This is a genomic window from Burkholderia sp. USMB20, from assembly GCF_000949135.2.
GTDB lineage: Bacteria > Pseudomonadota > Gammaproteobacteria > Burkholderiales > Burkholderiaceae > Burkholderia.
Window position 1 is genome coordinate 1 of record NZ_JTAN02000003.1, and the last position, 56,133, is coordinate 56,133.

50 protein-coding genes and 4 pseudogenes (1 of these 54 only partly in view) are annotated in these 56,133 nt (G+C 69.5%); 26 read left to right on the top strand and 28 right to left on the bottom strand.

All coding sequences use genetic code 11. The annotated features are described in order from the left end of the window. The first annotated feature begins 161 nt into the window (after window positions 1-161). The 6 genes and pseudogenes from PL79_RS04020 (at window position 162) to PL79_RS04045 (ending at window position 7,392) form a co-directional block, all read left to right on the top strand. Window positions 162-638 (top strand): chemotaxis protein CheW, encoded by a 477-nt coding sequence (locus PL79_RS04020; protein WP_044847533.1) that lies wholly within the window; start codon window positions 162-164, stop codon window positions 636-638. A gap of 8 nt (window positions 639-646) precedes the next feature. Further along, a complete protein-coding gene (locus tag PL79_RS04025) occupies window positions 647-2,119 on the top strand; it encodes a CheR family methyltransferase (protein ID WP_052664801.1) in 1,473 nt (490 codons plus the stop codon). Continuing rightward, window positions 2,116-2,853: a chemotaxis protein CheW gene (locus PL79_RS04030; RefSeq protein ID WP_044847531.1), complete on the top strand. Its 738-nt coding sequence runs from the start codon at window positions 2,116-2,118 to the stop codon at window positions 2,851-2,853. The genes PL79_RS04025 and PL79_RS04030 overlap by 4 nt, the downstream gene beginning before the upstream one ends. Next, complete coding sequence (locus PL79_RS04035; protein ID WP_044847530.1) at window positions 2,850-5,228, top strand: hybrid sensor histidine kinase/response regulator; 2,379 nt, start codon at window positions 2,850-2,852, stop codon at window positions 5,226-5,228. The genes PL79_RS04030 and PL79_RS04035 overlap by 4 nt, the downstream gene beginning before the upstream one ends. Then, window positions 5,225-6,225: pseudogene (locus PL79_RS04040) on the top strand (chemotaxis response regulator protein-glutamate methylesterase). The gene PL79_RS04035 and the pseudogene PL79_RS04040 overlap by 4 nt, the downstream one beginning before the upstream one ends. A 45-nt stretch (window positions 6,226-6,270) precedes the next feature. After that, window positions 6,271-7,392, top strand: coding sequence for a GGDEF domain-containing response regulator (locus PL79_RS04045; protein WP_044847528.1), 1,122 nt, complete (start codon window positions 6,271-6,273; stop codon window positions 7,390-7,392). Window positions 7,393-7,475: 83 nt separating this feature from the next. Here PL79_RS04045 and PL79_RS36475 read toward each other — a convergent pair. Next, a pseudogene (locus PL79_RS36475) lies at window positions 7,476-7,664 on the bottom strand (IS6 family transposase); the annotation flags it as partial. Window positions 7,665-8,148: 484 nt separating this feature from the next. On the opposite strand from PL79_RS36475, the gene ansP reads away from it, so the two are divergent. The 3 genes and pseudogenes from ansP (at window position 8,149) to PL79_RS04070 (ending at window position 10,675) form a co-directional block, all read left to right on the top strand. After that, window positions 8,149-9,639: an L-asparagine permease gene (gene ansP, locus PL79_RS04055; RefSeq protein ID WP_044847527.1), complete on the top strand. Its 1,491-nt coding sequence runs from the start codon at window positions 8,149-8,151 to the stop codon at window positions 9,637-9,639. Between the two features lie 68 nt (window positions 9,640-9,707). Continuing rightward, window positions 9,708-9,902: pseudogene (locus tag PL79_RS04060) on the top strand (circularly permuted type 2 ATP-grasp protein); the annotation flags it as partial. Window positions 9,903-10,057: 155 nt separating this feature from the next. Continuing rightward, entirely contained in the window at window positions 10,058-10,675 is a 618-nt protein-coding gene (locus tag PL79_RS04070; RefSeq protein ID WP_044845404.1) for a glutathione S-transferase family protein, read from the top strand. Window positions 10,676-10,739: 64 nt separating this feature from the next. Here PL79_RS04070 and PL79_RS04075 read toward each other — a convergent pair whose 3' ends face one another. From PL79_RS04075 to PL79_RS04090, 4 genes are all read right to left on the bottom strand, one after another. Continuing rightward, a complete protein-coding gene (locus tag PL79_RS04075; RefSeq protein WP_044845403.1) occupies window positions 10,740-11,462 on the bottom strand; it encodes an HAD family hydrolase in 723 nt (240 codons plus the stop codon). A 29-nt stretch (window positions 11,463-11,491) separates the two neighbouring features. After that, window positions 11,492-12,463 (bottom strand): ornithine cyclodeaminase family protein, encoded by a 972-nt coding sequence (locus PL79_RS04080; protein ID WP_044845394.1) that lies wholly within the window; start codon window positions 12,461-12,463, stop codon window positions 11,492-11,494. Window positions 12,464-12,638: 175 nt separating this feature from the next. Next, a complete protein-coding gene (locus PL79_RS04085) occupies window positions 12,639-13,772 on the bottom strand; it encodes a DSD1 family PLP-dependent enzyme (RefSeq protein WP_044845393.1) in 1,134 nt (377 codons plus the stop codon). A gap of 113 nt (window positions 13,773-13,885) precedes the next feature. Next, window positions 13,886-14,812: a LysR family transcriptional regulator gene (locus PL79_RS04090; protein ID WP_135800963.1), complete on the bottom strand. Its 927-nt coding sequence runs from the start codon at window positions 14,810-14,812 to the stop codon at window positions 13,886-13,888. A gap of 436 nt (window positions 14,813-15,248) precedes the next feature. Between PL79_RS04090 and PL79_RS04095 the strand changes: the two genes are divergently transcribed. Genes PL79_RS04095 through PL79_RS04105 form a run of 3 tightly spaced genes read left to right on the top strand, consistent with a single transcriptional unit; the run spans window position 15,249 to window position 20,457 of the window. After that, complete coding sequence (locus PL79_RS04095; protein ID WP_044845391.1) at window positions 15,249-15,839, top strand: DUF2760 domain-containing protein; 591 nt, start codon at window positions 15,249-15,251, stop codon at window positions 15,837-15,839. Further along, window positions 15,836-17,677, top strand: coding sequence for an Hsp70 family protein (locus PL79_RS04100; protein ID WP_044845390.1), 1,842 nt, complete (start codon window positions 15,836-15,838; stop codon window positions 17,675-17,677). The genes PL79_RS04095 and PL79_RS04100 overlap by 4 nt, the downstream gene beginning before the upstream one ends. Before the next feature lie 5 nt (window positions 17,678-17,682). Next, a complete protein-coding gene (locus PL79_RS04105) occupies window positions 17,683-20,457 on the top strand; it encodes an Hsp70 family protein (RefSeq protein WP_044845389.1) in 2,775 nt (924 codons plus the stop codon). A gap of 222 nt (window positions 20,458-20,679) precedes the next feature. Here the strand turns inward: PL79_RS04105 and ctlX are convergent, their stop codons facing one another. Together ctlX and PL79_RS04115 are read right to left on the bottom strand one after the other, a co-directional pair. Continuing rightward, window positions 20,680-21,657 carry a citrulline utilization hydrolase CtlX gene (gene ctlX, locus PL79_RS04110; RefSeq protein WP_044845388.1) on the bottom strand — a complete coding sequence of 326 codons (978 nt, stop codon included), beginning with the start codon at window positions 21,655-21,657 and terminating at the stop codon, window positions 20,680-20,682. Window positions 21,658-21,715: 58 nt separating this feature from the next. Further along, entirely contained in the window at window positions 21,716-22,795 is a 1,080-nt protein-coding gene (locus tag PL79_RS04115) for an ornithine cyclodeaminase (protein ID WP_044845387.1), read from the bottom strand. A gap of 296 nt (window positions 22,796-23,091) precedes the next feature. On the opposite strand from PL79_RS04115, the gene PL79_RS04120 reads away from it, so the two are divergent. Then, window positions 23,092-23,523, top strand: a complete 432-nt coding sequence (locus tag PL79_RS04120) for an Lrp/AsnC family transcriptional regulator (RefSeq protein WP_044845386.1) — start codon at window positions 23,092-23,094, stop codon at window positions 23,521-23,523. 60 nt (window positions 23,524-23,583) lie between these two features. Here the strand turns inward: PL79_RS04120 and PL79_RS04125 are convergent, their stop codons facing one another. Genes PL79_RS04125 through PL79_RS04140 form a run of 4 tightly spaced genes read right to left on the bottom strand, consistent with a single transcriptional unit; the run spans window position 23,584 to window position 27,302 of the window. Then, a complete protein-coding gene (locus PL79_RS04125) occupies window positions 23,584-24,177 on the bottom strand; it encodes a peroxidase-related enzyme (protein ID WP_044845385.1) in 594 nt (197 codons plus the stop codon). Beyond that, window positions 24,174-24,704 carry a CMD domain-containing protein gene (locus tag PL79_RS04130; protein ID WP_044845384.1) on the bottom strand — a complete coding sequence of 177 codons (531 nt, stop codon included), beginning with the start codon at window positions 24,702-24,704 and terminating at the stop codon, window positions 24,174-24,176. Before PL79_RS04130 ends, PL79_RS04125 begins: the two co-directional genes overlap by 4 nt. Window positions 24,705-24,750: 46 nt before the next feature. Then, window positions 24,751-26,283: an NAD(P)-binding domain-containing protein gene (locus PL79_RS04135; RefSeq protein ID WP_235879199.1), complete on the bottom strand. Its 1,533-nt coding sequence runs from the start codon at window positions 26,281-26,283 to the stop codon at window positions 24,751-24,753. Further along, a complete protein-coding gene (locus PL79_RS04140) occupies window positions 26,280-27,302 on the bottom strand; it encodes a LysR family transcriptional regulator (RefSeq protein ID WP_044845383.1) in 1,023 nt (340 codons plus the stop codon). The genes PL79_RS04135 and PL79_RS04140 overlap by 4 nt, the downstream gene beginning before the upstream one ends. Window positions 27,303-27,657: 355 nt before the next feature. Between PL79_RS04140 and PL79_RS04150 the strand changes: the two genes are divergently transcribed. The 4 genes from PL79_RS04150 to PL79_RS04165 are packed head-to-tail and all read left to right on the top strand — an operon-like array spanning window position 27,658 to window position 32,333. Beyond that, entirely contained in the window at window positions 27,658-28,851 is a 1,194-nt protein-coding gene (locus tag PL79_RS04150) for an ABC transporter substrate-binding protein (RefSeq protein WP_044845382.1), read from the top strand. 40 nt (window positions 28,852-28,891) lie between these two features. Then, window positions 28,892-30,703 carry an ABC transporter permease gene (locus PL79_RS04155; protein WP_044845381.1) on the top strand — a complete coding sequence of 604 codons (1,812 nt, stop codon included), beginning with the start codon at window positions 28,892-28,894 and terminating at the stop codon, window positions 30,701-30,703. Between the two features lie 11 nt (window positions 30,704-30,714). Next, window positions 30,715-31,572, top strand: a complete 858-nt coding sequence (locus tag PL79_RS04160; protein ID WP_044845380.1) for an ABC transporter ATP-binding protein — start codon at window positions 30,715-30,717, stop codon at window positions 31,570-31,572. Further along, window positions 31,569-32,333, top strand: a complete 765-nt coding sequence (locus tag PL79_RS04165) for an ABC transporter ATP-binding protein (protein WP_044845379.1) — start codon at window positions 31,569-31,571, stop codon at window positions 32,331-32,333. Before PL79_RS04160 ends, PL79_RS04165 begins: the two co-directional genes overlap by 4 nt. A 30-nt stretch (window positions 32,334-32,363) precedes the next feature. On the opposite strand, the gene PL79_RS04170 is transcribed toward PL79_RS04165, so the two are convergent. Together PL79_RS04170 and PL79_RS04175 are read right to left on the bottom strand one after the other, a co-directional pair. Then, window positions 32,364-33,785: a sensor histidine kinase gene (locus PL79_RS04170; protein WP_044845378.1), complete on the bottom strand. Its 1,422-nt coding sequence runs from the start codon at window positions 33,783-33,785 to the stop codon at window positions 32,364-32,366. After that, on the bottom strand, window positions 33,772-34,437 hold the full coding sequence (locus PL79_RS04175) for a response regulator transcription factor (protein ID WP_044845377.1): 666 nt from the start codon (window positions 34,435-34,437) through the stop codon (window positions 33,772-33,774). The genes PL79_RS04170 and PL79_RS04175 overlap by 14 nt, the downstream gene beginning before the upstream one ends. Before the next feature lie 236 nt (window positions 34,438-34,673). Here PL79_RS04175 and PL79_RS04180 point away from each other — a divergent pair, with 236 nt between their 5' ends. Together PL79_RS04180 and PL79_RS04185 are read left to right on the top strand one after the other, a co-directional pair. After that, window positions 34,674-35,690 (top strand): ABC transporter substrate-binding protein, encoded by a 1,017-nt coding sequence (locus PL79_RS04180; RefSeq protein WP_044845401.1) that lies wholly within the window; start codon window positions 34,674-34,676, stop codon window positions 35,688-35,690. A 116-nt stretch (window positions 35,691-35,806) separates the two neighbouring features. Next, window positions 35,807-37,117: an MFS transporter gene (locus PL79_RS04185; RefSeq protein WP_044845376.1), complete on the top strand. Its 1,311-nt coding sequence runs from the start codon at window positions 35,807-35,809 to the stop codon at window positions 37,115-37,117. Window positions 37,118-37,255: 138 nt separating this feature from the next. Here PL79_RS04185 and PL79_RS04190 read toward each other — a convergent pair whose 3' ends face one another. Beyond that, entirely contained in the window at window positions 37,256-39,067 is a 1,812-nt protein-coding gene (locus tag PL79_RS04190) for a sensor histidine kinase (protein WP_044845375.1), read from the bottom strand. After that, entirely contained in the window at window positions 39,064-39,711 is a 648-nt protein-coding gene (locus PL79_RS04195) for a response regulator (protein ID WP_044845374.1), read from the bottom strand. The genes PL79_RS04190 and PL79_RS04195 overlap by 4 nt, the downstream gene beginning before the upstream one ends. A 307-nt stretch (window positions 39,712-40,018) precedes the next feature. On the opposite strand from PL79_RS04195, the gene PL79_RS04200 reads away from it, so the two are divergent. Continuing rightward, the gene (locus tag PL79_RS04200; RefSeq protein WP_044845373.1) at window positions 40,019-40,471 is read left to right on the top strand and encodes a hypothetical protein; all 453 of its coding nucleotides are present in this window, start codon (window positions 40,019-40,021) and stop codon (window positions 40,469-40,471) included. A gap of 102 nt (window positions 40,472-40,573) precedes the next feature. Next, complete coding sequence (locus PL79_RS04205; RefSeq protein ID WP_044845372.1) at window positions 40,574-42,592, top strand: VTT domain-containing protein; 2,019 nt, start codon at window positions 40,574-40,576, stop codon at window positions 42,590-42,592. Window positions 42,593-42,607: 15 nt separating this feature from the next. Here PL79_RS04205 and PL79_RS04210 read toward each other — a convergent pair whose 3' ends face one another. Continuing rightward, window positions 42,608-42,937 carry an addiction module antidote protein gene (locus PL79_RS04210; protein WP_044845371.1) on the bottom strand — a complete coding sequence of 110 codons (330 nt, stop codon included), beginning with the start codon at window positions 42,935-42,937 and terminating at the stop codon, window positions 42,608-42,610. After that, the gene (locus PL79_RS04215; RefSeq protein WP_044845370.1) at window positions 42,934-43,266 is read right to left on the bottom strand and encodes a type II toxin-antitoxin system RelE/ParE family toxin; all 333 of its coding nucleotides are present in this window, start codon (window positions 43,264-43,266) and stop codon (window positions 42,934-42,936) included. Before PL79_RS04215 ends, PL79_RS04210 begins: the two co-directional genes overlap by 4 nt. Window positions 43,267-43,551: 285 nt before the next feature. On the opposite strand from PL79_RS04215, the pseudogene PL79_RS36480 reads away from it, so the two are divergent. Together PL79_RS36480 and PL79_RS04225 are read left to right on the top strand one after the other, a co-directional pair. Beyond that, a pseudogene (locus PL79_RS36480) lies at window positions 43,552-43,742 on the top strand (AraC family transcriptional regulator); the annotation flags it as partial. Between the two features lie 61 nt (window positions 43,743-43,803). Beyond that, window positions 43,804-44,313 carry a GNAT family N-acetyltransferase gene (locus tag PL79_RS04225; RefSeq protein ID WP_044845369.1) on the top strand — a complete coding sequence of 170 codons (510 nt, stop codon included), beginning with the start codon at window positions 43,804-43,806 and terminating at the stop codon, window positions 44,311-44,313. A gap of 8 nt (window positions 44,314-44,321) precedes the next feature. On the opposite strand, the gene PL79_RS04230 is transcribed toward PL79_RS04225, so the two are convergent. The 3 genes from PL79_RS04230 to PL79_RS04235 form a co-directional block, all read right to left on the bottom strand. Beyond that, the gene (locus tag PL79_RS04230) at window positions 44,322-45,275 is read right to left on the bottom strand and encodes a leucyl aminopeptidase (aminopeptidase T) (RefSeq protein ID WP_044845368.1); all 954 of its coding nucleotides are present in this window, start codon (window positions 45,273-45,275) and stop codon (window positions 44,322-44,324) included. A 58-nt stretch (window positions 45,276-45,333) separates the two neighbouring features. Continuing rightward, window positions 45,334-45,456: a hypothetical protein gene (locus PL79_RS36850; protein ID WP_006752127.1), complete on the bottom strand. Its 123-nt coding sequence runs from the start codon at window positions 45,454-45,456 to the stop codon at window positions 45,334-45,336. Between the two features lie 269 nt (window positions 45,457-45,725). Continuing rightward, a complete protein-coding gene (locus PL79_RS04235) occupies window positions 45,726-45,911 on the bottom strand; it encodes a hypothetical protein (protein ID WP_135800964.1) in 186 nt (61 codons plus the stop codon). A gap of 15 nt (window positions 45,912-45,926) precedes the next feature. On the opposite strand from PL79_RS04235, the gene PL79_RS04240 reads away from it, so the two are divergent. Further along, entirely contained in the window at window positions 45,927-47,177 is a 1,251-nt protein-coding gene (locus PL79_RS04240) for a YbfB/YjiJ family MFS transporter (RefSeq protein ID WP_044845367.1), read from the top strand. A gap of 67 nt (window positions 47,178-47,244) precedes the next feature. Here the strand turns inward: PL79_RS04240 and hpaC are convergent, their stop codons facing one another. Beyond that, window positions 47,245-47,790: a 4-hydroxyphenylacetate 3-monooxygenase, reductase component gene (gene hpaC, locus PL79_RS04245; protein WP_044845366.1), complete on the bottom strand. Its 546-nt coding sequence runs from the start codon at window positions 47,788-47,790 to the stop codon at window positions 47,245-47,247. A gap of 339 nt (window positions 47,791-48,129) precedes the next feature. On the opposite strand from hpaC, the gene PL79_RS04250 reads away from it, so the two are divergent. After that, complete coding sequence (locus PL79_RS04250; protein WP_044845365.1) at window positions 48,130-48,762, top strand: response regulator transcription factor; 633 nt, start codon at window positions 48,130-48,132, stop codon at window positions 48,760-48,762. A 205-nt stretch (window positions 48,763-48,967) separates the two neighbouring features. Here PL79_RS04250 and PL79_RS04260 read toward each other — a convergent pair whose 3' ends face one another. The 5 genes from PL79_RS04260 to PL79_RS04280 are packed head-to-tail and all read right to left on the bottom strand — an operon-like array spanning window position 48,968 to window position 53,153. Continuing rightward, entirely contained in the window at window positions 48,968-49,711 is a 744-nt protein-coding gene (locus tag PL79_RS04260) for an SDR family NAD(P)-dependent oxidoreductase (RefSeq protein ID WP_044845400.1), read from the bottom strand. Window positions 49,712-49,767: 56 nt separating this feature from the next. Beyond that, the gene (locus PL79_RS04265; protein ID WP_044845364.1) at window positions 49,768-50,892 is read right to left on the bottom strand and encodes an amidase; all 1,125 of its coding nucleotides are present in this window, start codon (window positions 50,890-50,892) and stop codon (window positions 49,768-49,770) included. A gap of 31 nt (window positions 50,893-50,923) precedes the next feature. Further along, a complete protein-coding gene (locus PL79_RS04270) occupies window positions 50,924-51,520 on the bottom strand; it encodes a nuclear transport factor 2 family protein (RefSeq protein WP_082088536.1) in 597 nt (198 codons plus the stop codon). 8 nt (window positions 51,521-51,528) lie between these two features. Beyond that, the gene (locus PL79_RS04275) at window positions 51,529-51,906 is read right to left on the bottom strand and encodes a hypothetical protein (RefSeq protein ID WP_011356094.1); all 378 of its coding nucleotides are present in this window, start codon (window positions 51,904-51,906) and stop codon (window positions 51,529-51,531) included. A gap of 53 nt (window positions 51,907-51,959) precedes the next feature. Continuing rightward, the gene (locus PL79_RS04280) at window positions 51,960-53,153 is read right to left on the bottom strand and encodes an acyl-CoA dehydrogenase family protein (protein WP_044845363.1); all 1,194 of its coding nucleotides are present in this window, start codon (window positions 53,151-53,153) and stop codon (window positions 51,960-51,962) included. 127 nt (window positions 53,154-53,280) lie between these two features. Between PL79_RS04280 and PL79_RS04285 the strand changes: the two genes are divergently transcribed. After that, a complete protein-coding gene (locus PL79_RS04285; protein WP_044845362.1) occupies window positions 53,281-54,837 on the top strand; it encodes a PAS domain-containing sensor histidine kinase in 1,557 nt (518 codons plus the stop codon). Between the two features lie 98 nt (window positions 54,838-54,935). Here the strand turns inward: PL79_RS04285 and PL79_RS04290 are convergent, their stop codons facing one another. Continuing rightward, the gene (locus PL79_RS04290; RefSeq protein WP_044845361.1) at window positions 54,936-55,322 is read right to left on the bottom strand and encodes a 2-hydroxymuconate tautomerase family protein; all 387 of its coding nucleotides are present in this window, start codon (window positions 55,320-55,322) and stop codon (window positions 54,936-54,938) included. 318 nt (window positions 55,323-55,640) lie between these two features. Beyond that, window positions 55,641-56,133 carry the 3' portion of an aromatic-ring-hydroxylating dioxygenase subunit beta gene (locus PL79_RS04300; RefSeq protein WP_044845360.1) on the bottom strand. Its footprint extends 8 nt past the window's final position, so the window shows 493 of its 501 coding nt (coding positions 9-501); the start codon falls outside the window, past its right edge; it ends in the stop codon at window positions 55,641-55,643.

Below are 56,133 nucleotides of genomic sequence, written 5' to 3' on the forward strand. Positions count from 1 at the left end.
GCTGTCGCAGCTGTCGGAAGCCGCGCAGCAGACGGCCGAATCGCTGCGCCAGTCGTCGCAGGCGATCGACGACCTCACGCTCGTCGCGAACCACCTGCGCACCGGCGTGTCGCGCTTCAAGATCGACGGCTGACGCACGCGGCCTTCGTGCGGACGACACGATGCTCTTCCTACTTTTTGAACTCGACGGCGAACGCTATGCGCTCGATGCGACGCGGATCGTCGAGGTGCTGGCGCTCGCGCCCGTGAAGTCGATGCTGGGTACGCCGCCATGGCTCACCGGCGTGATCGATCACCGGGGCAAGCTGGTGCCGGTGATTGACGTGCCGCGGCTCGCGCTCGGGCGCGCGGCGCACGCGCTGCGATCGACGCGGCTCGTCGTCGTGCGCTATGCGCAGCAACACGAGGCGGACGGCGTCGATCGATGGCTCGGGCTGATCGTCGAGCACGCGACGCAGGTGCGCGAGTTCGCGCCCGCGCAATTCGCCGACAGCGGGATCGCGACGCCGCACGCGCGCTGGCTCGGGCCGGTCGCCGCCGACGCGACGGGATTCGTGCAGCGGATCGACGTAGAGCAGATGCTCGATGACGACGCGCGCGCATTGCTGTTTCCGCCCGCGCAGGCGCTTGCCGGATGATGGCCATGATGAACGCCAACGACCCTCGATTCGAAGCGTGGCTCGCGCGTGAAACCGGGATGGATGCGGCGACGCTCGGCAATCGTGCGCTCGCGCGCGCGGTTGCCGAACGCGCACGCGTCACGCAGGCCGATGCACCGGACGCGCCCGACACACCGCGGCCCGCCGGCGGCACGCCGGACGACGTCGCCGAGGCCGCCGGTGGCGCCGCGATCGATGCGTACTGGCAGCGGCTGAATGCGTCCGCGGACGAACGGCAGGCGCTGATCGAAACGCTGGTCGTGCCGGAAACGTGGTTCTTCCGCGACCGCGAGGCATTCGTCGCGCTTGCGCGGATCGCCGACGTGCGGCTCGTGCGCGAGCCGGCGCGCACGCTGCGCGTGCTGAGCGTGCCGTGCTCGACCGGCGAGGAGCCGTATTCGATCTCGATGGCACTGCTCGACGCCGGCATCGGCCCGTCACGCTTCGCGATCGACGCGATCGACATCAGCGCACGCGCGATCGAGCGGGCGCGGGCCGGCGTCTACGGACGCAACGCATTTCGTGGCCACCCGCTCGAATTCCGCGACCGCCATTTCAGCGAAACGGTCGGCGGCTGGCAGCTCGACCCGCGGGTGCGCGAACCGGTACGCTTCGTGCAGGCGAACCTGTTCGACCTGCCGCTCGACGCGGACACGCGCTACGACTTCATCTTCTGCCGCAACGTGCTGATCTATTTCGACCGACACGCTCAGGACCAGTCGATCCGGCTGCTCGAGCGGCAACTCGCGGACGGCGGCACGATCTTCGTCGGCCCGGCCGAGACGGGGCTGATGATGCGGCATGCGCTGGCGCCCGCGCGCATTCCGCTCGCGTTCGCGTTCCATCGCGCGGCGCAGGCTGATGCTCCGGCCACGGGCGCGAACGATGGCGAGCGGCCGCCCACTGTGTCTGTGGCATCTGCGAAGCCGGTGGCGCCGCAGACGTTGCCGCTCCGGCACCCGGTGGCGGCGCCCTCCATGGCAAACCATTTCGCAACGGCAACCCTGCACCGCCCGCCGGCCGTGCCACAGCGGCCGCCGGCGACACGCATCGCGCACGCGGCGCCCGATGCCGCGGATGCCGCGCCGAGCGCACCCGCCGCCCCGGCGCCCATGCTCGCCGACGCCCGCCGGCTCGCCGACACGGGCCGCCTCGACGACGCCGAGCGTGCCGCGCACGCATTCACGCTCGCGCACGGCCCCGACGCGGACGCGTTCTACCTGCTCGGCCTGATCGCCGATGCGCGCGGCCTCGATGCGGACGCGCAGGATTTTTATCGCAAGACGCTGTATCTCGACCCGGCTCACTATGAGGCCCTGACCCATCTCGCCGCGCTGCGCGACGCGGCAGGTGACGCGGCAGGTGCCCGGCAACTGATGCTGCGTGCGCAGCGGGCAAGCGCGCGGCGCGTCAGCCGTGCCGACGGCGGACCGGACCAGCGAACCGGGCGGAACCCATGACCCACGCCGCTCGTGACGATCGCGCTCCGGCCAGGGCCGTCGACGATTGCTGGAATCTCATCGGCACGCGAGGTGACGGCTCGTGCCCGCGGCTTGCCGTGCACACCCGCTGCCTGAACTGCCCGGTGTTCGAACACGCGGCCGGGAAGCTGCTCGACCGGCCGCTCACCGACGCGGACCTCGCCGAAACGGCGCGCGCCGCACGCAGCACGTCGCAGCCAGCCCCTGCGGACGCACGACTCACTGCATCCGCCGCATCTGCCGACGATGGGCAAGCGCAGCAGTCCGCGCTCGCGTTCCGCGTCGGCGACGAATGGCTCGGCCTGCCCGCCGCCGCGCTGCGGCAGGTCGACGGGCCGCGCCCGATCCATTCGCTGCCGCACCGGCGCGACGGCGCCGTGCTCGGGCTCGTCAACGTGCGCGGCACGCTGACGATCGCAGCATCCCTCGGCGTACTGCTGAATCTGGAACGCAACGCAACCGGACCGCACGAGTCGCGCAACGCGTATGCGCGGATGCTGGTCGTCGAGCATCGCGGCGACGCGGTCGCGCTGCCCGTCGACGAGGTCGAGGGCGTGCTGCGCTTCGCGGCGCATGCGCTGCTGCCGGTGCCGACGACGCTTACCCACGCGGCCGCGATGCACACGCGCGGCCTGCTCGCGTGGCGCGATACGACGATCGGCGTGCTGGACACCGATCGCGTGTTCGACTCGCTTGCGAGGAGCCTGCGATGAGCACCGACGACGACCTGATGCGCCTGTCGCTGCTCGACCTGTTCCGCGACGAAGCACACACGCAGACGCAGGCGCTCGCGAGTGGCCTGCTGACGCTCGAACATTCGCCCGGCGACGCGCCCGCGCTGGAAGCGTGCATGCGCGCCGCGCATTCGCTGAAGGGCGCCGCGCGCATCGTCGACCTGCAGGACGGCGTCGACGTCGCGCACGCGATGGAGGAATGCTTCGTCGCCGCGCAGCGTGGCGAGCTGACGCTGACGACCGCGCACATCGACGCACTGCTGCATGGCGTGGACCTGCTGCTGCGCGTCGGCAACACCGATCCGGCGGCGGCGGTCTCGCGCGCGGACATCGACGCGCTGGCCGCACTGGGTCCGACCGACGCGTCGGACGAGCGCGCCGACCGCGCGGTGTCGCTCACACCGCTTACACTGCCCGTACCGCCCGCGCCGGAACCAGGCGCCGCAGCGCCGCACATCGGCTCCGCGCCCGACGATGCCGCCCTTGTCTCGATATCGCCGCGCACCGGCGACGGCCCGCCGCGCCACCCGCCGGCCGATCCGTCGCCGGGCTTGCATGCCGTCGCGCCCGACGCCCCGCCTTTGCACACCCAACCGCCCCCCCGGCACGATCCGCAGCGGATGCTGCGCGTACGCGCCGAGCAGCTCGACCAGCTGTTGAGCCTGTCCAGCGAATCGCTCGTCGAATCGCACTGGCTGAAGCCGTTCACGGGCTCGATCCTGCGCATCAAGCGGATGCAGCGCGACGTCGCGCGCTCGCTCGACGTGCTCGTCGAAACGTTCGCGGAGCGGCTCGACCCGGCCGCGCTCGCGTCGCTGAACGATGTGCGCCAGGGGCTCGGCAACCTGCAGCTGCAGCTCGGTGCGCGCCTGGACGAGCTCGACCGCTTCGACCGCCGCAGCACGCATCTCGCGCAGCAGCTTTACGACGAAGCGTTGCGCTGCCGGATGCGACCGTTCGGCGACGCAACGCACGCGTATCCGCGCATCGTCCGCGATCTCGCACGTTCGCTCGGCAAGCGCGTGCGATTCGCGATCGTCGGCGAAACGACGCAGGTCGACCGCGACATCCTCGACATGCTCGACGCGCCGCTCGGCCACCTGCTGCGCAACGCGCTCGACCACGGCGTCGAGACGCCCGGCGAGCGCATCGCGCGCGGCAAGCCGGCCGAAGCGAGCGTGACGCTCGAAGCGCGCCACAGCGCGGGCCAGTTGCTGATCTCCGTCAGCGACGACGGCGCCGGCATCGATCTCGACGCGCTGCGTGCAGGCGTCGTGCGGCGCCGGCTCGCCGACGCGGACACGGCCGCGCGGTTGTCCGACCTCGAACTGCTCGACTTCCTGCTGCTCCCCGGCTTCTCGATGCGCGACCGCGTCACCGATGTGTCGGGCCGCGGCGTCGGCCTCGACGCGGTGCACGACATGGTCAAGGCCGTGCGCGGCACCGTGCGGATCTTCACCGAGCCGGGCCGCGGCGCGCGCTTCGTGCTGCAACTGCCGCTCACGCTGTCGATCGTGCGCAGCCTGCTCGTCGAGGTCGGCGGCGAAGCGTACGCGATCCCGCTTGCGCACGTGCGCCGCACGCTCGAACTCGCGCGCGCCGACATCGACACGCTCGAAGGCCAGCAGCATTTCCGCTTCGACGGCCGCCCGGTCGGGCTCGTCACCGCGCACCAGCTGCTCGGCGCACCGTCGCCGGAACAGGCGGGCGACAGCGTCGCGACCGTCGTGATCGGCGACGAATGGGAGTCGTACGGGATCGCCGTCGACCGGTTCCGCGGCGAATGCATGCTGGTGATCCAGCCGCTCGACCGCCGGCTCGGCAAGGTCAAGGACATCGCGGCGGCCGCGCTGATGGAGAATGGCGAACCGGTGCTGATCATCGACGTCGAGGACTTGCTGCGCTCGGTCGACAAGCTCGTGCGCGGCGGCCAGCTCGACAAGGTGCAGCGCGCGCAGCACACGGCCGTCGCACGGCGCCGGCACGTGCTGGTGGTCGACGATTCGCTGACGGTACGCGAACTGGAGCGCAAGCTCCTCGAAAAGCGCGGCTATGCCGTCACCGTCGCGGTCGACGGGATGGACGGCTGGAACGCGCTGCGCGGCGCCGATTTCGATCTCGTCGTGACCGACATCGACATGCCGCGCATGGACGGCATCGAACTCGTCACGCTGATCAAGCGCGATGCCGCGCTGAAATCGCTGCCGGTGATGATCGTGTCGTACAAGGACCGCGAGGAGGACCGCCGCCGTGGACTCGACGCGGGCGCCGACTACTACCTGGCGAAGAGCAGCTTCCACGACGAAACCCTGCTCGACGCCGTACGCGACCTGATAGGAGAAGCCCGTCCGTGAACATCGGCATCGTCAACGACCTTCCGCTCGCCGTCGAGGCGCTGCGCCGCGCGGTCGCGCGGCGGCCCGAGCACCGCGTGCTGTGGGTCGCGACCGACGGCGCGCAGGCCGTCGAGTTCTGCGCCGCGCAACCGCCCGACGTCGTGCTGATGGACCTGATCATGCCGAAGTTCGACGGCGTCGAGGCGACGCGGCGGATCATGTCGTCGGGCAAGCCGTGCGCGATCCTGATCGTGACGAGCAGCATCGGCGCGAATGCGTGGCGCGTGTACGAGGCGATGGGCGCGGGCGCGCTCGATGCAGTCGATACGCCGCGGCTCGGCGCAGGCGCGAACGGCGACACGCGCAGCTGTTGCTCGCGAAGATCGACCAGATCGCGGCTGCTCGACAAGCCGGCGGCCGCCGCCGCCCGCCGGCACGACGGCGCACGGCGACGGCGGGCGCTCGTCGCGATCGGCGCGTCGGCGGCGGCCCGACCGCGCTTGCGTCGATCCTCGGCGCGCTGCCCACCGATTTCGGCGCGCCGATCGTGATCGTGCAGCATGTCGACCAGGCGTTCGCGGACGGCATGGCGCAATGGCTCGACGGCCAGACGCCGCTCAACGTGCGCATCGCGCGCGAAGGCGACCGGCCGCAGCCGTCGTTCGTGCTGCTCGCCGCGACCAACGACCACCTGCGGATCACGCGCGCCGGCACGCTCGAATACACGCGCGAGCCGGCCGAGACGCCGTACCGGCCGTCCGTCGACGTGTTCTTCAGCAGCGTGACCGAGCACTGGCCCGGCGACGTGATCGGCGTGCTGCTCACCGGGATGGGGCGCGACGGCGCGATCGGGCTGAAGGCGATGCGGATGAAGGGCTACCATACGATCGCGCAGGACCAGGCGACGAGCGCCGTCTACGGAATGCCGAAAGCCGCCGCGACGCTCGGCGCCGCGCGCGCGATCCTGCCGCTCGAGCGCATTGCGGGCGAACTGGCGGCGCTCGTCGGGAACTGAATGAAATGGACTTGCGTGACAGCAATGGCAACAACGGGTGTCGACATGACTAGTGACTCCACGCGACGCCCGGGCCACGATAACGGCACGTCCGCCGCGGACGGTGCGGGCGCGGCGCTCGAAGCCGCGCGCGCGACCCTGCAGGTGCCGCCGGCGACCGACGTGCCGGTGATGGTGCTACTGGTCGACGACCAGACGATCGTCGCCCAGGCCGTGCGGCGCGCGCTTGCCGACGAGGACCGCATCGACTTCCACTACTGCCCGCGCTCGGACGACGCACTCGCCGCCGCAGTCGAAACGCGGCCGACCGTGATCCTGCAGGACCTCGTGATGCCCGGCACCGACGGATTGAGCCTCGTGAAGGCGTACCGCACGAATCCCGTGATCCGCGACGTGCCGATCATCGTGCTGTCGACCAAAGAGGAACCGGTAATCAAGAGCGCCGCGTTTGCGGCCGGCGCGAACGACTACCTCGTGAAGCTGCCGGACCGCATCGAGCTCGTCGCACGGATCCGCTACCACTCGCGCTCGTACGTCAACCTGCTGCAGCGCGACGAAGCCTACCGCGCACTGCGGCAATCGCAGCAGCAATTGCTCGAAGCGAACCTCGAACTGCGCCGCCTCACGCATTCCGACGGGCTCACCGGGCTGTCGAACCGGCGCTATCTCGACGAATACCTGAACGCCGAATGGCGGCGCGGCGCGCGCGAACGCAACGAGCTGTCGCTGCTGATGATCGATGTCGACAACTTCAAGCTTTACAACGACACGTACGGCCACGTGTCGGGCGACGACGTGCTCAAGCGGGTCGCCTCGACCGTCGAAAGCTGCCTCGGCCGCCCGGGCGATCTCGCCGCACGCTTCGGCGGCGAGGAATTCGCGGTGGTGCTGCCGGGCACGTCGCCGGGCGGCGTGCGCCTGCTCGCCGAGAAGATTCGCCTCGCGATCGAAGCGCTGCGGCTCGAGCACGTGCATTCGTCGACCGGCCGTTACGTGACGATCAGCATCGGCGGCGCGAGCGTCGTGCCGGCGGCCGGCACGCCGATGACGTCGCTGATCGAAGCCGCCGACCGCGCGCTGTACCGCGCGAAGCGCGACGGCAAGAATCGCGTCGCGATCGATGCGGGGCCGGCAACGGCGAGCGACGGCGGCGGGCAACCGGCCTGATCCGTACGCGGCAGCGTCTTGCGACGGCTATGTCAAGTTGACAAGCGCAGGCTACGTGCCTTCCTCAAGAGTAGTTATCCTTATCAGATTACTTCGTTGGCTGCGGGAGAGACAGTCCAACCATGCCATGTGGCGAGGCGTTCTTTGAGTATGGCGCGACGACATACCGCGTTCATCTGATGTCTCGGCAACGCGAAGTGCTGCCGGATCGGGCCGACGCAAGAGAGAAATGCCAGTGTGCGTCGCGCATCGCGAAATCCGCGCAGCGCGCGCGTCCATCACACGATAGTCGGTCGCGATCTCTTTGCACACTGATGCTTGAGGCAATGCCGGCCGGACGTCATCGCGCGCGGTGCCGCGCAGCCGATCTCGATCACGCACGGCAGCCGCGTCGAGCCGAAGTGACCCTGAACCAGCATGAATCCCGGTCGGAAGTGGAAATAGAAAAATCGAAACGACAATCACGCCCGCGCGATATGCGGTGTCGCACGCGACGAGCAGGCTGACGCAATTTGCGGCGCGATGGCCGAGGCCCATATGCAGGAATTCGAACAGGCCTAGTCCAAATTCGCATTCTGTTTGTGAAGGGAATTACGGCTGAATAAGTTCGCGACATACCGCGCTTTTCGCCACGATCGGCGAATCGCAATCAGGATGGGTGCGCTTGAATCCGCGCCCTGATCCTCCGGTACCGGTGGTCCCGATCGTCTCGCGATCGGGATGAATCCAATTACATCCGTGCACGAGGATACCGTCATGGCATCGATTCCCGAACCGTCGACAACCGGCGAAACCGATAAACGCAGCTGGCTCGAATCGCACGAAGCCGGCTATCACAAGACCCTCGGCAATCGACAGGTGCAGATGATCGCGATCGGCGGGGCGATCGGCACCGGTCTGTTCCTCGGCGCGGGCGGCCGTCTGCAGGCCGCCGGACCGTCGCTCGCGATCGTCTATCTGGTGTGCGGCGCGTTCTCGTTCCTGATCCTGCGCGCGCTCGGCGAACTCGTGATGCATCGCCCCAGCAGCGGCAGCTTCGTGTCGTACGCGCGCGAATTCCTCGGCGAGAAGGCGTCGTTCGTCGCGGGCTGGATGTACTTCCTGAACTGGGCGATGACCGGCATCGTCGACATCACCGCCGTCGCGCTGTACATGCATTACTGGGCGCCGTTCGCGGCCGTGCCGCAGTGGATCTTCGCGCTCGTCGCGCTCTGCATCGTCGCGACGATGAACCTGATCGGCGTGAAGTGGTTCGCCGAGATGGAGTTCTGGTTCGCGCTGATCAAGGTCGCCGCGATCGTGCTGTTTCTCATCATCGGCTCGGTGATCCTCGGCACGGGCGTGCAGGTCGCCGGCCGTGACACCGGCATGCATCTGATCACCGACAACGGCGGTTTCTTTCCGCACGGACTGATGCCGGCGCTGGTGCTGGTGCAGGGCGTGGTGTTCGCGTTCGCGGGCGTCGAGCTGGTCGGCACGGCCGCCGGCGAATGCAAGGACGCGCGCAAGGTGCTGCCGCGCGCGATCAACAACGTGATCTGGCGCATCGCGATCTTCTACGTCGCGTCGGTGGTGCTGCTGGTCTGCCTGCTGCCGTGGAGCGCGTACAAGGCGGGCCAGAGCCCGTTCGTCACGTTCTTCGGTGCGCTCGGCGTGCCAGGCATCGGCTCGGTGATGAACCTGGTGGTACTGACGGCGGCGCTGTCGAGCCTCAACTCGGGCCTGTATTCGACCGGGCGCGTGTTGCGTTCGCTGTCGATGGGCGGCTCGGCCCCGGCGTTCCTCGGCCGAATGAGCGCGCAATCCGTGCCGTACGCGGGCATTCTGGTGACGGTCGCGATCTACGTGGTCGGCGTGCTGCTCAACTATCTCGTGCCGTCGAGCGTGTTCGAGATCGTACTGAACATCGCGTCGCTCGGCATCATCAGCACGTGGGGCTTCATCGTCGTGTGCCAGATGAAGTTCCGTGCCGCGGTCCGGCGCGGCGAAGTGGACGACGTGCCGTTCAGGATGCCGGGCGCGCCCGTCACATCGTGGCTCACGCTGCTGTTCCTGCTCGGCGTGCTGGTGCTGATGGCGTTCGACTACCCGAACGGGACGTGGACGATCGCGTCGATCCCGCTGGTCGCACTGCTGCTCGTGGCCGGCTGGAAGTGGTTGAGTAGCCGCGCGCGCCGTGGGTTGCTCAAGCCGACGATTCCGTCGGTCACGCTGACACGGCAAGTGCTCGAGAAGGGCGACAACTGAGCCGACGCGCAATCGGGGGACGGCCTGCGGCCCGATGCAGGCCGTCTCGCAGAAAAAGAGAAAATTCAATGGCACCGTTTGACGAAATGCTTGCAGGCGATCAGGTTCGCCCGCCCTACTCGCGAGTCAAGGCATGGCTCGACACGCAGAACCCTGCAAGCCTCGCCCAGAAGGCCCACGACGCGGAAGGCGTGTTCCGCAGGACCGGCATCACGTTCGCCGTGTACGGCGACGCGCAGGCCGCCGAGCGCCTGATTCCGTTCGGCACTCGAAGCACTCGAAGCACTCGAAGCACTCGAAGCACTCGAAGCACTCGAAGCACTCGAAGCACTCGAAGCACTCGAAGCACTCGAAGCGGCCGATTGGCCGTCGCCTGCGCGCGGCGATTTTTCCCGACATTATCGATGGAGACATTGCGATGAAGCTTTACGGATTCGCCGGCACGCGCTCGCAACGCGCGCTCTGGGGGCTCAAGGAACTGGACGCGGATTTCGAGTTCGTGTCGGTCAACCTGCTAAAAGGCGAGCACAAGCGGCCTGAATTCCTGCGCCTCAATCCGGCCGGCAAGGTGCCCGTGCTGGTGGACGGCGACCTCGTGATTCCCGAGTCGGCCGCGATCGTGCTGTATCTCGCGGACAAGTACCCGGAGAAGGCGCTGCTGCCCGTCGATCCCGCTTTGCGCGCGCAGGCCTATCGATGGGTCATGTTCGCGGTGACGGAGCTTGAACAGCCGCTGTGGCGGATTACGCGCCATTCGTTCCTCTATCCGCCGGAAAAGCGCTCGCCGGCCGATATCGAGCTGGCACGCGAGGATTTCGCGACGATGGCCGCGATCCTCGACAAGCATCTCGAAGGGCGCGAATTCATCGTCGGCGACACGCTGACGGTGGCCGATTGCGTGACGGTCTACCTGATCGACTGGGCGAGCGAATGCCACCTGATCGAACCGTTCCCGCAATTGCGTGCGTACCTCGAGCGGCTTTATGCGCGGCCGAAGGCGCCGCAACGGATCGCGGACGCACGCAAGGCGGCGTGAAGCGGCGGTCGGTCATGCCGGCGGGCGTGATCGACCACGGCCGCGCGATCTTGCGGGCTTGCGGTTACGACATCGCGTCGGGCGCACCCAGCGCGCGACACAGCACCGACAAGTCGCGAACGGTCAGATGCGGCGACGGAGCAGGACGCGCAGCGTGCTCCGCTTGCGCCCCTGCGTGACGCACGACCCACGCTGCCTGAAGCCCCGCATTCAACGCGCCGACGATATCGAGGTGAAAGTCGTCGCCGACGTGCAGCAGTTCCGCCGCCGGCACGCCGAGCGTCGCGGCGGCCGCATGGAAGATTTCCGGCTCGGGCTTCGCGAACCCGAACGCACGCGCGCTGAGCGTTTCACGGAAGAACTCGCCGCCGCCGGTCAGTTGAAGATCCGCATTGCCGTTCGTCACCGCGATCAGCGGAAACCGCGCGCTCAGCCACGCGAGCGCCGGCAATGCATCGTCGAAGAACTCGACCTGGTTTCGCGCCGAATAGAACACGTCGTAGGCGCGGTCGGTCAGTGAGACGTCTTCGTTCGCGCGCTCCAGCGCCAGCCGGATCGATCCGATGCGCAACGCGCGATAGTCGCCGACGAGATCCGGCCGCGAGCATTCGTATTCATCACGCAGTTGAGCCAGCGTCTGCGACGTCGGCAGCACGCTCGCGGTATCGGGGGCGTGCGCGATCAGCCACGCATGCAGCGACGCCTCGGCCCGTGCGACGGAAGGGCCGAACGGCCATAGCGTGTCGTCGAGATCGAACGAGATGGCGGAAACTTTGGATAGACGCATGGCGATGGAAGATATCACGCCGTTGCCGTTCACCACGGCCACGGGATCGAGCGTCCCGTGCCGCGCTCGACGGCCTGCCGATACAGGAAGCGCGCCACGGTCAGGTCCTGCAGCGCGAGCCCCGTCATGTCGAATACGGTGATCTCGCTCGGCGAGCGATCGACCGACACGGTCCCGGCGAGCACGTCGCCGATTTCGGTGCGCGGCAGATCGGGCGCCCATTGGCACTCGCCGATGCCGCGCGCCTGCTCGTGATCGTCCACGAAAATGCGCGCGCGCTGCAGCACGCCTTCGGGAAGCTCGCGCTTGCCCGCGGTGTCCGCGCCGACGCAGGTCAGGTGGGTGCCGGGCCGAACCGCGTCTGCATCGAACAGCGGGCCGCCGCCCGGCGTGGCCGTGATGACCACGTCGCTGTCGGCCACTGCATCGTTTCGGTCTCGTGCGACGCGGATGTCGCAGCGTTCGCGGAATGCCGATTCGAACACCGCGTCCGCTTCGCCGCGCGCGTTCACGTACTGCACCGCGCACCGTTGCGGCAGCAGCCTGAGCGCATGGTCGAGCTGGACGCGCGCCTGCACGCCGGTGCCGAACACGCAGAGGCGCGTACTGTCGCGGCGGGCCAGCGCCTGCAGGCCCAGGCCGCCGGCCGCGCCGGTCCGGGCGGTGGTGATCGCGTTGCCGTCCATGATGCAGAGCGGGCGGCCGGTGGCCGGATCGAACAGCGCGATCGTCGCCTGGTGCGGCTCGCCGCCCAGGCTGCGATTGCCGGGCCAGAATCCGGCCGCCTTGAAGCCGAGCAGATCCTGGCTCGCGACGTCGCCCGACTTGATGCCGAACACGCCGCCGGTATGCAGCTTCTCGCGCACGACCGGGAACACGCGCCCCGCGCGTTGGCTGTGCAGCACGAAGGCTTCGCGGACCGCCGCCATCACGTGTTCGGCTTGAAGGGCCGGTTCGACGACATCCCGGTCGAGAAGAAGGAGGTGGGCGTCTGTCGGCATGGTGGGGAGCCTGTGCAGGTGCAATGTGAATCGCGGCTTTATAGTTTGTATAGATTTGGACAAATAGTCAATTTCGGGAGGGCGGTCAGTCGGGCGCGCGCGGCGGCCGGTTGCGTCGCCGGACGTCGGCGTATCACTTCGCCGCACCGGCGAACGCCACCGCGCCGCCTCGTGCTTACCACCCGTAGAAGCGCGGCCAGTTCCGCACGGTGCCGTCGTCGCCCAGCGCGTGGTATTCCGGATGTTGCGCGCCGGTCGCGCACGCGTGGTTCGGCAGAATCCGCAAACGGGTCCCGATCGGAAACCGCGTCGCGATATCCGTGTCCGGCGTCCCGATGCGGGACACGATGCCGTGCTCCTGATTGGCCGCGCTCATCACGTACTCGCCGAGCACGTCGCCGTCTTCGCTACACACCTGCCCGTAGCCGAAATCCCGCGCCTGCCGCTGCGTGCCGCGATCGCGGCTCATCGCCATCCAGCCCGCGTCGACGATGACCCAGCCTTTTTCTTCCTGGTGCCCGATGACGGTGGTCAGCACCGACAGCGCGATGTCGGACAGTGCGCACACGCCGACGTTGTGCATCACGAGGTCGAACAGCACGTACACGCCCGCGCGGACTTCGGTCACGCCGTCGAGGCGCTCCGCGGACAGCGCGGTCGGCGTCGAACCGATGCTGACGACCGGGCAGGGCAGCGCGGCGGCCCTGAGGCGCTCCGCGGCGTGCACGGTCCGGCTGCGCTCCTGTTCGGCAATCGCGACCAGCGCGTCGCGGGTGTCGTATTCGTAGCTGGAGCCGGCGTGCGCGAGCACGCCGCCGAGCGTCATGCCGCCGTCGACCAGCGCGCGGCCGACGTCGATCAGCAGATCGTCGTCGGGGGCGATCCCCGAGCGATGGCCGTCGACGTCGACCTCGATCCAGACTTCGAAGCGCTCGCCGTGCGCGCGCCCGAATTCGGCGATCGCGTGAGCGGCCGGCTGGCTGTCGGCGACGATCTTCAGGTCGCAGCCCTGCCGGCGCAACGCGAGCGCCTGGCCGAGCTTCGCGGGAATCATGCCGACCGCGTAGACGATGTCGCGCACGCCGCCCGCGAAGAACTGCTCGGCTTCCTTCAGCGTCGATACCGTGATGCCTTGCGCGCCGGCCGCAACCTGCGCGTCGACGACGTGCTGGCACTTGGTGGTCTTCACGTGCGGTCGGAACCGGACGCCGAGCGCGTCCAGATGCGCCTGCATGCGCGCGATGTTGTCACGCATGCGGCCGACGTCGATCAATGCGGCGGGGGTGTTGAGAAGGATGGGAATGCCCATGATGCGTTGCCTCTGTGGATTGCCGACAGCGAACACAGTAGGGCGTTTGGCGCGCTGCGTGTTTAACGCGTGCCAAATCGAGCATTAAGCCGCATTTAATCCCGGGACCGCGCTCATGCCTTGCCGCGCCACGGCGGCGGAGCGAGGAATTGCGTCGCGGCTTCGAGGAAAACCCGCTGCCGCGCGGAGCGGCCGGTGCGTGACGGCAGCAGCGCGGTCACCGGCGCGGGCGGCAGATGCCAGTCGGGCAGCAGCCTGACCAGCTTGCCGTTCGCCAGCAGCGGCGCGACGTCCCACTCGGAGCGCTCGACGATGCCGAGCCCGGCCAGCGCCCAGTCGGTGATGACGGTGCCGTCGTTCGACGACAGCGCGCCCGTGACGCGAATCACCGCCGATCGTCTGGATTCGCCCTTGCCGTCGCCGGCTTGCGAGAAGCGCCAGCGCGGCACGTCCTCGTCGTTCTCGCGCAGGCACAGGCAGTCGTAGCGCGCGAGGTCGGACGGATGGGCCAGTTGCTTGATGCGCCGCGCGTAACCGGGGCTCGCGCACAGGAAGCGCTCGTTGGGCGCGAGCGGATAGCCGATCCACGACGACGACTTCAGGCTGCCGACATGGATGACCACGTCGGCCCCCGACGTGCTGGTCAGCGGACTCTCCGACAGGTGCAGCGAGATTTCGAGCTTCGGATGCGCGCGTTGCACGTCGCGCACGATCCGCGCGACGTACTTGCGTCCGAAGCCGAACGGCGCGACGACGCGCAGCGTGCCCTGCACGTCGCCGTGATCGCCCGCGATGTTGTTCGGCAGCGCGTCCACGCGCTCGAGAATCTCCACGGCTTCCCGATAAAGCCGCTGACCTTCGTCGGTCAGCTCGATCCCCTTCGGCTGCCGCACGGCGAGCCGGACGTCCAGCCGCGCCTCCATCCGCTGCAGGCGGATCGTGACCGCGGGCGGGGTGAGGTCGAGCAGGCGCGCGGCGGATGCCAATGAACGCGACGCGCCGATCGCGCGCACGAGTCGAAGGTCGTCGAGGTCGAGCATTGCGTGTCCTTTAATGCTGGCGTTGCCGGGCATTAAACATCACATTGCATCAAGCATGTAGCGCTACGCCGCCGCGGTCCCCATGCGGGGGCATGCGTTTCACGTCGCGCGCCCGAATTCGCGCGATTTTCGGGTGAAGGCGGCACGCCGCCGCAAGCCGCGCTGACGCGCCGCAACATCGCGGCCGACGCCCGGCCGACCCCCGATAGCCGGCAGTCCGATGCAATCCGGCGCCGCGCAAAACCCGCGCGCCGTTGTGTTCTGTCCCCCAACTTCTGCCCGGTTCGCCCGCCACAGGGCAAAATACGGGTTTTCCGCACCCGAGAGGGCGCGCCCGAATCACGCGCCGGGCGGCGGCAGTGCGCAATCGCACGCCGCCGCCGGGCGCCCAGGCAAGCTGCTCGCCATGTCGCGAGCCCACAGGAGTCCAGACCCCATGCCCGAAACCAACCTGTCCTTCTTCGGCCGGCTATCGCTGGCCGTCGGCACGTTCTTCTCCGTGATCGGCAACCGCGAGTTCGCGGCCGGCGTGCTGCGCGTGCGCGACGGCGCCCCGGCACCGGTCGCGCCGGCGCCGGTTGCGCCGGCCCCCGCGGCGGCCCCGGCACCCGCGCCCGTGAAGGCGCCGGCCCCCGAGCTGCGCGAAGCGAGCCCGCAAGCCGCGCTGCAACTGCTCGGCCTGCTGCAGCGCGATGCGCGCTTCATCGATTTCGTCGAGGAAGACATCGCCGGCTACGCGGACGCCGACATCGGCGCCGCCGCACGCCTCGTGCACGACGGCTGCCGCGCCGCGCTGCGCGAGCATTTCACGATCGTGCCGGTGCGCGATGAAGCCGAAGGCAGCCGCGTGACGCTGCCGGCCGGCTTCGACGCGACGGCCGTGCGCGTGACGGGCAACGTGGTCGGCGCCGCGCCGTTCACGGGCACGGTCAGCCACCGCGGCTGGCGCGTGGCCGACGTGCGCCTGCCGAAGCTGACCGGCAGCCACGACGCCTCGGTGGTCGCACCGGCGGAGGTGGAACTGTGAACGATCCGCGCTATTCGATCGGTATCGACCTCGGTACGACCCACTGCGCGCTGTCGTACGTCGACAGTGCCGCGAGTGACGGCGAAACGATCACGCAGCAGGTGCTGCCGATCGCGCAGCTGACCGCGCCCGGCGCGCTGGAGTCGCGCGACCTGCTGCCGTCGTTCCTCTATCTTCCGCATGAAAGCGAGCTGACGCAGGGCGACCTGACGCTGCCGTGGACGGCCTCGCGCGCGTTCGCGGTCGGCGAGATGGCGCGCACGCGTGGCGCCGGCACGCCGATCCGCCTCGTGTCGAGCGCGAAGAGCTGGCTGTGCCACCCGGGCGTCGATCGCCGCGCGGCGATCCTGCCGAGCGATGCGCCGCCGGAAGTGGCGCGCGTGTCGCCGCTGGAAAGCTCGATCCGCTACCTGACGCACCTGCGCGAAGCGTGGGACCACGCGCATCCCGACGCGCCGTTCGCCGACCAGGACGTGACGGTCACGATCCCCGCGTCGTTCGACCCGGCTGCGCGCGAGCTGACGGCGGAAGCCGCGCGTGCCGCCGGCTATTCGCGCATGACGCTGCTGGAAGAGCCGCAGGCGGCGCTCTACAGCTGGATCCAGAAGAGCGAAGGCGGCTGGCGCAAGCAGGTGCAGGTCGGCGACCTGATCCTGTGCGTGGACGTCGGCGGCGGCACGACCGACCTGTCGCTGATCGCGGTGGTCGAGCGCGACGGCAATCTCGAACTGCATCGCGTGGCGGTCGGCGAGCACATCCTGCTCGGCGGCGACAACATGGACCTCGCGCTCGCGCACGTGGTCGCGCGCAAGCTCGCGCAGCAGGGCACGCAGGCCGATCCGTGGCAATTGCGCGCGCTGACCTACGCGTGCCGCTCGGCGAAGGAAACGCTGCTGTCCGACCCGACGACCGACGCGGTGCCGCTCGTCGTGCCGAGCCGCGGCTCGAAGCTGATCGGCGGCTCGATCCGCACGGAACTGACGCGCGCGGAACTCACGCAGACAATTCTCGAAGGTTTCTTCCCGCAAGTCGACGCGGCCGCGCGCCCGGTGAGCCGCGCGCGCGTCGGCCTGACGCAGCTCGGCCTGCCGTATGCGCAGGACGCGGGCATCACGCGCCATCTCGCGGCGTTCCTCGGCCGCCAGGTCGCGGCGCTCGACGCGCTCGAAGGCGTGCAGCGTACGCTGCCGCAAGGTGCGACGTTCCTGCATCCGACCGCGGTGCTGTTCAACGGCGGCGTGTTCAAGTCGCCGCTGCTCACGCAGCGCGTGCTCGATACGCTCAATAGCTGGCTCGCCGCCGAAGGCGCGCCGGCCGCGCGCCTGCTCGAAGGCGCGGACCTCGATCTGGCGGTCGCGCGTGGCGCGGCGTATTACGGCTACGTGAAGCGCGGCCGCGGCGTGCGCATTCGCGGCGGCACGGCGCGTGCGTACTACGTCGCGATCGAGTCGGCGATGCCCGCGGTGCCGGGGCTGGAGCCGCCGGTGCAGGCGCTCTGCGTCGCGCCGTTCGGGATGGAGGAAGGCTCGGATGCGGCGTTGCCGCCGCAGGAGTTCGGCCTCGTCGTCGGCGAACCGGTGCAGTTCCGCTTCTTCGGGTCGTCGGTGCGTCGTCAGGACCAGGTCGGCACGCTGCTCGACTACTGGTCGCCGGAAGAGCTGCAGGAACTCGAGGAAATCCAGGCCACGCTGCCCGCCGAAGGGCGCACGGTCGGCGAGGTCGTGCCGGTGAAGCTGCATGCGCGCGTGACCGAAGCCGGCACGCTCGAGCTCGAGGCGATTCCGAGCGGCACGAACGAGCGCTGGAAGGTCGAGTTCGACGTGCGCGGCGCCGCCTGAGCGCGATGAAGCGCTATACGGTCGGCATCGACCTCGGCACGAGCAATACGGTCGTCGCATACGTCGAGGCCGGCTCCGACGCGATCCGCGTGTTCGACGTCGAGCAGCTGGTCGGCCCCGGCGCGGTGGCCGCGCAGCCGCTGCTGCCGTCGGTGCGCTATCACCCGGCGGCGGGTGAACTGCCGCCGGACGCGCTGCGGTTGCCGTGGGCGGCCGATTCGAAGGCGGGTGCGAAGGCTGATCCGAAGGCCAACGCGAATGCGGCCGGTGCACCGCCGGCCGTGATCGGCCGCTATGCGCGCACGCTCGGCGCGCAGGTGCCGGGGCGGCTCGTCACCAGCGCGAAAAGCTGGCTGTCGCACGCATCGGTCGACCGGCTCGCGGCGATCCTGCCGTGGGGCGCGGCCGACGGCGTCGACAAGGTGTCGCCGGTCGACGCGAGCGCGAGCTATCTCGCGCACGTGCGGGCCGCGTGGGATGCGCGTTTTCCCGATGCACCGCTCGCGAAGCAGGACGTCATTCTGACGGTGCCGGCGTCGTTCGACGACGGCGCCCGCGCGTTGACGGTCGAGGCGGCCAAACGCGCGAAACTGCCGGCGCTGCGCTTGCTGGAAGAACCGCAGGCCGCGTTCTACGACTGGTTGTACGGCCAGCGCGCGACGTTGCGCGACACGTTCGCCGCGGCACGGCGCGTGCTGATCTGCGACGTCGGCGGCGGCACGACCGACCTCACGCTGGTCGACGTCGCGCCGGGCGGCGACGGCGAACCGGCCTTCACGCGCGTCGGCGTCGGCAATCACCTGATGCTCGGCGGCGACAACATGGACCTCGCGCTCGCGCGCCTGGTCGAGACGCGGCTGACCGAGCCCGGCACGCGGCTGTCGGCCGCGAGCCTGTCGCAGCTCGTCGAGCGCTGCCGCGCGGCGAAGGAGCGGCTGCTCGGCGACGACGCGCCGGCCTCCGTCACCGTGACGCTGCTCGGCGCGGGCAGCAAGCTCGTCGGCGGCGCACGCTCGGCCGAGCTGACGCGTCAGGAAGTCGAGCAGATCGTCGTCGACGGCTTCTTTCCGCAGGTCGAGGCCGGCGAGCTGCCGCGCCGCGCGCGGGCCGCGATCGTCGAATTCGGCTTGCCGTATGCGAGCGACCCGGCCGTCACGCGCCACGTCGCCGCGTTCCTGAATCGTCATGCGGAAGGCCCGCTGCCCGACACGCTGCTGCTCAACGGCGGCGTGTTCCGCGCGGGGGCGCTGGCCGGCCGTCTCGCGCAGACGCTCGGCGCGTGGCGCGGCGCGCCGCTCGACGTGCTGCACAACGCGCATCCGGACGTGGCGGTCGCGCGCGGCGCGGTCGCCTATGGCCTGGCGCGGGCGGGGCATGCGCCGCGCATCGGCGGCGGTTCCGCGCGCAGTTATTTCCTCGTGCTCGACGATGGCGAGGGCGCCACGGCGGCGCGCGGTGTCTGCCTGCTGCCGCGCGGTGCCGAGGAAGGCCGCGAGATCCGGCTCGAGGAACGCACGTTCGCGCTGCAGCTCGGGCAGCCGGTGCGTTTCCACCTCGTGTCGACGGTCGCCGACACCGCGTACCAGCCGGGCGATCTGGTCGAGCTGGACGGCGGCGACTTCGTGCGGCTGCCGCCGATCGCGACGGTCGTCGACGCGAAGGCCGGTAGCGATGCGCGCGAAACGCCGGTGAAACTCACCGCGTCGCTGACCGAGGTCGGCACGCTCGAAATGCACTGCATCGCGACCGACGATGCAGCGCGCCGCTGGCGGCTCGAATTCCAGTTGCGCGGCGATGCGCCCGCGCAAGGCGACGATGCCGCGTTCGCGCGCCATCCGCGCGTCGATCACGCGATCGAGCTGATCGACCGCTCGTTCGGCAGCAAGGCCGCGGACATCACGCCGAAGGACACGCGACGGTTGCGCGCGCAACTTGAACAGGTGCTCGGCCCGCGCGACGAGTGGGACGTCGCGCTCGCGCGCGAGCTGTTCGACGCGTTGCTTGCGCGCGCGCGTCGCCGGCGGCGCTCGGCCGATCACGAACGCGCGTGGCTGAACCTCGCCGGCTATTGCCTGCGCCCGGGCTTCGGCCATCCGCTCGATGCGTGGCGCATCGAGCAGCTGTGGCCGCTGTTCGACGACGGGATCCAGTACGTGAACGACGCGCAGGTGTGGTCCGAGTGGTGGACGTTGTGGCGGCGCGTGGCCGGCGGCCTCGACGACGACGCGCAGACGCAGGTGCGCGATGCGATCGCGTTCCTCGAACCGTCCGACGACAAGCGCCGCAAGCTGCCGTTCGACCCGGCCAAGGTCGGCCCGGCCGACATGACGCGCTTGTCGGCATCGCTCGAACGATTGCCGGTCGAGCGCAAGGTGGAACTGGCCGAGCGGTTGATCGCGCAATTGCAGAAGCCGGCCGAGCGCACGCTGTGCGCGTGGGCGCTCGGGCGCATCGGTGCGCGCCGGCCGTTCTACGGCAGCGCGCACAGTGTCGTGCCGGCCGACGTCGCGAACCGCTGGCTCGACGCGCTGTTCGCGCTGGACTGGAAGCAGGTCGAACCCGCGGCGTTCGCGGTCGCGCAGATCGCGCGGATGACGGGCGACCGCGAACGCGATTTGCCGGACGAAACGCGCGACGCGGTGATCAAGCGCCTGTCTTCCGCGAATGTGTCGGCCGCGTGGATCGACATGGTGCGCGAGGCGATTGCGTTCGACGAAGCCGACACCGCACGTGTGTTCGGCGAAACGCTGCCGGCCGGGTTGAAGCTGCTGGGCGGTTGATGAACGGGCCGGACGATGTTTCGAACTGATTCGTAGATCGAAGCATCGTCCCGCTGCGCCATCGGGCTATCCACGCAGGATGTCCGCTCAGGCTGACGCATCGTCCGGCGGCGCCATCGGGCTATCCGCGCAGGATGTCCGTTCAGGCCGAAGCGTCGTCCGGCGGCGCCATCGGGCTATCCGCCGCAGGATGTCCGCTCAGGCGTGCGGCACCGATTCGCGTTACCGCGCCGCCGATTCCATTTCCTTCACGTCATGTGCTGCGGCCCGCCGCGCGAGATGAATCCCCGCGAGCATGCAGCGCACCGAGCCGCCGGCCAGTTCGATCGTCGGCACGTCGAGCGGCAGCAGCCGCGCGGAGCGTTCGATCGTCGCGCGCTGGCCGCCGGTGAGGCAGTCGAACGCGCGCCGCGACAGCGCGAGCACGCGCCCGTCCTTGCCCGACAGCTCCAGCGTATTGCCCGCGAAATTCGCGATCTGCGCATGATCGAGCGCGATCACGGTGCGGCCCGTTTCGGTCAGGCGTTGAGCGATTTCGTCGCGGCGCCGGCGCTCGGCGATCAGGTCGAGGCCGATCATCGCGAACTCGGTGGCGACGCTCATCATCACGTTCGTGTGATAGATCGGGTTGCCGTTCGCATCGGCCGTATCGAAGCAGATCGGCTCGAAGTTGAAGTTCGTGCAGAAACGCTCGAGCGCGACCGGATCGGCGCGGCGCGAACGCGCGGTGTACGCGATCCGGGCGACGTGGTCGAGCACCATCGCGCCGGTGCCTTCCAGGAACACGTCGTCGTATTCGAGCCCCGAGTAGTCGATCACGTCCTGCACGCGGTATTCCGCTTTTAGCATCTCGACGATGTCCGCGCGTCGCTCGCGGCGGCGGTTCGGGCTATGCATCGGAAACAGCGCGATATGCCCGCCCGGATGGGTCGAGAACCAGTTGTTCGGGAACACGGAGTCGGGCGTGTCGCGCTCGCCGTGATCGTCGAACACGTGCACGCGCACGCCTGCATCGGCGAGTGTGCGCGCGGCGGCCGTGACTTCGTCGCGCGCGGCGGCCGACACCGACAGCGTGTCGTGCGCGCCGCCGACGGCCGTGCGCTGGAACGCGTTGTCGGCCGCGGTCTGCGGATTCGGCAGGAAGCGGTGCGGCCGGATCATCACGACGGCGGCCGGCGCCTGGATCGATACGAGATTCATGAACGTTTGAAGAGATAGGCGGAGAATCGGGCGGCGCGCCGGCCGCCCGGGATGACGATCAGCGTGCGAACGCGGCGACGGCTTCGGTCACGAATGCCGCATGACCCTGCGCGATCGCGGCCGGATCGTCGATCAGCGCGAACAGGTTCTTCGGATCGACGGCCGGCGGAATCAGTGCGATCTCGACGCCCGCGTTGTGCTGCTGCGCGAGCGCATACAGGTAGCGCAGCGCCGAGTAGTCCTCGAGCGCGAAGCCGACCGAGTCGAACACCGTGACTTCATCTGCGCGCTCGCGGCCGGTCGTCTCGCCCTGCAGCACGCGCCACAGTTCGGTCACCGGGAAGTCGGCCGGCATCTGCTGGATCTCGCCCTCGATGCGCGACTGCGGCTCGAATTCGACGAATACGCGGCCCGCCTGCAGCACGCCCGCGTCGAGCTCAGTCTTGCCCGGGCAATCGCCGCCGACCGCGTTCAGGTGCATGCCGGGCTCGATCATGTCGGCCGTGACGATCGTCGCATACGCCTTGTCGGCGGTGACGGTCGTCACGATGTCGGCGCCACGCACGGCGTCGGCGGTCGACGCGGCGCGCACGACGCGCAATTCAGGGTAAGCGGCGAGGTTCTTCACGAGCTTGTCGGTCGCGAGCGGATCGACGTCGAACACGCGGATCTCGTCGATGCCGAGCAGCGTATGGAATGCGATCGCCTGGAATTCGCTCTGCGCGCCGTTGCCGATCAGCGCCATCGTGCGCGCGTCGGGGCGCGCGAGCGCCTGCGCGGCCAGCACCGACGTCGCGGCGGTGCGCAACGCGGTGGTCAGCGTGAGTTCGGCGAGCAGCAGCGGGTAGCCGGTGTCGACTTCGGCGAGCGCGCCGAACGCCATCACGGTGTGCATCCCGCGCGCGGCGTTGACGGGGTGGCCGTTCACGTACTTGAACGCGAACAGCGACGCGTTCGCGACGGGCATCAGCTCGATCACGCCGTCGCGCGAGTGGCAGGCGACGCGCGGCGACTTGTCGAAGTCGGCCCAGTGCAGGTAATCGGCGCGCAGCGTGTCGACGAGCGCGCGCAGGAACGGCGTGACGCCGGTCTGGGCGATCAGTCGGGCGGTGGCGGGAACGTCGAGGAAGCGGGTCATCGGTCTGTCTCCATTTTGTTGCCCGGACGGGTGTCCAGGCGTTCTGGTCGACCGGGGCGGGCGTGTCGGCCCGGGCCCCGGCTCCATCAAAAGCGGCGTCGCGGCCCATGCGGCCGGTCGATGGAGTCATTATTTCCGTGAGTCGAGCCAACAAAAAGACGGCAAAAATGGCAGATTTCTCGATAGACTTGGCAGATTGCTGGCCGAATATGGCAGTTTGTTCAAATCACGCTGGTCGAAATGCGTGCCGTCCGGCACGCTGGCGGCCGTGTCACGTTCAACAGGAAGGTCCGTTCATGATTACGCTCGACGACGTCGACCGGCAGCTCATCGCGCTGCTGCGCGACAACGCGCGGATGCCCGTCGTCGCCCTTGCGAAGGCGTTGCGCGTCGCGCGCGCGACCGTGCAGAACCGGCTGACGCGGCTGGAGAAGAACGGCGTGATCGTCGGCTATACGGTGCGGCTCAAGCCGGCCGCCGAGCGGCACCGGATCCGCGCGCTGATGTCGATCGCGGTGCAGGGCAATCGCGGCGCGGAAGTGGTGAAGGTGCTGCGCGGGCATCCGAACGTCGCGTCGATCCACAGCACCAACGGGCGCTGGGATCTGGTCGCCGAGCTGCACGCCGATTCGCTCGAGCATTTCGATCGCGTGCTCGGCGCGATCCGGTTGATCGACGGGATCGCGAATACGGAGACGAGCATTCTGTTGTCGACGCACAAGGCGTGACGCGCGGCAGCGCGCGTCGGCCGGTGTGGTCGCCTGCGCCCGCGCCGGCGCGGCGGCGTGTCAGTTGCCCGCTGCGGGTTCGGGAAACACCGGTTCGCCCAGCGTCAGCATCAGCCGGTTCGCCCACGCGAAGATCGCGACGGCGTGCGACAGGTCGAGAATTTCTTCGTGGGTGAGCCCTTCGGCTTCGAGCGCGGCGATGTCGCGTTCGTCCACCGTGTCGGGCCGCTCGGTCAGCGCGACCGCATAGCGGATGATCGCGCGTTCGCGCGCGGTGGTGCCGGCTGTCGACGGATCGTCGAACACCTGGTCGATCGCATCGGTGCGTTTCGCGAGTTGCGTGAAGCGCTGCGCATGCACCGATGCGCAATACACGCAGCCGTTCACGCGCGACACGGCCGTGCTTGCCAGCTCGCGTTCCGCGCGCGACAGTCCGCCCGGACCATACATGATCGCGTTGAACACGCCGGAACGCTGCCGCAGGATGTCGGGCAGGTGGACGAGCAGCAGGTAGTAGTCCGACGTTTTCGCTTGCGGATGGCTCGCTTCGAGCACCGCGAGCTGGTCGGCCGTGGCGCGTTCGAGCGGCACCGTGTCGAGCCATGCACGCCAGCCGAGCGTGGCGGACGTGAAACCGTGCGTGGCCATCGTCATGCGGCCTCCCGGGCGGCACGCGCCTGCAACGCTTGCACCGCTGCCGCGACACGCAGCTGATACGAGACGAAGGCGACGAGCTGCGACAGCGCGACGATCGCGGGTGTCGTGAACCCGGCCGACTTCAGTGCGTCGAGATCGGACGGGCGTGCGTCGGCGGGCGAGCGCGTCAGGCGCCGCGCATGCGCGAGGAGCGCGCCGAGGCGCGTGGGCAGTGCGTCGAACGCATCGGCGTCCGCGCGGGCGATGTCGTCGGGCGTGCCGCCCGCGTCGATCAGCCGTGTTTGGTAGACCGCGGCCAGCGCGTGCGCATTCGAGCGCTGCGCGACGTACCGCGCCGCATGCAATCGTTCGATTACCGAAAGATCGGGCAGCGCGGTGTCGAACAGCGCGGCTTCGCTGAGCCGCGTATGGAGCAGCACCTTGTCGCGTGCGCGACGCAGCGTGGCCACGGCATCGCCTTCGCGCAGGCCGGCGACGGCGTCGATCGTATCCGGCGCGGCGGCCGGCGGGATGGGTTCGGTCATCGTGATGGATTCCAGTCGTCGTGAGTAGCGTGGATCGCGGCGGCGCTCATGCGTCGGCGTCGCGCCATTCGTCGCCCTGCAGCTCCGCGGTCGCGAACGCGACGAGCGCGTCGTAGTGGCGGTCGCGATCGGCGTCGAACAGCCGGCTCGCGATGCCGCGTGCGAGCCGCTCGGCGCCCGCGCTGATCGCGGGGATGTCGCCCGACAGCTTGCCGTGGCTAAGGCTCGCCGCATGGTTGAAGCAATGGATGCGCGTGACGGCCGGGCAGGCGCCGCGCTCGCGTTCCTGGAACGCGAACGCGGGGCCGAGGTCGGGCGACTCGGCGAGCTCGTCGAGCCATGTGCCCGGTTCCGGTTGATAGCGATCCTTCCAGCGCCGCACATGCGGCCCGAACGACGCGAATTCTGCGCGTGTCGTCCAGTCGGAATGAAAGCCCGTCGCGAAGATCAGGAAGTCGACCGTGTAGCGGCCGCGCGGCGTGACGACGTCGAGGCCGTCCGCGTGTTCCACCAGCGTTTCGATCGGGCTGGCTGCATGGAAGTGTGCGTGAGCATGCCGCGACACGCGCAGCACGCTGTCGCGCGGCGGCGGTGTCTGCGACGTCAGCGCGTAGTGCATGAAGCGCCACTTCGTCGCATCGTCGAGATCGGCATAACCGTGCACGAGGCCCGGGCTGCCGATGCCCGTCAGCTTGTTGATGCGCGGAATGTCCGCGCGACGGAAGAACAGGTCGACGCGCGCGGCGCCCGCTTCGAGCGCGGTGCCCGCATTGTCGAACGCGGACGCGCCCGCGCCGACCACGCCGATGCGCTTGCCGGCGAGCGAAGCGAAATCGATCGGATCGGACGAATGGGCCCAACGCGAGCGCGGCGCGCGTTGCGCGACGGGCGGCACGTACGGGCCGCCGAGCCCGTCGCGGCCGGTCGCCAGCACGACGTGTCGCGCGAGCACGGTCTGCGCGTGGCCGTTCGCGCGCAGGTCGAGCGCGAGCAGGCCGTCGTCGCGCGGACGCAGTGCCACGAGCGCGGTGCCGTTGCGCACCGGCAGGTCGAGCACGCGGCGATACCAGCGCAGGTATTCCATCCATTGCGTGCGCGGAATCTTGTAGAGCGCATCCCACGCGTCGCGGCCGTATCGTGCTTCGAACCACGCGCGGAACGTCAGCGCGGGCAGGCCGAGCGCGGGGCCGGTGAGCTGCTTCGGCGAGCGCAGCGTCTCCATCCGCGCGAACGTGATCCACGGGCCTTCGTAGCCGGCCGGTGCGCGGTCGATCACGCACTGGTTGTCGATGCCGAGCAGGCGCAGTTCGGCGGATGCCGCGAGCCCCGCCATTCCGCCGCCGACGATCGCGACGTCGAGCACGCGCGTGCCGTCGACGTCGCGCGGCGGCACCCACGACGGCGCGGGCAGGTCGAGCCAGCGCAGGTCCTGGGCGAGGCGGGCTTCGAGTGCGTCGAGCGTGTCGGGTGCGTCGGGTGCGTCGGGTGCGTCGGGTGCGTCGGGTGCGTCGGGTGCGTCGGGTGCGTCGGGTGTGTCGGGTGTGTCGGGTGTGTCGGGTGTGTCGGGCGTCGCCGTCATGCGGCCTCCGGGCGGGTACCGCGTGTGCGTGCGGTTCGTGTGGCGCGCGTCGCACGAGGCGGGCGATCGATGCGCAACCGGTCGCCTCGCAGCAGCGCGTCGTGCACGGATGCATCGTGAAAGGTCACGTCGTCGAGCAGCGCGCGCGTCGTGTGCTGCAGCGCGTCGAGCAGCGCCTCGACGGCGGCCGTGCGCGTCTTGCCGGCGGGCGTCGCGACACCGAACGCGAACGGGATGTCGACATCGAGCGGTCGTGCGACGACGCCGTCCACCGGCAGTGCCACGCCGGTCGCCGGGTCGACGATGCCGATCCCGACGCCCGCGCGCGCGGCCATCACCGCGTTCAGCGATGCATTGGTTTCGATGAACACGTGCGCGTCGACGCGTGCGGCCGCGAATGCCGCATCGATCCGCTGGCGCAGCCGGTGCCGGTTCGCGACCGTCACGATGCGGCGGCCCGCGAGATCGCGCAGCGCGATGCGCGGCTTGCCCGCGAGCGGATCGTCGGCCGGCAGCACGGCGACGCAGGGCGTTTGCGCGATCCAGTGCACGTCGAGCCCCGCATGCGCCATCGGCAGCGTGACGACGCCGATATCGGCCGTGCCGGCGAGCACTTCGTGCACGACGTGTTCGGCCGACTCGCTGCGCAACTGGTAGTGCGGCGCGTGCGCGCCGTCGGGCAGTGCGGCGAGCGCGGCCGGCACGAGCGTGGCCGCGAGTGAAGGCGTGGCCGCGATGCGCACGGGTTCGGCGGTTTCTTCGCCGAGTGCGCGCGCCCGCGCTTCGATCGCGCGCAGGCCGACAAGCGAGCGTTCGACTTCCTCGTAGAGCAGGAATGCACGGCGCGTCGGCGTGACGCGCGGGCCGTGCCGGTCGAACAGCGCATAGCCGAGATCGGCTTCGAGCTCCTGGATCTGCCGCGTGACGGCCGGCTGCGAGCGGCCGAGCAGTTCGCCCGCGCCGGTCACGCTGCCGGCCGACATGACCGCGGAAAAGGCTTCGAGTTGATGCAACTCCATGACGCGTTCCGATGATGCGATTTGCGCATTGTAGGAGTGCGAGCATGCACGATTCATATAATGATTTTTGCTATCGACAGTGCCAAACATGCGAAGCGCACGCGCGCCGGGACGACGCGCCGTGCATGCATGCGCGTCGGCCGGCAGCGCTGCACGACGGCAAACGTCAATCGAATCAATGCGCTGCAGCGCATGCCGATGCGTCGCGCGAGGCGCGCCGTGCAGGAGGCCGTGGCAGTGACGTTGCGCTTCGCGTCGCGCACGATATCGATATGCGCAAAACTTCGTTGGAACGCCCTGAACCGGATGGTTACATGCCCTCACTCTTTTCGACTGACTGAAGCTGGGGGGACGCATGAACGTTTCGGGGAACGACGCACGCGGCGCATGGCGGCGCGTGCTGGGCACGGTGGCGGCACTGGCTGCCGCATGGGGCTTGTCGACGGGCGGCGCGCTCGCGGCGGGCGTGTCCGGCGAGCCGGTGGTGATCGGCGTGAGCGGGCCGCTCACCGGGCAGGACGCGCAATACGGCGAACAATGGAAGCGTGGCTTCGATCTCGCGCTCGACGAGATCAACGGCGGCGGCGGCATCCACGGCCGGCCGCTCGCGGTCGACTTCCAGGACAGCCGCAGCGATCCGCGTCAGGCGGTGGCGATCGCGCAGAAATTCGTCGCGGACCCACGCATCGTGATCGAGCTCGGCGACTTTTCCAGCGCGACGTCGATGGCCGCGTCGCCGATCTACCAGCGCGGGCAGCTGATCCAGTTCGGCTTCACGAATTCCCATCCAGATTTCACGAAGGGCGGCGACTACCTGTGGAGCACCGCGCTGAGCCAGGCCGAGGAGCAGCCGCTGCTCGCGCGCTACGCGGTGAAGGAACTCGGCTTCAAGCGGATCGCGGTGCTGTACCTGAACACCGACTGGGGCCGCACCAGCAAGGACATCTTCGCGAAGGCGGTGACGGGGCTCGGCGCGCAGGTCGTCGCGGCCGAAGGCTACCAGCCGGCGGAGAAGGATTTCCGCTCGACGCTCGTGCGGATCGGTGCGTCGAAGCCCGATTCCATCGTGCTGATTTCCTACTACGCGGACGGCGCGCAGATCGTGCGGCAGGCGCGCACGTCGGGGCTCACGCTGCCGATCGCGGCGGTGGGCTCGGTGTATTCGCCGAAGTTCCTCGAACTCGGCGGCACGGCCGTCGAAGGCGTCTATACGGAATCGAACTTCTTCCCGGCCGAACCGCGCCCGGAGGTGCAGGCGTTCGTGCAGCGCTATCGCGCGAAATTCCATGCCGATCCCGATTCGTTCGTCGCGCGTGCATACGATGCGCTGATCCTGTCGGCCGAGGTGCTGCGCCGCTACGGCGTGACGCGCCAGGCCGCGCACGACGGCTTCGAGAAAGTGAGCGACGTGCCGAGCGTGATCTTCGGCAAGGTGCGTTTCGATCCGCAGACGCGCCGCGTCGCGGGCGCACGCACCGTGTATCTCGTCGTGAAGCAGGGGCAGTGGGCGCTATGGGACGGCGCGAAGCCGCAGCTCGCGGCGCGCTGACCCCGACCCGGAACCGCATGCAAATGACGGACGCATCGTGATGGCTTCCTGGCTCGACTACACGCTCAACGGCCTCATCGTCGGCAACATCTACGCGCTGCTCGCGGTGGGGCTCGCGCTGATCTTCGGCGTGTCGCACCTGATCAACTTCGCGCACGGCTCGGTCTACATGGTCGGCGCCTTCATCGGCTGGCTGTGCCTGACGCGCTTCGGCTTGCCGCTGCCGGCCGCGCTCGCGGCGGTCGTCGTCGGCTGCGGCGCGCTCGGCATCGCGATCGAGCGGATCGGGCTGCGGCCGTTGCGCCACGCCGCGCGCATCGCGCCGCTGCTCGCGACGATCGGCATCAGCTTCATCCTCGACCAGCTCGCGCAACTCGCGTTCGGCGCGGACCCGCGTGCGGTGCCGACGCCGCTGCCCGACTGGCACCTGCGGATCGCCGGCGCGACGCTCGGTGCGCTCGACCTGCTGATCGCCGGCATCGGCCTCGCGGCGGCCGCGCTGCTGTACGGCTTCCTGCGCTTCACGCGGCTCGGCTGGGCCGTGCGCGCGACCGCGCAGGATCGCGATGCGGCGCTGCAGATGGGCGTCGACGTCGATCGCGTGAACCAGACGGTGTTCGCGATCGCGTGCGCGCTCGGCGGTGTCAGCGGACTGCTGGTCGGCATGTACTACAACAGCATCGATCCGGCGATGGGCTTCCAGGCGACGCTGAAGGGCGTGGTCGCGCTGCTGATCGGCGGGCTCGGCAACGTGCCCGGCGCGATCGCCGGCAGCCTGCTGCTCGGCCTCGTCGAAAGCTACGGCGTCGCGCTGTTCGGCACCAGCTATCGCGACCTGTTCGCGTTCGGACTGCTGATCGTGTTCCTCGTGTGGCGGCCGAACGGCCTGTTCAGCGGGAAGCGCGCGCTGCCGCCGGAGCCGATGACGGGCACCTTCCTCGCGGCCGCGAAAGCCGTGCGCGTGCCGCGCCCGGTGCTCGTCGTGCTGATCGTGGCGGCGGCCGTGCTGCCGTGGTTCGGTGCATCGCCTTATGTGCTGCAGACGCTGACCAACGCGTGGCTGTACGGGCTGCTCGCGCTGAGCCTCACGCTCGTCGCGGGCACGGTCGGGCAGATCTCGCTCGGCCACGCCGCGCTGCTCGTGATCGGTGCGTATGCGTCGGCGCTGCTGTCGTCGGATCTCGGCTGGTCGCCGGCCGTGACGATTCCGTGCGCGGGCGCGATCACCGCGGTGCTCGGCACGTTGCTCGTCTATCCGGCGTTCCGGCTGCGCGGGCACTACGTATCGATCGCGACACTCGGGATCGGCGAAGTGGTGAGCCTCGTGATCCTGAACTGGGACGGCCTCACGCGCGGCCCGCTCGGCATCACCGGCATCGCGCCGCTGCCGTGGGCGACGACCGCGCGCGCCGCGTACTGGTTCACGCTCGCGGTGCTCGTCGCGTTCGCGCTCGTGCAGGTGCGGCTGCTGCGCTCGCATCTCGGCCGCACGCTGCGCGCGGTGCGCGAGGACGACGTCGCCGCGCGCGCGCACGGCATCGCGCCGAACCGCTACAAGGCGATCGCGTTCGCGGTCGGCGGCGTCGCGGCCGGCGTGAGCGGCGGCATCGCCGCGCACCTGTACAGCTACATCAATCACCAGACCTTCGATTCGCAGGTGTCGATCCTCGCGCTGACGATGGTGATCCTCGGCGGGCTCGGCAACGTGCTCGGCGGCGTCGTCGGCGCGATCGCGCTGATCGGGCTGCCCGAGCTGTTCCGCTGGGCGGCCGACTACCGGATGCTGATCTACGGCCTCGTGCTGCTGCTGCTCGTCCGGTTCCGGCCGCAGGGCCTGCTCGGCACGGTATGAGGAGGATTGCGATGACCACCACTCGACCCTTGCTCGACGTACGGGGTTTGACGCGCCGCTTCGACGGCGTGACCGCGCTCGACGCGGCAAGCCTGACGCTCGCCGACGGCGAGCTGCTGAGCGTGATCGGCCCGAACGGCGCGGGCAAGTCGACGCTGTTCAACCTGATCGCGGGCGCGGACCGCCCCGATGCCGGCCGCGTGACGTTCGACGGCCGCGACATCACCGGCACGCCGCCGGAACGGCTCGCGGCGCTCGGCATCGCGCGCACGTTCCAGCACGGCCGCGTGTTCGGCAACCTGAGCGTGCTCGACAACGTGCTGATCGGCGCGCACGCGCGGTTGCGCGCGGCGCGGCCGGGCTGGCCGGCGCTCGGCGCGGCGGCCGAGGTGTGGCGCGCGCTCGTGCGGCCCGCGTCGGTGCGGCGCGAGGAAGCGGCGCTACGCGACGAGGCGCGCGACATCATCGCCGGGTTCGGCGAGCGGCTCACGCCGCGCATCGATCATCCGGCGCACAGCCTGTCGTATGCGAACCGGCGGCGCGTGGAGATCGGCCGCGCGCTCGCGCTGCATCCGCGCCTGCTGCTGCTCGACGAGCCGACCGCCGGGATGAACGAGACCGAGACCGCCGAGATGCTGCAACTGATCCAGTCGCTGAAGACGCGCGGCCTGACGATCCTGCTGATCGAGCACAAGCTCGAACTCGTGATGCGCGTGTCCGACCGCGTGATGGTGCTCGACAACGGCGTGAAGATCGCCGAAGGCGCGCCACGCGACGTGCGGCACGATCCGCGCGTGATCGAGGCTTATCTCGGCCGCCGTCATGCAGGCGGCACGACGGCCGAGCGCACCGTGCAGGCGGCCGCATGAGCGCACCTTCTTCCGGACCCGACACGACCATGACCGACGCGCTGCTGAAACTCGAACACCTCGACACGTTCTACGGCCCGGTGCAGGTGCATTTCGACGTGAACGTCGAAGTCGGCCGCGGGCAGATCGTCAGCCTGCTCGGCGGCAACGCGAGCGGCAAGTCCACGACGATGAAGCTGATTCTCGGGCTGATGCGGCCGCGTCGCGGCGTCGTGCGTTTCGACGGCGACGACGTGACCGCGCTCGCGACGCCGCAGCGCGTGCGGCGCGGGATCGCGGCCGTGCCCGAGGCGCGGCGGCTGTTCGGCGACATGAGCGTGCGCGAGAACCTGCTGATGGGCGCCTATACGCGCGGCGATCGTACGGCGGTGGCCGACGACTACGCGCGCGTGCTCGAACTGTTTCCGCGCGTGCGCGAGCGGCTCGCGCAGCGCGCGGGCACGCTGTCGGGCGGCGAGCAGCAGATGCTCGCGATGGCGCGCGCGCTGATGGCGCGGCCGAAGCTGATCTGCATGGACGAGCCGACGATGGGGTTGTCGCCGCTCTACGTCGACAAGGTGCTGGAACTGATCGACACGATCAACCGGCAGGGCGTGACGGTGTTCATGGTCGAGCAGAACGCGAGCCTCGCGCTGGAGATCGCGCATTACGGATACGTACTGCAGACGGGGCGCGTCGTGCTCGAAGGGCCCGCGAAAACGCTGCTCGACGACGAACGCGTGCGCGATGCGTATCTCGGCGGGGAGGCGGTCGCGGCGTAGTCGACGGAAGGGGCGCCGCATCCCGCCGATTCATGCGTGACCGGCGTGCGCCGTTGCCGGCCGCGGAAACGTCAGCACTACCGCGAACCCGCCCGCATCGGGAAACGCGAACCCGACGCGCCCGCCGTGCGCCTTCATCACTTCCTGCACGATCGCGAGCCCGAGCCCCGACCCGGTGCGGCGTTCGCTGCCGTCCGGCGCGATCCGCACGAACGGCTGCAATGCCGCGTCCCAATGCTCGCGCGGAATGCCGCGCCCGTTGTCGGTGACGGTCAGCGTCACCGACCGATCCGCGTTGCCCGCGGTGGCGACCGACACGACGATATCGTCCGCATGCCCGTGCAGCAGCGCGTTGTGCAGCACGTTCGACAATGCCTCCTGCAGACTGATTGCATCGCCGTCGATCCACGCATGCGGCGCGTCGCTCGCGAACGCGACGGCCACGTCGCGCGCGTCCGCGAGCGGAATCGTGCGGCCGAGCACGTCCTTCGCGAGCGCGACGAGATCGACGGGCTGCAGCGGCACGACCTCGGTGCGATGAATCACCATCGCATGATTGAGCAACTGCCCGGTGAGCCGCCCGACGTCCGAGCAGGTCGCGCGCAACGCATCGAGCCGCGCCGCATGACGCGCGGGATCGGCTTCGCCGTCGAGCAGTTCGATCTGCGCGTCGAGCCGCGCGAGCGGCGTGCGCATCTGGTGCGCGGCGTCGGCGATGAAACGCTGCATCGCGTTGATCCGCTCGGCAAGCCGCCGCATCAGCCCGTTGATCGACCCGATGATCGCGTCGATCTCGCTCGGCGTGTCGACGGCCACCGGCCGCAGGTCGGCCGGGTCGCGCGCGGCGATGATCGTGCCGATCTGCGCGAGCGGGCGCAGCCCGCGCCGGATCGCGAGGCCGCTCGCGCCGATCGCGAGCACGCTCATCAGCAGGATCAGCGTCCACACCTTGATGCTCATGTCGTTCGTCAGCTGTTGCCGCGCATTGGTTGTCTGCGCAACCGTCACGAGCGCCCAGCCCGGCGTGCTTTCCTCCGGCATGTAGCGCGCGATGGTCGCGGTGCGGATCCGGTGACCCTGGTAGACGGCGTTCGCGAACGACGGGCCCTGTTTCGCGGCCGCGAGCGTCGCGGGGCTCGCGAGATCGTTGTAGCCGGCCACGACGACGCCGCGCGAATCGACCACCTTGTAGTAGACGAGGTCGTAGCGCGACAGCGTCGACAGCGCGGCGACCGGCGGGTTCAGCGCGAGCACGCCGCCTTGCACGTACAGGTTCTCCGCGACCTGGATCGACGCGCCGGCGAGCAGCTGGTCGTACGCGCGCTCGGCCGCGACGCCCGCGTAATAGCGCGCGATCGCGGCCAGCGCGAGCGCGCCGGTCGCGACCACGAGCGCGATGAACAGCAGCGTGCGCCCGAACAGCGTCTTCGGGAACCAGTCAGTGCGCGGCAATCTGATACCCCATCCCGCGCGCGGTGCGAATCTCGACCGAGCTGCCCTGCAGCTTCCTGCGCACGCGCGTCACGTATTGCTCGACCGCGTTCGCGGTCGGCTCGTTGCCGAAGCTGAACAGCTGGTTCAGCAGTTCGTCCTTCGAGAAGATCCGCTGCGGACGGCTCGCGAGGATCTCCAGCAGCGCGAATTCCTGGCGCGACAGCGACAGCGGCCGGCCGTCGAGTTCGGCAAGCCGGCTGCTGCGGTCGATCACGAGGCCGCCGAGCGTCAGCACGTCGTTCGCATGGCCGCTGTTGCGGCGCAGCAGCGCCTGGACGCGCGCATCGAGCTCGCGGTAGTCGAACGGCTTCACGAGATAGTCGTCGGCGCCGAGGCCGAGGCCGCTCACGCGGTCGTCGATCGCCGAGCGCGCGGTGACGAGCAGCACCGGCGTCGTGCTGCCCGACGCGCGCAGGTTGCGCAGCACCGCGAAGCCGTCGAGGCCGGGCAGGTTCGCATCGAGCACGACGAGGTCGAAGCGCTCGACGCGCAGCAGGCCGTTCGCGGTCGAGCCGTCGGTTTCGAGATCGACGGCATGGCCGAGCCGCGCGAGGCGGCTGCGGATCGCCGCGCCGATTTCGGCATCGTCCTCCACGACGAGAATGCGCATGGTGCCGTTTGCAGGGTGAGGGGTTAGGGGTTTTCCCGGGGGCGGGATGTCAGTATTTTCTCAGACTCGCTCGATAACCTGTGTTCAGCCGGAGCAAGCGACGACGGCATTAATACCAGAGGAGACGGCAACATGCAGCATGTCACGGGCACGACGAAGGCGCGGCCGGATGCACGGCGTAGCCTGACGCCGGCTGCCGCGTTGCCGCTGGTCGCGCGCCGCATGGAGGCATGCGCATGAAGACGTCGCCGCGCCGCCGCGCGTTGCTCGCCGCCGGCCTCGGCATGCTTGCCGCACCGTCGCTGGTGCGCGCGAAGCCACGCACGGTGCGGATCTCGAAAGGCTATGGCGTGTTGTACCTGCCGCTGCTCGTGATGGAGAAGCAGCGCCTGTTCGAGCGGCATGCGGCGCGGCACGGCCTGCGCGACGTCGCGGTCGACTGGGTGCTGCTCGACGGCGGCAATTCCGTCAACGACGCGATGATGGCCGGCACGCTCGATTTCGCGGGTGCCGGCGCGCCGGGCTTCATCGAGCTGTGGGCGCGGGCGCGCGGGATTCCGAACGTCGAGGTGATCGGCATCAGCGGATTGTCCACGACCTCGCTGTCGCTCAATGCAAACCGTCCGGGCTTGACGTCGCTGCGCGACTTCACGCCGTCCGACCGGATCGCGGTGCCGGGCATCCGCACGTCGCTGTCGGCGGTCGTGCTGCAGATGGTCGCGAGCCGGCAGCTCGGCGCGCGGCATTTCGCGCAGCTCGACTCGATCACCGTGAACCTGCCGCATCCGCAGGCGATGCAGGCGCTGATCCGCCGCGAGAACGGCGTCACCGCGCACTTCACGTCGCCGCCGTTCTCGACCCTCGAATTGCGGCAGCCGGGCATTCATCGCGTCGTGAATTCGGTCGACGTGCTCGGCCCGCTGACGCTCGACGTCGTGTTCGCGCCGAAGCGGCTCGTCGATACGGAGCCCGCGCTGGCCGCGGCGTTTCTCGGTGCGCTCGACGAAGCGAACCGCCTGATCGCGCAGGACCCGCGCGCGGCGGCCGCGCTGTATGCGGCGTCGTCGGGCGTCGCCGTGTCGCACGACGATGTGATGCAGATGCTCGCCGCGCCTGACACGCGTTTCTCGGTGCGGCCGAACCAGCTGATGGACTACGTCGAATTCCTGTATCTCGCCGGCACGATCAAGGCGAAGCCGCGCGCGTGGCACGAGATGTTCGCGCCGATGCTCGACGACTACCGGACCGGCTGACGACGGCGGCCATCCGTTTCCGGATCCCGATTTCATCGAACCCCACCGCGCCCGCGCATGCATCGCGCGCGGCGCCGATTCAACCGACAAGCAACCGCTTCACGGAGGAGCCCGCAGTGAATGCCACCGAAACCCTGGACCCCGCGTCCGCCGAAGAGCAGCGCATCATGTCGAAGATGGCGCGGCGCCTGATGCCCATCCTCGTCGTGATGTTCCTGATCGCGTTCATCGACCGGCAGAACGTCGGCTTCGCGAAACTGCAGATGGTGCACAGCCTCGGGATGACCGAGGCCGCGTTCGGTCTCGCGTCGTCGCTGTTCTTCATCGGCTACCTGCTGTTCGAGGTGCCGAGCACGCTCGCGCTGCATCGCTACGGCGCACGCGTGTGGCTCGCGCGGATCATGCTGACGTGGGGCCTCATCACCGTGCTGATGGGCTTCACGACGTCGATGCCCGCGTTCTGTTCGCTGCGCTTCCTGCTCGGGATCGCCGAGGCCGGCTTCTATCCGGGCGTGATCTATTACCTGACGCTGTGGTTCCCGCAGAGCTATCGCGCGAAGGTGCTCGGCATCTTCACGCTCGGCAGCGCGCTCGCGAACATGCTCGGCTCGCTGGTCGGCGGTGTGCTGCTGAGCCTGAACGGCGTGTGGGGGCTCGCGGGCTGGCAGTGGGTGTTCGTGGCGACGGGCATCCCGGCCGTGATCGTCGCGATCGTCGTGTTCCGCGTGCTGCCGGCGTCGTTCCGCGAGGCGCCGTTCCTCGACGAACGCGAGAAGCAGATCGTCGCGGCCGCGCTGGAGCGCGAGAAGCCGGCGCAGGCCGAGCATGCGCAGCCGTGGAAGGCGCTGCTCGATCCGCGCGTGATGCTGTTCGCGGCGACCTACATGCTGATGTCGACGTCGCTGTACGGCGTCACGTACTGGCTGCCGACGCTCGTGAAATCGTTCGGTGTGTCGAGCAGTACGAACGGTTTGCTGAGCATGCTGCCGTGGGCGCTCGCGGTGGTGCTGCTGGTGTGGCTGCCGTCGAAGCTGCGCCGCGCGAAGAGCATCCTGCGCACGATCGCGATCGTCGCGGCGCTCGGCGCGCTCGGCTTCCTGCTGAGCCTCGTGCTGCCGTCGACGCCGCTGCGCTTCGTCGCGCTCGTGCTGGGCGGGGCGTGCATCCCGCTGCTGTATCCGTGCTTCTGGTCGATGCCGCCGCGTTACTTCACCGGCGCGCGTGCGGCGGCGAGCGTCGCGGCGATCAACTCGATCGGCAACCTCGGCGGCTTCTTCAGCCAGAACCTGATGCCGTTCGCGGGCAAGGTGACGGGCACGGCGTTCGGGCCGATGATCGTGCCGATCGTGTGCCTCGCGCTGCTCGGGATCGGCGCGCTCGTCGCGTGGACGCGCTCGGAGCGGGGGATGGTGGCGGCGCGGGTGTGATGGACGGCGGCGGCCGGGGGCTGCGGTATCGCACAGTCCCTGCTGCCGATTGGGCCAACGGTCGAACAAGTCACGATCCTCACCGTTCGGCATCAGTGGGAAGAAGACTACCACTGCCCCCGCAGCAGCACACCGCCGCTACTGCTTCGCCTTTACCTCTTCCGCCCGCGACGTCCCCCGTCCGTCATGCGCGATCGCCACATGCGCCGACGCCACCGGAATATCCACCTCCACCGTCGTTCCTTCGCCGAGCGTCGTATCGATCCGCAGCGTGCCGCCGACGAGATACGCGCGCTCGCGCAGGCCGACCAGCCCGAACGATCCCGACTTGCGCGGCGCACCGGGATCGAAGCCCGCACCGTCGTCGCGAATCGTCAGCGCGATCGTCTCGTCACGGTAGACGAGCGCCACGGTCGCGCTCGACGCGGCCGCGTGCCGCGCGACGTTCGCGAGCGCTTCCTGCGCGATACGGAACACGGCCGTCGCATACGGTTCGTCGAGCAGCAATTCGCCCGGCTCGACGTGCAGCGCGCACGCGATGCCGTGACGGCGCTGGAAATCCTCCACGAGCCATTGCATCGCGGCCGCGAACCCGAGGTCGTCGAGCATCAGCGGACGCAGGTCGGACGCGATGCGCCGCGTGGCCGTCACCGCGCCGCGCGCGAGCGCATGCATCGCCGCGATCTTGCGCGCCAGCGGCGCATCGTCCTGTGGCACGCGGTCGAGCAGCCATTCGAGATCGTTCTTCAGCGCCGCGAGCGTCTGCGCGAGTTCGTCGTGCAGTTCGCGCGCGATGCGGCGCTGTTCGGCCTCGCGTGCGCTCGCGCTGATCGCCGCAATCTCGCGCAGTTCCTCGCGCGACACCTGCAGCGCCCGCTCCGCGCGCACGCGCTCCTCGACTTCGCGCCGCAGGTCGCGGTTCGACGCGCTCAACTGCGCGGTGCGCGCCGCGACGCGCTGCTCGAGCCGTTCGTTCGCCTCGTTGAGCTGCGCGCTCTTCTGCACGACGAGCAGGTGCTGATAGCGCGCGCCGGCCAGCGCGCGCACCGTCTGCGCATGCAGCCGGCCGTTCTCGAACAGCAGCGCGAACAGCACGACGCACGATGCGACGAGGCCGTAGGTCCGCCCGGCGTAGAAGCCCAGGTCGAAGCGACCGTGGTTCAGCATCGCCGACAGCGCGATGTCGAACAGCCAGGCGACGAGCACGATCATCACCCACAGATCGAGCACCGAATGACGACGCCGCAGCCGCCACATCAACACGAGCGCGGCGAGGTTCAGTGCCCAGACGATCGTGATCGCGTGCGTCATCGTCGACGCCATCCGGTTGCCTTGCATGATGCGCGGCAGCAGGTCGTGGCCGGCGGTCGCGAGCAGCGCGAGCGCGACGGTCGCGCCCGCGGCCGACGCGATGCAAAGCAGGATCGGGATCGCCGCACGGCGCTGCTCGAGCGACGGCGGACGCGCGCACGCCGCCGCGCGCAGCAGCACGTACGCGGCGACCGTCAGCGGAAAGCCGCCGTGCCAGAACAGATAAAGCCACGCGGTGGTCTGTTCGCCCGCGCCGAGCAGGCCCGTCGGCGAGAACAGCCCCGGAAAGGTCAGCATGTGCGTGCCGGCCATGAAGCCCGTGAACAGGTAGCCGCCCGCGAGCGCGAGCAGCGATTTCTCGCGCAGGATCGCGTACTGGCCGAGCAGCAGGCCGGCCGTCACCATGTCGTTGATCACGATCGCCGACTGGTACACGGGAATGAAGCCCAACACGCGCGCGAGCGGCACGCCCGCGAATGGCGCGAGGGTGGCGAAGATCACGGCCGACACGATCACCGTCGCGATCGCGAGCCGCCGCTCGCGCCGGTCGGGCGGCAGCGACGACATGAACAGGCGCGACGGATCCGACGCGTCGTCGTCGTCGGGGGCGGCTGAGCGGACGCGGAACGCGGGCATCATGCGTCGTCGACGCCGAGGTCGAGATCGTGGCGCATCGCGTAGCGCACCAGCGCGGCTTCGTGCGGCAGTTCCATCTTCTCGAGGATGCGGGTCTTGTAGGTGCTGACCGTCTTCGCGCTCAGCGTGAGTTCCGCTGCGATCCGCGTGACCGTCTGGCCCGCGACGATGCGGCGCATCACGTCGAGTTCGCGCGCGGACAGCCGCTCGTGCGGCAGCATGTCGGCCGGCGTGCGCAGCGTGCGCGCGAGGCTCTCGGCCGCCGACCGGCTCACGTACACGCCGCCCGCCGCGACCTTGGTGACGGCCTCGACGAGTTCGGCGGTCGCGCTGTCCTTCGTCAGGTAGCCGGTTGCGCCGGCCTTGAACGTGCGCGCCGCGTACTGCGCCTCCGCATGCATCGTCAGCACCAGCATGCGCAGCGACGGCGCATGCGTCCTGACCAGCCGGATCAGCTCGATACCGGTCGGCGCGGGCATCGACAGGTCGAGCAGCAGCACGTCGGCGGCGCGACGCTCGGCCAGCGCGAGCGTGGCCGCGCCGTCGCTCGCCTCGCCGACGATTTCGAAACCGCCGGCCGTTTCCAGGATGTGACGCAGTCCGTCCCGCATGACTGCGTGATCGTCAGCCAGCATTACCCTGATCATCTAGCGGTCCTCTTCGGGATGATGCCGCGGGCTGCTCCGCCGGTAGCCGCCGCGGCCGTTCTTCTGACCAATATATTCCGCCGAAACCAAAAATGGTGCACCTGCGGGAAATTTTTGAGATACGAGAGTGTCGAATCTGTCTCGAAGCGAAATAATCGGCGTGAAATGGTACAGGCGATAGGGCCAGATGGGGCGGGTATTCCCGAGGAATGGTCGCCGTCGGGCGGGCGGCATGCGTCGCGGACCGCCCTAATTCAGAGATAAACTGGTGCCCGATTGCACCGTCCCGACCCGAGGAGCCGCCACGATGATCGATCTCGCCGACATCCTGCCGTCCGCGTTGCCCGACGCCGTCGCGTGGGCTGACGCGCAGGCGGCCCACGGGCTCGCGCAGGGCGTGCCGCTGACGCCCGCGCAGGCCGACGACGCGCGCACGGTGGGCGTCGCCCGGCCGGAGCGGATCCGCGTCGTGGTCGCCGACCGGCTGCCGTTCCCGGACACGCCGGCGCTGGGCGCGATCGCGCGCGACACCGGCCTGCTGTCGCCGGGGACGATCGGCCTCACGCTCGGCCATGCGGTGTTCGTGCTGCGCGGCCACGACACGCGACGCCTGCTCACGCACGAATTCCGCCATGTGCATCAGTACGAGGAAGCCGGGTCGATCGGCGCGTTTCTCGCGCGCTACCTGCACGAGATCGCGACCGTCGGCTACCACGACGCGCCGCTCGAGGCCGACGCGCGCCAGCACGAGTTCGACTGACACCGCCCGCCGGCGCGACCGCGCGCACACGCCGATGAACCTTCCCCACGCCACCGCCGGCCCGGTGCAGACACGCCGCGCCGCCACGCCGCGCGGCCTGCGATGAGCGACACCATCCACGCATGGCTCGGGGCGATCGGCGCGCATCCGGCGCTCGTGCTGGCGATCGTGTTCGCCGCCGCCTGTGCCGAGGCGATTGCGCTGATCGGCACCGTCGTGCCGGCCGGTGCCGTGCTGTTCGCGGCCGGCACGCTGATCGGCGCGGGCGCGCTCGACGGCTGGACGACGATCGGCGTCGCGGCCGCCGGCGCGATTCTCGGCGACGGGATCAGTTACGAGCTCGGACGCCGCTACCGCGGCGCGATTCGAAACGGGTGGGTCCGGCTGGGCTACGCGGATGCCTATGCGCGCGGCGAGCAGTTCGTGCTGCGCCACGGGACGAAGAGCATCGTGCTCGCGCGTTTCCTGGCGCCGGTGCGCGCGGTCGTGCCGGTCGTGGTCGGCTGCGCGACGCTGCCGCGCCGGTCGTTCTACCCGGTCAACGTCGTGTCGGCGCTGATCTGGGCGCCCGTGCACGTCGTGCCGGGCATCCTGTTCGGCGCGTCGGCGGTGCTGGCCGCCGCGATCAGCGTGCGGGTCGCCGCGATCCTGCTGGTGATCGCCGCGCTGGTCGCGCTCGTGTGGATCGGCGTGCGCGTCGCGCTGCGGCGCGGCTGGCCGTTGCTGCGCCGCGCGGCCGGCGCGGCCGTGCATGCATGCGCGCGCCGCTGGCCACGCGTCGGCGGCTGGCTGCACGACGCGATCGAGAAGGGGCGCCGCCTGCCAGGCGTGGTGCCCGTCTTCGCGCTGCTGTTCGTCGGCTGCGTGTGGCTGCTTGCCGGCATCGTGCGGGAGGTCGTCGCGAACGATTCGCTGATGCACGCCGACATCATGGTGTATGCGTTCCTGCAGGACCTGCGCACGCCGCCGGTGGATGCCGCGATGCGCGCGCTCGCGGTGCTGCACGGACACGATACGGGGCTGATCGTCGCGGCCGCGTTCCTGGTCTGGCTGATGATTCATCGCTGCTGGGTGACGTCCGCGTGGTGGCTCGCGACGGTCGGCATCGCGGTCGTGCTCGTGCCGGCGTTCGGCACCGGCGTGCCCGGCATGACGCCCGCGAGCTTGCCGCCCGGCGCGCCGCACGTGCCGCTGCCCGACGCCGACGCGGCGTTCGCGATGCTCGCGAGCAGCGGCATCGGCTGGGTGATCACACGCGACCGGCCGGCGCTGTGGCGCATTCCGGTCGTGACCGCGGTCGTGTTGTGGATCGTGCTCGGCGGCTTCGCGCGGCTTTACGTCGGCGATACGTGGCTGTCGGGTCTGCTCGGCGGCTGGAGCCTCGGGCTCGCGTGGTTCGCGGTGCTGGCGGGCGCCTATGCGTACTGGCAGGTGCGCGAGCATGTGCAGCCGCGGGGCGCGCTCGTCGCGGTGCTCGTCGTGCTCGCGACGGCCGGCGTCTGGACCGTGCCCGCGCAATGGCAGCTCGATCGCGCGGCGCGTCCGCACGTGGGCGACGTCGTCGCGATGACCGTCGATCAATGGATGCGCGGCGGGTGGCAGCGCGTGCCGACGCGGCGCACCGAGATCGGCGGCGATCGCGAGGAATATCTGCCGTTGCAATGGTGCGCGACGTCGGACACGCTCGATCGCCATCTTTCGCTGGCCGGCTGGCAGCGCGCGACGTCGTGGTCGGCAGGCACCGCGCTGCGGTGGCTGCTGCCGCAGGGGCCGGCCGATGCGCTGCCCGTGCTGCCGCGCTATACGCATGGCGAAAGTACGCGCCGCGTGTTCGTGCGTGTCGATCCGGCCCGTCCGGACAGCCGCCTCGTGCTGCGGCTGTGGCGTTATCCGTACGCGCTGCAGGATGCGCTCGGCACGCGGCCGCTGTGGTACGGCGCGCTGTATCGCGAGACGCTGCATCGGCCCGCACGGCTGATGACGGTCGTGCGCACGACGACGATCGACGATGCGGCGACGATCGCGCAGGCGCTGCAGGTCGAGCCGACGCTCGCGCGGCCGCCGGCGGGGACGAGTGGGGCGCCGGCCGCGGTGCTGCTCGTGTGGATGGTGCAGCCTTGAAGCGCGTGCGCCGCGTTATGCGTGCGACGGTTGCGCGGGGACGACGGACAGGCGCAGGCCGACCGTCTTGAGCACCGCGAGCAGGGTTTTCAGCGTCGGGTTGCCGTTGGGCGACAGCGTGCGATACAGCGATTCGCGGCTGATGCCGGCGTCGGCCGCGACCGCGCCGAGCCCGCCATACGCTTCCGCGACCGTGCGCAGCGCGAGCAGCGCGGCCGCGCGGTTGTCGGGGTCGTCGAGCGATTCCATCGCGACGCGCAAATAGGCCACCGCGAGCTCGCGGTCCGCGCCGAGTTCGGCGACTTCCGCGTCGTGGTGCGATACCGCGCCTTTGAGCTTGTTCATGCTTGCCTCCGTTTCCAGTCCAACCAGTGTTCCTTCGCATGCCTGATGTCGTCGGACTGGCTGTGCTTGTCGCCGCCGTACAACAGCAGCACCAGCGCACTGCCGTACCGGCCGAAGTACACGCGATAGCCGGCACCGACGTGGATGCGCAGCTCGATCACACCTTCACCGACGGGCTCGCAATCGCCGAAGTTTCCGGTCTGCACGCGACGCAGCCGCTCGCGAATCCGCGCCTGGGCGACTTTGTCGCGCACGGCGTTCAACCATTCGGTGAAAGGCTCGCGACCGTCGGCGCGCTGATAGCGAAGCAGTTCGAACTTGGAGAGCATTGTAGCTTATAAGTTACATAAAGGCATGGATATCGACGTGATTGCGTTCTGGGCCCGATGAGGCGGATGACGTGAAACGCACGCGGGCCGACTGCCGAATCGAGACGAAGCACGACGCGAAGACGCTGCGCGGGAATGCCTGCAGTGCCTTCGTGGCTCGGGGTGTCAGGCGGCGAGACCGGTTACCCGAACGAAAATCATTCTTTCATTCGGGGCGTGGGATGACGATTCGGCCGAACGGCCGATCTCGTCGGCGCGTACGGGAAACGCGCCGTGCGGGGGAGGGACTGCGCGTTTCCCGGCCGGCCGCTGCCGCACTCAACCCGCTGATGGTTTCGATGTGCGAGCAGATGTGCAGCCCGCTGGTCGACGCGCGGCGCGCGCGGGTCGGCACGTCGGAGAGGGTCCGGTAATATCTGACGGCGACGCCCGGCAACGTGCCGTTCTCGCTCGAGGACATGGCGCGGCTGATCAGCTGACCCTGACGCAGTGTCGCGCCACGCGCGCATTCCCCAACCCCTTCACGAGAGTACCCGCATGATCACGCTTCGCCCGATGACCGAAGACGACTTCCCCCGCTTCTGGCCCACGTACCACGCGATCGTCGCCGCGCAGGAGACCTACGCATTCGATCCGGCGCCCACACGTGAAGCCGCCCGCGCGCTGTGGCTCGATGCGCCGCTTTGCACGTGGGTTGCCGAAGAGGATGGCGTGCTGCTCGGCTCGTACTTCCTGAAGGCGAACGCGGCCGGGCCCGGCAATCACGTGTGCAACTGCGGTTACATGGTCAGCGAGGCCGCGCGCGGCAAGGGCGTCGCGCGCCTGATGTGCGAGCACTCGCAGCAGGTGGCGCGCGAACGCGGCTTCCTCGCGATGCAGTTCAATTCGGTGGTGGCGACGAACGAGGTGGCGGTCGCGCTGTGGCAGAAGCTCGGCTTCGAGATCGTCGGCCGCCTGCCGCGCGCGTATCGTCACGCGCGGCTCGGCTTCGTCGACTGCTTCGTGATGTTCAAGTGGCTCGGCGACGCGGCGGCCGCCGACGCCTGATGCCCAGGTCAGACGGCGAACGCGCCGTCGAACACGATCCGCTCGTCGAACGCGAGCGTGCCGCGCGCGAAGATCAGGTCGAGGTGGTGGCTGCCGTTCGCGCCGCCGCCGAGGCCGAGATGCAGGCCCGGATGGCGTTCCTCGAAGCCGGCGTTGCGGCCGTATAGCCCGCGGATGCCCAGGTTCGTGCCGATGCCGAATTCCTCGATGCGCCGGTGATTGTCGTGCCGGTCGAGGTACGACGCGAAGTCGCGCCGGAAGCCCGCGTCGTCGCAGTCGAAATCGACGATCAGGCTGTCTTCGACATGCAGCGTCGCGAGCCGCTCCGTCACGCGGTACTTGATCGCGAACGGCACGGTGCCGAGGAACGTGCCGCTGAACACGATCGAGCCGTGCAGGTCGGTGACGTGCGTCGCGATCTCGCCGGGCACGACGTCGAGATTGCCCATCCCGTCCACGCTCGTCCATTTCTGGTCCGGCGCAAGCGAGCCGGTCAGCGTGTTGCCGGCTTCGTCGATGAAATGGATCTGCGATGCGCGCGCGGCCGCTTCGATCAGCCGGCCGTTGCGCGCGGCGATGTCGTCGAGCGATTCGGCGAACGCCTCGTCGAGATGCGGGCCGTAATCCTTGAACAGCACCGACTTGCTCCAGTGCCTGACGATCGCGGGACGGATCGCGGCCAGGAACGGCGGGCCGCTCGGCGACGGCGTCGGCAGGCACGACGAGTCGTACAGCAGCACGAACAGGTCCGCATGCGTGAGCGCGGCGGCGATGTCGGCGGGCGGGGTGGTGTCGAGGCAGAGGATCGTCGCGTCGAGCGAGTCGGGCAGGGCGGAAAACGCGCGCAACGCGGTGTCGCGGTTGCGGCTGTCGTAGCCGACCAGCAGTTTGCCCGTCTCGCCGCGTGCGAGCTTGTCGCGCAGCGCCGGGTGATACCCCAGCGCGCGGTGCAGGTTCAGCATGCGTGTCTCCGGAAGCGGCGGAAGGGCAGCGGCCCTTCCGCGGGAACGGGCTGGCCGCTCAGACCGGCCAGAGCGCGGTGCCGAACGGCACCACGGCATCCTCGACCATCATGTCGACGGCCTCGGGGTGCGTGTCTTCCTGCATCCAGTCAAGCAATTCGATCTGCCGGGTTTCCTGCATGTCAATTCTCCTGTGGTGAACATGAGCGATTCAACATGAAAGCGCGGTAACGGGATTACCGCGGCTCATCCGATGTTTTTTGAATACCGGACGAGTGGCGTCGATATTAGTCTGATGATTTGATGAATGCAATGCATGGCGAGGTTTTTAGCCGCGGCGTGCTAAACATGCGGGTTCGCCGCATTTCGCGCGGTGAAGGCGTATGAATCCAATCGCAAAACCCGAGGATTTTTTCGAATATCGGGGCCGCAATCGATTGATTGATTCATTCAAGCGATTTTTTGAATCGCGAGTTCAATCGCGTCGATCATTTCGATTTCCGCCATTAACGAACAATGCGCGCGGTTATCGTGGACGCGAACCGGCTCCAGCGGTTTTCTGGCACCATCTGACGACCTCGCGCGCGGGCCGCAGCCGCGCGCCTGCCGCCGTCCCGGCGGCACGATGCGAACCACGATGGAGACACCGCGATGCGCGCAGCGCCGCAACCGGAGCACGCCGGGCCAGCACGACAGGACGCCGGTGCCACCGAACCCGACCGCATGACCGCGTGGCGGCTCGCGATCTGCCTGTCGCTCGGCAGCGCGATCGCGCTCGGTCTCGCGCGCTTCTCGTTCGCACTGCTGCTGCCGCCGATGAAGGCCGATCTCGGCTGGACCTTCGCGCAGGCAGGCGCCTTGAACACGGCCAACGCGGCCGGCTACCTGATCGGTGCGCTCGTCTTTCCGTTGCTGTCCCGCCGCTGGCGCACCGGCACGCTGCTGGCGGCCGGCTGCGCGCTGACCGCGGTGCTGATGGCCGCATGCGGGCTCACGTCCGGCATGAACGCGCTGCTCGTCGAGCGGCTCGCGACGGGCGTCGGCAGCGCGCTGATCTTCATCAGCGGCGGCGTGCTGGCCGCGCGGCTCGCGTCCGCAGCGCCGCGCGACGCGGGGCTCCTGCTCGGGCTCTATTACGGCGGCACCGGGTGGGGCATCGTCGCGTCGTCGCTGCTCGTGCCCGCGACGCTCGTGCAGCGCGCGCACGGCTGGCAACCGGCATGGTTCGCGCTCGCGTTCGCATGCGTGCTGTTCTCGGCGATCGCCGTGTCGGCGGCGCGTCGCATCGAGCATGCGCATGCGGCACCGGCCGCGCGGCGTGACGCTGCCGCCTCGGCGGCGACCGCGAGCCCCGCGCGTTTCGCACTCGCGCTCGCCGGCTACGGCCTGTTCGGCGTCGGCTACATCGGCTACATGACGTTCATCGTCGCGCTGCTGCGCGGCGCGGGAATGAGCGGGACGGTCGTGTCCGCGTTTTACGTGATGCTCGGCGTCGCGACCGTCGTGTCGGCGCGGCTGTGGTCGGGGCTGCTCGACCGGATGCGTGGCGGCCAGGCGCTGGCCGTGCTCAACGCATTGCTCGGCGTGGCGACGCTGATGCCGGCGCTGTTCGTGCATCCGGCGGCCGCGTTCGCGTCGGGCGTGCTGTTCGGCGCGACGTTCCTGTCGGCGGTCGCGTCGACGACCGCGTTCGTGCGCCACAACCTGCCGCCGGAAGGCTGGGCGAAGGGCATCAGCGCGTTCACGACGATCTTCGCGTTCGGGCAGATCGCCGGGCCGGTCGCGATCGGCTGGGTGTCCGACAGCGCGGGCCTTGCGCGCGGGCTCGTCTATTCGGCGCTGACGCTGTTCGCAGGCGCGGCCCTCGCGGCCGGACAGCGTGCATTAAGGGCGTCGGCGTAGCCGATCGGGTCTGCAACGACCGGCGAGCGCGACAACGTGAGCGCGACCGTTACCGTTCCCGTTACCGTTACCGCACGCAGGCCGTGCGCGACACGCGATGAAACGCGCGGCTGAAGTAGATGAGGCTGTCGCCGTCGTTGCGCACGCGAATCGACGTCGCCTCGATGAACATCACCGAATGCGAGCCGACTTCCTTCATCTCGGCGATCCTGCCCTGCAGGCTCGCGAGCGCATCGCGCAGCACGGGGACGTCCTGCTCGCCGCGATCCCACACCGGCAATTCGAAGCGGCGTTCCATCGGCAGCTCGGTCATCCCCGCGAAATGGCGCGCGAGCAGTTCATGCTCGGCCGGCAGCACGTTGATGCACACGTGACGATTGCGCTCGAAGATCGCATGCATCGCGCTCGACCGGTTCAGGCACACGAGCAGCGTCGGCGGCGCGTCGGTGACGGAGCAGACGGCGCTCGCGGTGATGCCGCAGCGGCCGTGCGGCCCCGCGGTGGTGATCACGTTGACGGCCGCGCCGAGGTGGGCCATCGCTTGCCGGAAGGCCTGTTGCGCGTCGGTGGGGGCGGCGCGTGCCGGTTGCGGGGTATCGGTCGTTGCGGACATGGGCGCTCCTGGGTGAATGAGGGCGGCGATCGTGCGCGTTGTCGAAGCGGCAGCGGATCGTCGACGATGAACCAAGCGTACGTCGCGAAAAAGCCGGCGAACATTCGCACGATTGACGATGAAGATGGCGTTCCCGCCAACGCATCTAAAGGTTCTACCTAGATGCGCGGCACGACGCGCGAAAAAAAGTGCGATCGGGCGTTCGAGCGGTACGTAAAGGGGTATTCAGCGCATTTCCGGCTCGTTATGATGTGCCGCACACCCCCGACGAACGACGCTTGCCTCACCCGCGGCGCGTGCGATACCGATACCGATACCGATATCTTGCGAGACAACCCGATGACGTCACCCGCTCCGATCGTATACATCGTCGACGACGACAGCGGCATGCGGACCTCGCTCGCGTGGTTGCTCGAATCGGTCGGCATCGCGTCCGAGGGATTCGCGAATGCCGCCGATTTTCTCGCGCGCTTCGACGTGAACCTGCCCGCGTGCCTGGTGCTCGACGTGCGAATGCCGGAGAAAAGCGGATTCGACGTGCAGGCGGAACTGAACGCGCGCGGCGCGACGCTGCCGGTGATCTTCGTCAGCGGACACGGCGATATTCCGATGTCGGTGCGCGCGCTGCAGAACGGCGCGATCGACTTCGTCGAGAAGCCGTACAACTCGCAGCAGATGCTCGAGCGCGTGCAACGCGCGCTGCGGCTCGCGCAGCAGCGGCACGCGGTCGGCCAGCGTCACCGCGAGCTGCGCCAGCGGCTCGATGCGCTGACCGCGCGCGAGAAGGAGGTGCTGCGCGGCGTCGTCGACGGCAAGGGCAGCAAGCAGATCGCGTCGGACCTGTCGATCAGCGTGAAGACCGTCGACGTGCATCGCGCGAGCATCAAGGAGAAGCTCGGCGCAACGTCGATCGCCGCGCTGGTGCGCGACGTGATGGTCGTGTGGGGCGACGACGGGGAGTCGTCGCGCTAGCGCAGGGTGGTTCGCACGCGAATCGGGCCGTGCGTGTAAGCGTAGTGCCCGCACGCACCGCACGCACCGCACGCACCGCACGCACCGCACGCACCGCACGCACCGCACGCACCGCGCACACCGCATACACCGCATACACCGCGCGCGGTACCGGCCAGCACCGGCCGGCATCAGTCTGCACCGCACGCTCGACGCATGCCGCCGCTCAACGCATGTACAACCCGCCGTTGATGTCCCAGCACGCGCCGTTCGCGAAATGCGCGTCGCCCGATGCGAGCAGCACGGCCGCATCGGCGACGAAACCGGCCGACCCGAGCTTGCCGCCCGGCAGGTTCGCGAGCACCTGCCGCAGCTTGTCCGGCGCGACGCTTTCGTACACGATCGGCAGATCGAGCGGCCCCGGCGAGATCGCGTTGACGGTCACGCCCTGCGCGGCGAGGTCGCGCGCGAACACCTTGGTCAGTGTCAGCGTGCCGCCTTTCGCGGCCGCGTAGTGCGCGCCCGTCGCCGAGCCGCCGTTCTGCCCGGCGAGCGACGCGATGTTGACGATGCGGCCCGCGCCGCGCGTCGCGAAGTACTGGCCGAACACCTGGCAGCCGAACAGCACGCTGCGCAGGTTCACGTCGATCACCTGGTCGAACTGCTCGGCCGTGATCTCCATCGCGGGCACGACCTTCGATGCGCCGGCATTGTTGACGAGCACGTCGATCGCGCCCCAGCGCGCGACGAGCGCATCGCGCGCGGCTTCGAAATCGCGTTTCGACGTGACGTCGAGCGGTAGCGCGACCGCGCGTGCGCCGCTCGGGTCGAGGTCGCGCGCATGCGCGTGAATGGCGTCGACGGCGATGTCGGCCAGCGCGACGCGATAGCCGGCCGCATGAAAGCGTTCGGCGATGACGGTGCCAAGCCCGCGCGCGGCGCCGGTGACGAGGACGACTCGGTCTGACATGGTGCGTGATTCCGTTGGTTCGCGGAACGTGGCCACAGCCGCGCCCGCATCGTGGTTCATGCGGCGAGCGCCGCTTCGAAGTGCGCGGCGACCGCGCACACCTGTTCGTCCGCGCCCTTGCGTCCGACGATCTGCAGCCCGGCCTTCAGCGGCGTTTCCGCGAGCGGCAGCGGCAGGCTGAGCGCCGGATGGCCGCTCAGGTTGAACGGCCGGATCAGCGACGACATCGCGATGACCGATACGCCGTCGCGTGCCTGCCGAAGCGTGATCGGCAGCGCGGGCAAGGTCGGCAGCACCAGCACCTCCGCGCGCTCGAGCGCGGCATCGACCTGCGCCGCGAAGCGCGCGCGCACGGCTTCGGCTTGCGCGAGCGCGGCCGGTGTCGTCGTCGCGGCCGTGCGCAGCCGCGCTTCGAGATCCGCGCCGAGCTTGCCGGTTTCGACGAGACGACCGAATGCACGCGACGTTTCCGCATTGATGACGGCAAGCCCTGCGGTGAACGCATCCTGCATCGCATCGAGCACGACGTCGTGCGTACGCAGGCCCGACGCGCCAATCGCCGCGTCGAGCGCGGCCGCGATGGCCGGCTCGGCCTCGACGATCACGCGTGCGATCGTGCAGCCGGCCACGGGTGCCGCCGCACGCGCCCGGTCGAAGCCCGGCGCGATGGCGGCCATCACGGCTGCGAGCGTGCGGACGTCGCGCGCGAGCGGCCCGACGCAGTCGAGCGTGGTGTCGGCCGGCGCGACGCCGCGTCGCGACACGCGGCCGAACGTCGGCTTGAGCCCGGCCACGCCGCAGCAGGCGGCCGGCCCGCGGATCGAGCCGCCGGTATCGGTGCCGAGCGCGGCGTCGACGGCGCCGAGCCCGACGAGCGATGCCGACCCGCTCGACGAGCCGCCCGGGATGCGCGTCGGGTCCTGCGGATTGACCGGCGTGCCCGTGTAGTCGTTGATGCCGGTCATGCCGAACGCGAGCTCGTGCATGTTCGCCTTGCCGGCGATCTGCCAGCCGGCGTCGAGCAGCAGGCGGACCACGTCCGCGTGCTGCGCGGCGGGCGCTGCGTCGGCAAGCGCGCGGCTGGCCGCGCGGGTCGGATGGCCGGCGATGTCGATCGTGTCCTTGATCGCGATCGTCGGGCCCGGGCCGCCCAGCGTGAAGGTGTCGATGAAGCCTGTCATGGTCGATGGCGTGCGAGTGCGGTGAAGGGGTTCACGCGTGCGGCGCGGCGGCGAGCGGCCACGGGCCGTCGAGCACGCGCTCGGTGCGGAAATGGCGGATCAGCCAGGTCGCGCCGTCGGCGGCCGGCGCGAAATCGATGGTCAGCCGCGCCGCGATCAGCTCGGCCGTGCCGTCCGCGTAGCGCGATGCCTGCAGCATGATCCAGCGGCCGCGCGCGCTTGCATGGTCGGCGCCGACGTCGATCGACTCCGACGTCAGGAAGTGCAGGTTCGCCGAGAAATGCGGTTCGGGCGGCAGGTAGCGGCGCAGCATCGCGACGATCGCGTCCGTGCCTTCGAGGCGGCCGAACTTGCGCGCGTACTGCGGGCCGATGCCTTCCCACACCGCGTCGGCCGTGAACAGCGCGGCGAGCGCCGGGCCGTCGCCGGCATCCTCCGGCACGTCGCACAGCGCCATGTAGCGCGCGATCGTCGCGCGCACCGCGCGTTCGGCGTCGAGCGTGGCCACGCGCCGCGCGAGCGCGTCGAGCGCTTTGACGGCTTCGCGTGCGTCGGGCGCTTCGCTTGCGTCGCTTGTATCGGGCGCGTCGCGCGCTTCGAGCGCGCGCGTCGAATCGGGTCCGGTCATCGCGCGCCTCACGCCGCGGGCTTCGCGGCCGGCGGCACGGTCAGCGCACGGCCGACCCGCGCCTCGATCTTGCCGTAGCGCCACAGGTTGTATTCGCCGACGGGCGTCGTGCGATACAGGTTGCATACCGCGACCGTCGTGTCGAAGTCGGCGACGTCGGCCATGATGTAGAACGTCCACGGCGCGCCGTCGGCCTGGCCGACGACGAGGCGGTCGTCGTCCATCACGCCGAGCACGCGCACGCCGGGCATCGCCTCGACGGCGGCGAGCATCGCGCCGTACGCTTGCCACACTTCGCCGATCTTCTCGCGCGGCAGGTCGAAGAAGTTTTGCGACACGCCGCAGCAGAACAGCACGCGCAGCGGCAGCGGATTCGAATCGGACATGAAAGGTTCTCCTGAAGAATGCGTTGTGCGGCATCGAAGCGAATCGACGCGGATTACAGATAGCCGGGAAACGGCGTGACGCCGGTGAACACCGCACCCGCGCCGTCGAAGTTGCCTTCGCCGAGAAACGCGTGCTGCGTGACGACCATCGCGTCGCGCAGCAGGCGCTGCAGCGGATGCGTGCGATAGATCGCGGCCGTGCCGCCGAGGCGGTACGCGCGCTCGACGACGCTCGCGCCTTCGCGGGCGATATGCGTGGCCGCGAGCCGCAGCAGGCTGACCTGCTCGGGCGTGACCAGGTTGCCGGCCAGGATCGATTGCCAGACCGAGTCGGTCGCGTCGTAGAAGAACGCGCGCGCCGAGCGCAGCTGCGCTTCGGCCTTCGCGAGCTCGATGCGGAAATACGCGCGATCGGCGAGGCGCGGGGCGCCGGTGGTCGTCTGGCGGCCGCCCGACATCCGGTTCGCGACGTCGAGCGCCGCGCGGGCCAGCCCGAGGTTGACCACGGCGAGCACCTGCGCCGCATACGCGACGGTCGGATAGCGGTACAGCGGCTCGTCGACGGTCGGCTCGCCGCCGCGCACGAAGGTCCACGCGTCGGGCACGAAGCGGTCGTCGACGCGCAGGTCGTGGCTGCCGGTGCCCTGCATGCCGACCACGCTCCAGTTCTCGACGATCTCGACGTCGGCGGCACGGAACACGGCCGTGCGCGGCTTGTTCGGTGCGGCGTCCTGCGCGCCGGGCACCGCGATGCCGACGCCGAGCCAGTCGGCGCCCTTGCAGCCGCTCGCGAATTTCCACGTGCCGTTCACGCGCCAGCCGCCGGGTGCCGCCTGCGCCGGCTGGACCGGGAACAGCCCGCCCGCGAATACCTGGTCGGGGCCGCCCGCGTACAGCTCGGCCTGCGTGGCGAGCGGCAGCGCGGCGAGATAGACGTTGGCCGAGCCGAAGCTCGCGACCCATGCGGCCGACCCGTCGGCGGTCGCGATCCGCTCGATCATGTCGAGGAACGCGGTGGGCGCGAGCGCATCGCCGCCGAAGCGGCGCGGCGTGCCCGCGCGATAGATGCCGGCCTCCTTGAACAGCGCGATCACGTCGCGCGGCACGTGCGACAGGCGGTCGAATTCGTCGCGGCGCGCGGCGACGGTCTCGATCACCGCGTCGAGCGGCGACACCCGCGCGGCCGCTTCGCGGACCGCATGCTGCGAGGGGGACGCGGCGTCGATGGCGAGGGCGGCGTTGGGCATGAGTGGCTCCTGGGAATGGGGTTCGAAAGACGATGCAATCAGTCTAGAAACGCCGAAAACACGCAGCAATTGGTGCGTAAGGCCGCGCGACTGGTGTGGCTCCGTGCCGGACTAAAGAAATCTTCAGATGCGGGCCGTGCACGCCGGTGCTATGTTGGACATCCGGCCGCGCGACGCCGCGCGCCTTCAACCGAATCCGCTCATGAGCTTCCCCGACGAAGACGATTTCCACCGGCTGCTCGACGCATTGACGACCTGCGTGCTGCTGCACGACGCGCAGACCAAGGCGATCGTGTGGGCGAACCGCGCCGCGTGCATCGCGCTCGGCTTTTCCGTCGAGGAGCTGCTGCCGCTGAAGGCGCCGGACATGACGCGTCCAGAACCGAAATACCGGCGCGAGATCGGCGTGGGCGCGATGGATCGCGCGATCGCCGAAGGGCGGCCGCAGGTGTACGAGTGGTGCTATCGGTCGCGCACCGGCGTCGACATGCTGTCGGAGGCGATCGCGACACACGTGCCGCTGCGCGGGCGCGACGTCGTGATGGTGCAGTTCCGCGACATCAGCGCGGAGGAGGCGATCCGTCAGCAGTTGCGCCGCTACGAGGCGCGGCTGCGCGAATTCATGCAGGACCTCGACGAAGGCATCGCGGTCGTGACGCCGAACGGCGGCGCGCAGTTCATCAGCGAGTCGGGGCGCCGCGTGCTCGGGCTCGCGCCCGACGATGCGCTCGGCGGCGTGCTCGACTACTGCACCCCGGCCGATCGCGACCGGCTCGTCGCGCAGCTGCGCGATGCGCCGTCGACGTGCCCGTCCGAGCCGCAGCGCTACCGCTTCGTGCGGCGCGACGGCTCGGCGTGCTGGCTGCGCATCACGTGCCGGCAAGTCGAGATCGAAGGCGACCTCGACGGTTTGCTCGTGCATTTCCGCGACGTCAGCGACGAAGTCGCGATCGAGGACGCACGCCGCGCCGAAGCGCGCATGCTCGAATACGCGGGCCGCTACAACGCGATGGGCGAGATGGCGACGGTGATCGCGCACGAGCTGAGCCAGCCGCTCGCGGCCGTGCGCAACTTCATCGAGGGTGCGGTGCAGCGGCTGAACACGCGCGGCGCCGTCGACGATGCGATCTGGGGGCTGCGCAGCGCGGACCGGCAGGCCGAGCATGCGGCGCTGATCATCAAGAGCGTGCGCGAGTTCATCGTGAAGCGCGAGCCGGTCGTCGCGCTCGCCGACCTGCGCGAGATCCTCGCCGACGTCGCGTATTTCATCGAGCTGCGTGCGAAGGAAGCGGGCGTGACGGTCGCGATCGTGCAGGCCGACAAGCCGCTGCCGATTCGCTGCGAGCGTGTGCTGATCGGGCAGGTGATCCTGAATCTGGCCTTCAACGCGATCGAGGCGTTCGCCGGCTGCGCGCGCGCGCCGTGCACGCTGACGCTCGGCACCGCCGACGTCGGCGGCCACGCGGAGCTGCGGGCGATCGACAACGGGCCCGGTATCGCCGAAGGGGCGCACGACCGGCTGTTCGACGGTTTCTCGTCGTCGAAGGCCGGCGGCAACGGGATCGGGCTGTCGCTGTGCAAGAGCATCGTCACGCGTCATGGCGGGCGCATCGGCGCGAGCCCGGCCGAAGGCGGCGGGCTCGACTGTCGCGTGACGCTGCCGCTTGTCGGTACGCAGGCGTAACCGGTGCGTCGCGGCGCAAGCGTAACGGGCGCCATGCACGTCGCGCGCATCACGCACGTCACGCACATCGCAGCCAGGCAGCGACGCGCGGCACACGATCAGCGCCCCAGTGCCCGCGCGGTCTGGCCGCCGATCCCGAAGTCGGTGTTCGGGATGTCCTTGATGATCACGCGCGTCGCCTGCAACGGGGCATCGAGCACGTTCGCGCCGGCGTCCGACAGCGCCGCTATCAACGCGCGTTTCTGCTCGTCGGTGCGGCCGGCGATCAGGATCGCGACGATCACCGGCAGCGACGGCGGTGCGCCATCGGCGGCCGTGCGGCCGCCAAGGCCGATGTGCGTGGCGGGCAATTCGGTGAGCAGTACGCGCACCGATTCGAGCGGTGCGCCGATCGCGTCGACGGTCGCGCCGCTGAGCCGCGCGATCAGCTCGGCCTTGCGCGCGTCGTCGTGGCCGGCCGGCAGGAAAACTTCGAGTGTGGGCATGGTCGTCCGGAAAGGTGAAGGTGGCCGGCTCACCGTTGCGCTGGCGATGGCGAACCGGTGGCCGCTTGCAGCAGGAAGCCGATCTCGCTGCGCGCATCGGTCGAGCCGATCAGACGGACGACCGTTTCCGCATTCGAGTGTGGGCTGGGTCGTCCGGAAAGGTGAAGGTGGCCGCCTCACCGTTCCGCTCGCGCCGAGTGATTCGGCCGAACCGATCGGACGGACGACCGTTTCCGCATTCGCGTGTGAGCATGATCGTCCGGAAAGGTGAAGGTGGCCGGTTCACCGTTGCGCTGGCGACAGCGAACCGGCGGCCGCTTACAGAAGGAAGCCGATCGCGCTGAGTGCATCGGTCGAGTCGATCAGCCGCACGACCTTCTCCGCGATCCGCATTTCGCCGTCCGCGTCGATGTGCAGCTTGTGCGTGACGTCCGCCGCGAACAGCGTCGCGACGCCGCGCTTGTACGCGACGACGACCTGCGCGGATTTCAGCTCGACCATGCCGGCGCTGCTGCTCTCCAGCGTGAAGCGCGACACGGTACGCACCGTGCGCGCCGCGTCGGTCGCCGACGCCGAGTAACCGGACAGCATCCGCTGCACGCGCTTCTCGCGCATGTCCTGGTCGTCGAACACGTAGTTGAGCGTCGCCGCGAAGTCGGTGGTGTCGGGATCGATCGGCACCACGTAGTGACCGGCCGGATCCCACAGGTCGAGCCATGCGCGATAGTCGCGGCGGTCGAGCAGCTCGGCTTCGCGCCACACGAATTCGACCGCGCGGGCGAAGGTCTGCTCGGAAAAGAGGGCGTTGCGG

Bases quoted from the DNA above. Each gene is read 5' to 3' on its own strand.
- PL79_RS04090 (WP_135800963.1), bottom strand. From the start codon at position 14,812: ATGCTCGACCTCGACGACCTTCGACTCGTGCGCGCGATCGGCGCGTCG.
- PL79_RS04200 (WP_044845373.1), top strand. From the start codon at position 40,019: ATGATCGATCTCGCCGACATCCTGCCGTCCGCGTTGCCCGACGCCGTC.
- PL79_RS04095 (WP_044845391.1), top strand. From the start codon at position 15,249: ATGCCCGAAACCAACCTGTCCTTCTTCGGCCGGCTATCGCTGGCCGTC.
- PL79_RS04070 (WP_044845404.1), top strand. From the start codon at position 10,058: ATGAAGCTTTACGGATTCGCCGGCACGCGCTCGCAACGCGCGCTCTGG.
- PL79_RS04165 (WP_044845379.1), top strand. From the start codon at position 31,569: ATGAGCGCACCTTCTTCCGGACCCGACACGACCATGACCGACGCGCTG.
- PL79_RS04115 (WP_044845387.1), bottom strand. From the start codon at position 22,795: ATGACCCGCTTCCTCGACGTTCCCGCCACCGCCCGACTGATCGCCCAG.
- PL79_RS04250 (WP_044845365.1), top strand. From the start codon at position 48,130: ATGACGTCACCCGCTCCGATCGTATACATCGTCGACGACGACAGCGGC.
- PL79_RS04265 (WP_044845364.1), bottom strand. From the start codon at position 50,892: ATGACAGGCTTCATCGACACCTTCACGCTGGGCGGCCCGGGCCCGACG.
- PL79_RS04155 (WP_044845381.1), top strand. From the start codon at position 28,892: ATGGCTTCCTGGCTCGACTACACGCTCAACGGCCTCATCGTCGGCAAC.
- PL79_RS04270 (WP_082088536.1), bottom strand. From the start codon at position 51,520: ATGACCGGACCCGATTCGACGCGCGCGCTCGAAGCGCGCGACGCGCCC.
- PL79_RS04275 (WP_011356094.1), bottom strand. From the start codon at position 51,906: ATGTCCGATTCGAATCCGCTGCCGCTGCGCGTGCTGTTCTGCTGCGGC.
- ctlX (WP_044845388.1), bottom strand. From the start codon at position 21,657: ATGAATCTCGTATCGATCCAGGCGCCGGCCGCCGTCGTGATGATCCGG.
- PL79_RS04190 (WP_044845375.1), bottom strand. From the start codon at position 39,067: ATGATGCCCGCGTTCCGCGTCCGCTCAGCCGCCCCCGACGACGACGAC.
- PL79_RS04030 (WP_044847531.1), top strand. From the start codon at position 2,116: ATGACCCACGCCGCTCGTGACGATCGCGCTCCGGCCAGGGCCGTCGAC.
- PL79_RS04285 (WP_044845362.1), top strand. From the start codon at position 53,281: ATGCGGGCCGTGCACGCCGGTGCTATGTTGGACATCCGGCCGCGCGAC.
- PL79_RS04135 (WP_235879199.1), bottom strand. From the start codon at position 26,283: ATGACGGCGACGCCCGACACACCCGACACACCCGACACACCCGACACA.
- PL79_RS04260 (WP_044845400.1), bottom strand. From the start codon at position 49,711: ATGTCAGACCGAGTCGTCCTCGTCACCGGCGCCGCGCGCGGGCTTGGC.
- PL79_RS04175 (WP_044845377.1), bottom strand. From the start codon at position 34,437: ATGCGCATTCTCGTCGTGGAGGACGATGCCGAAATCGGCGCGGCGATC.
- ansP (WP_044847527.1), top strand. From the start codon at position 8,149: ATGGCATCGATTCCCGAACCGTCGACAACCGGCGAAACCGATAAACGC.
- PL79_RS04215 (WP_044845370.1), bottom strand. From the start codon at position 43,266: ATGCTCTCCAAGTTCGAACTGCTTCGCTATCAGCGCGCCGACGGTCGC.
- PL79_RS04045 (WP_044847528.1), top strand. From the start codon at position 6,271: ATGACTAGTGACTCCACGCGACGCCCGGGCCACGATAACGGCACGTCC.
- PL79_RS04140 (WP_044845383.1), bottom strand. From the start codon at position 27,302: ATGGAGTTGCATCAACTCGAAGCCTTTTCCGCGGTCATGTCGGCCGGC.
- PL79_RS04195 (WP_044845374.1), bottom strand. From the start codon at position 39,711: ATGATCAGGGTAATGCTGGCTGACGATCACGCAGTCATGCGGGACGGA.
- PL79_RS04205 (WP_044845372.1), top strand. From the start codon at position 40,574: ATGAGCGACACCATCCACGCATGGCTCGGGGCGATCGGCGCGCATCCG.
- PL79_RS04225 (WP_044845369.1), top strand. From the start codon at position 43,804: ATGATCACGCTTCGCCCGATGACCGAAGACGACTTCCCCCGCTTCTGG.
- PL79_RS04290 (WP_044845361.1), bottom strand. From the start codon at position 55,322: ATGCCCACACTCGAAGTTTTCCTGCCGGCCGGCCACGACGACGCGCGC.
- PL79_RS04150 (WP_044845382.1), top strand. From the start codon at position 27,658: ATGAACGTTTCGGGGAACGACGCACGCGGCGCATGGCGGCGCGTGCTG.
- PL79_RS36850 (WP_006752127.1), bottom strand. From the start codon at position 45,456: ATGCAGGAAACCCGGCAGATCGAATTGCTTGACTGGATGCAGGAAGAC.
- PL79_RS04120 (WP_044845386.1), top strand. From the start codon at position 23,092: ATGATTACGCTCGACGACGTCGACCGGCAGCTCATCGCGCTGCTGCGC.
- PL79_RS04125 (WP_044845385.1), bottom strand. From the start codon at position 24,177: ATGACGATGGCCACGCACGGTTTCACGTCCGCCACGCTCGGCTGGCGT.
- PL79_RS04025 (WP_052664801.1), top strand. From the start codon at position 647: ATGAACGCCAACGACCCTCGATTCGAAGCGTGGCTCGCGCGTGAAACC.
- PL79_RS04075 (WP_044845403.1), bottom strand. From the start codon at position 11,462: ATGCGTCTATCCAAAGTTTCCGCCATCTCGTTCGATCTCGACGACACG.
- PL79_RS04130 (WP_044845384.1), bottom strand. From the start codon at position 24,704: ATGACCGAACCCATCCCGCCGGCCGCCGCGCCGGATACGATCGACGCC.
- PL79_RS04240 (WP_044845367.1), top strand. From the start codon at position 45,927: ATGCGCGCAGCGCCGCAACCGGAGCACGCCGGGCCAGCACGACAGGAC.
- PL79_RS04180 (WP_044845401.1), top strand. From the start codon at position 34,674: ATGAAGACGTCGCCGCGCCGCCGCGCGTTGCTCGCCGCCGGCCTCGGC.
- PL79_RS04280 (WP_044845363.1), bottom strand. From the start codon at position 53,153: ATGCCCAACGCCGCCCTCGCCATCGACGCCGCGTCCCCCTCGCAGCAT.
- PL79_RS04080 (WP_044845394.1), bottom strand. From the start codon at position 12,463: ATGCCGACAGACGCCCACCTCCTTCTTCTCGACCGGGATGTCGTCGAA.
- PL79_RS04020 (WP_044847533.1), top strand. From the start codon at position 162: ATGCTCTTCCTACTTTTTGAACTCGACGGCGAACGCTATGCGCTCGAT.
- hpaC (WP_044845366.1), bottom strand. From the start codon at position 47,790: ATGTCCGCAACGACCGATACCCCGCAACCGGCACGCGCCGCCCCCACC.
- PL79_RS04085 (WP_044845393.1), bottom strand. From the start codon at position 13,772: ATGGGCATTCCCATCCTTCTCAACACCCCCGCCGCATTGATCGACGTC.
- PL79_RS04160 (WP_044845380.1), top strand. From the start codon at position 30,715: ATGACCACCACTCGACCCTTGCTCGACGTACGGGGTTTGACGCGCCGC.
- PL79_RS04210 (WP_044845371.1), bottom strand. From the start codon at position 42,937: ATGAACAAGCTCAAAGGCGCGGTATCGCACCACGACGCGGAAGTCGCC.
- PL79_RS04230 (WP_044845368.1), bottom strand. From the start codon at position 45,275: ATGCTGAACCTGCACCGCGCGCTGGGGTATCACCCGGCGCTGCGCGAC.
- PL79_RS04035 (WP_044847530.1), top strand. From the start codon at position 2,850: ATGAGCACCGACGACGACCTGATGCGCCTGTCGCTGCTCGACCTGTTC.
- PL79_RS04105 (WP_044845389.1), top strand. From the start codon at position 17,683: ATGAAGCGCTATACGGTCGGCATCGACCTCGGCACGAGCAATACGGTC.